The organism is Neisseria perflava, from assembly GCF_019334725.1.
Classification (GTDB): Bacteria; Pseudomonadota; Gammaproteobacteria; order Burkholderiales; family Neisseriaceae; genus Neisseria; species Neisseria subflava_A.
Genome location: NZ_CP079818.1, coordinates 2,243,524 through 2,284,668 on the forward strand (window position 1 = coordinate 2,243,524; position 41,145 = coordinate 2,284,668).

At 50.4% G+C, this 41,145-nt stretch carries 39 protein-coding genes, 1 other RNA gene and 4 pseudogenes (1 of these 44 only partly in view); 27 read left to right on the top strand and 17 right to left on the bottom strand.

Features of this window, described 5'->3' with window-relative positions; genetic code table 11:
• The 11 genes from LPB400_RS10735 to murU form a co-directional block, all read left to right on the top strand.
• Positions 1–1,911 carry the 3' portion of a polysaccharide biosynthesis tyrosine autokinase gene (locus LPB400_RS10735; RefSeq protein ID WP_107769119.1) on the top strand. Its footprint begins 249 nt before the window's first position, so only the last 1,911 of its 2,160 coding nucleotides appear in the window; the start codon falls outside the window, past its left edge; it ends in the stop codon at positions 1,909–1,911.
• 135 nt (positions 1,912–2,046) lie between these two features.
• On the top strand, positions 2,047–3,036 hold the full coding sequence (locus LPB400_RS10740; protein ID WP_107810433.1) for an NAD(P)H-dependent glycerol-3-phosphate dehydrogenase: 990 nt from the start codon (positions 2,047–2,049) through the stop codon (positions 3,034–3,036).
• Between the two features lie 74 nt (positions 3,037–3,110).
• Entirely contained in the window at positions 3,111–3,434 is a 324-nt protein-coding gene (locus tag LPB400_RS10745) for a hypothetical protein (protein WP_039864236.1), read from the top strand.
• Between the two features lie 11 nt (positions 3,435–3,445).
• Positions 3,446–3,742, top strand: a complete 297-nt coding sequence (locus tag LPB400_RS10750) for a cell division protein ZapA (RefSeq protein ID WP_070460483.1) — start codon at positions 3,446–3,448, stop codon at positions 3,740–3,742.
• Positions 3,743–3,756: 14 nt separating this feature from the next.
• Positions 3,757–3,937, top strand: a non-coding RNA gene (ssrS, locus tag LPB400_RS10755) — 6S RNA.
• A 178-nt stretch (positions 3,938–4,115) separates the two neighbouring features.
• A complete protein-coding gene (rplM, locus tag LPB400_RS10760) occupies positions 4,116–4,547 on the top strand; it encodes a 50S ribosomal protein L13 (RefSeq protein ID WP_003684605.1) in 432 nt (143 codons plus the stop codon).
• 12 nt (positions 4,548–4,559) lie between these two features.
• Positions 4,560–4,952: a 30S ribosomal protein S9 gene (gene rpsI, locus LPB400_RS10765; protein WP_003681515.1), complete on the top strand. Its 393-nt coding sequence runs from the start codon at positions 4,560–4,562 to the stop codon at positions 4,950–4,952.
• A gap of 84 nt (positions 4,953–5,036) precedes the next feature.
• On the top strand, positions 5,037–5,546 hold the full coding sequence (locus tag LPB400_RS10770; protein WP_199900384.1) for a protein disulfide oxidoreductase: 510 nt from the start codon (positions 5,037–5,039) through the stop codon (positions 5,544–5,546).
• A 340-nt stretch (positions 5,547–5,886) separates the two neighbouring features.
• Complete coding sequence (gene hpaR, locus LPB400_RS10775; protein WP_003684610.1) at positions 5,887–6,324, top strand: homoprotocatechuate degradation operon regulator HpaR; 438 nt, start codon at positions 5,887–5,889, stop codon at positions 6,322–6,324.
• A gap of 10 nt (positions 6,325–6,334) precedes the next feature.
• The gene (gene hpaC / locus LPB400_RS10780) at positions 6,335–6,835 is read left to right on the top strand and encodes a 4-hydroxyphenylacetate 3-monooxygenase, reductase component (protein WP_070460485.1); all 501 of its coding nucleotides are present in this window, start codon (positions 6,335–6,337) and stop codon (positions 6,833–6,835) included.
• Positions 6,836–6,921: 86 nt separating this feature from the next.
• Positions 6,922–7,617, top strand: coding sequence for an N-acetylmuramate alpha-1-phosphate uridylyltransferase MurU (murU, locus tag LPB400_RS10785; RefSeq protein ID WP_070460487.1), 696 nt, complete (start codon positions 6,922–6,924; stop codon positions 7,615–7,617).
• A gap of 93 nt (positions 7,618–7,710) precedes the next feature.
• Here the strand turns inward: murU and rarD are convergent, their stop codons facing one another.
• The 5 genes from rarD to LPB400_RS10810 all read right to left on the bottom strand — a co-directional run bounded on the left by rarD (position 7,711) and on the right by LPB400_RS10810 (position 13,984).
• Positions 7,711–8,613: an EamA family transporter RarD gene (gene rarD / locus LPB400_RS10790; protein WP_107792223.1), complete on the bottom strand. Its 903-nt coding sequence runs from the start codon at positions 8,611–8,613 to the stop codon at positions 7,711–7,713.
• 176 nt (positions 8,614–8,789) lie between these two features.
• Entirely contained in the window at positions 8,790–9,860 is a 1,071-nt protein-coding gene (gene tsaD, locus LPB400_RS10795) for a tRNA (adenosine(37)-N6)-threonylcarbamoyltransferase complex transferase subunit TsaD (RefSeq protein WP_219088986.1), read from the bottom strand.
• Positions 9,861–9,959: 99 nt separating this feature from the next.
• Positions 9,960–11,147, bottom strand: a complete 1,188-nt coding sequence (gene ccsB, locus LPB400_RS10800) for a c-type cytochrome biogenesis protein CcsB (RefSeq protein WP_107792224.1) — start codon at positions 11,145–11,147, stop codon at positions 9,960–9,962.
• Entirely contained in the window at positions 11,140–13,092 is a 1,953-nt protein-coding gene (locus LPB400_RS10805) for a cytochrome c biogenesis protein ResB (RefSeq protein ID WP_199900389.1), read from the bottom strand. The genes ccsB and LPB400_RS10805 overlap by 8 nt, the downstream gene beginning before the upstream one ends.
• Positions 13,093–13,360: 268 nt before the next feature.
• Entirely contained in the window at positions 13,361–13,984 is a 624-nt protein-coding gene (locus LPB400_RS10810) for a c-type cytochrome (RefSeq protein WP_003684518.1), read from the bottom strand.
• A 215-nt stretch (positions 13,985–14,199) separates the two neighbouring features.
• On the opposite strand from LPB400_RS10810, the gene yihA reads away from it, so the two are divergent.
• A complete protein-coding gene (gene yihA / locus LPB400_RS10815; RefSeq protein WP_049336942.1) occupies positions 14,200–14,841 on the top strand; it encodes a ribosome biogenesis GTP-binding protein YihA/YsxC in 642 nt (213 codons plus the stop codon).
• A gap of 343 nt (positions 14,842–15,184) precedes the next feature.
• Complete coding sequence (locus LPB400_RS10820; RefSeq protein WP_225905463.1) at positions 15,185–15,646, top strand: PepSY domain-containing protein; 462 nt, start codon at positions 15,185–15,187, stop codon at positions 15,644–15,646.
• Between the two features lie 99 nt (positions 15,647–15,745).
• Here LPB400_RS10820 and LPB400_RS10825 read toward each other — a convergent pair whose 3' ends face one another.
• Entirely contained in the window at positions 15,746–15,964 is a 219-nt protein-coding gene (locus LPB400_RS10825; RefSeq protein WP_107769117.1) for a hypothetical protein, read from the bottom strand.
• Positions 15,942–16,175, bottom strand: coding sequence for an RNA-binding S4 domain-containing protein (locus LPB400_RS10830; protein WP_025458008.1), 234 nt, complete (start codon positions 16,173–16,175; stop codon positions 15,942–15,944). The genes LPB400_RS10825 and LPB400_RS10830 overlap by 23 nt, the downstream gene beginning before the upstream one ends.
• A 165-nt stretch (positions 16,176–16,340) precedes the next feature.
• Between LPB400_RS10830 and dnaE the strand changes: the two genes are divergently transcribed.
• Positions 16,341–19,775 (top strand): DNA polymerase III subunit alpha, encoded by a 3,435-nt coding sequence (gene dnaE, locus LPB400_RS10835; RefSeq protein WP_107810924.1) that lies wholly within the window; start codon positions 16,341–16,343, stop codon positions 19,773–19,775.
• 243 nt (positions 19,776–20,018) lie between these two features.
• On the opposite strand, the gene LPB400_RS10840 is transcribed toward dnaE, so the two are convergent.
• Positions 20,019–20,354, bottom strand: coding sequence for a hypothetical protein (locus LPB400_RS10840; protein ID WP_070460500.1), 336 nt, complete (start codon positions 20,352–20,354; stop codon positions 20,019–20,021).
• Between the two features lie 289 nt (positions 20,355–20,643).
• Here LPB400_RS10840 and LPB400_RS10845 point away from each other — a divergent pair, with 289 nt between their 5' ends.
• From LPB400_RS10845 to LPB400_RS10860, 4 genes are all read left to right on the top strand, one after another.
• Complete coding sequence (locus LPB400_RS10845) at positions 20,644–21,138, top strand: restriction endonuclease (protein ID WP_070460502.1); 495 nt, start codon at positions 20,644–20,646, stop codon at positions 21,136–21,138.
• A 21-nt stretch (positions 21,139–21,159) separates the two neighbouring features.
• Positions 21,160–22,023: a mechanosensitive ion channel family protein gene (locus LPB400_RS10850; RefSeq protein WP_070460504.1), complete on the top strand. Its 864-nt coding sequence runs from the start codon at positions 21,160–21,162 to the stop codon at positions 22,021–22,023.
• 67 nt (positions 22,024–22,090) lie between these two features.
• A complete protein-coding gene (locus LPB400_RS10855; RefSeq protein WP_219088989.1) occupies positions 22,091–22,957 on the top strand; it encodes a hypothetical protein in 867 nt (288 codons plus the stop codon).
• Between the two features lie 121 nt (positions 22,958–23,078).
• Positions 23,079–25,115, top strand: coding sequence for a M3 family metallopeptidase (locus LPB400_RS10860; protein WP_107792231.1), 2,037 nt, complete (start codon positions 23,079–23,081; stop codon positions 25,113–25,115).
• Positions 25,116–25,472: 357 nt separating this feature from the next.
• On the opposite strand, the gene LPB400_RS10865 is transcribed toward LPB400_RS10860, so the two are convergent.
• Positions 25,473–25,736: a hypothetical protein gene (locus LPB400_RS10865; RefSeq protein WP_070713750.1), complete on the bottom strand. Its 264-nt coding sequence runs from the start codon at positions 25,734–25,736 to the stop codon at positions 25,473–25,475.
• 234 nt (positions 25,737–25,970) lie between these two features.
• On the opposite strand from LPB400_RS10865, the gene LPB400_RS10870 reads away from it, so the two are divergent.
• Positions 25,971–26,390: a CopD family protein gene (locus LPB400_RS10870; RefSeq protein WP_004520906.1), complete on the top strand. Its 420-nt coding sequence runs from the start codon at positions 25,971–25,973 to the stop codon at positions 26,388–26,390.
• A 38-nt stretch (positions 26,391–26,428) separates the two neighbouring features.
• A complete protein-coding gene (locus LPB400_RS10875) occupies positions 26,429–26,899 on the top strand; it encodes a CYTH domain-containing protein (protein ID WP_049328324.1) in 471 nt (156 codons plus the stop codon).
• 157 nt (positions 26,900–27,056) lie between these two features.
• On the opposite strand, the gene ubiG is transcribed toward LPB400_RS10875, so the two are convergent.
• The 4 genes from ubiG to LPB400_RS10895 all read right to left on the bottom strand — a co-directional run bounded on the left by ubiG (position 27,057) and on the right by LPB400_RS10895 (position 30,089).
• Positions 27,057–27,770, bottom strand: a complete 714-nt coding sequence (gene ubiG / locus LPB400_RS10880; RefSeq protein WP_219088991.1) for a bifunctional 2-polyprenyl-6-hydroxyphenol methylase/3-demethylubiquinol 3-O-methyltransferase UbiG — start codon at positions 27,768–27,770, stop codon at positions 27,057–27,059.
• 162 nt (positions 27,771–27,932) lie between these two features.
• Positions 27,933–28,466 carry a c-type cytochrome gene (locus LPB400_RS10885; RefSeq protein WP_049347861.1) on the bottom strand — a complete coding sequence of 178 codons (534 nt, stop codon included), beginning with the start codon at positions 28,464–28,466 and terminating at the stop codon, positions 27,933–27,935.
• 463 nt (positions 28,467–28,929) lie between these two features.
• Positions 28,930–29,202, bottom strand: a complete 273-nt coding sequence (locus LPB400_RS10890; RefSeq protein WP_049347860.1) for a GIY-YIG nuclease family protein — start codon at positions 29,200–29,202, stop codon at positions 28,930–28,932.
• A complete protein-coding gene (locus tag LPB400_RS10895) occupies positions 29,199–30,089 on the bottom strand; it encodes a LysR family transcriptional regulator (RefSeq protein ID WP_049347858.1) in 891 nt (296 codons plus the stop codon). The genes LPB400_RS10890 and LPB400_RS10895 overlap by 4 nt, the downstream gene beginning before the upstream one ends.
• Before the next feature lie 119 nt (positions 30,090–30,208).
• On the opposite strand from LPB400_RS10895, the gene LPB400_RS10900 reads away from it, so the two are divergent.
• The gene (locus LPB400_RS10900; protein ID WP_219088993.1) at positions 30,209–30,865 is read left to right on the top strand and encodes an NAD(P)-dependent oxidoreductase; all 657 of its coding nucleotides are present in this window, start codon (positions 30,209–30,211) and stop codon (positions 30,863–30,865) included.
• 237 nt (positions 30,866–31,102) lie between these two features.
• On the opposite strand, the gene LPB400_RS10905 is transcribed toward LPB400_RS10900, so the two are convergent.
• Complete coding sequence (locus tag LPB400_RS10905) at positions 31,103–31,558, bottom strand: PH domain-containing protein (RefSeq protein ID WP_107769106.1); 456 nt, start codon at positions 31,556–31,558, stop codon at positions 31,103–31,105.
• 102 nt (positions 31,559–31,660) lie between these two features.
• Here LPB400_RS10905 and LPB400_RS10910 point away from each other — a divergent pair, with 102 nt between their 5' ends.
• The 4 genes from LPB400_RS10910 to LPB400_RS10925 all read left to right on the top strand — a co-directional run bounded on the left by LPB400_RS10910 (position 31,661) and on the right by LPB400_RS10925 (position 37,043).
• A complete protein-coding gene (locus LPB400_RS10910) occupies positions 31,661–31,891 on the top strand; it encodes a helix-turn-helix domain-containing protein (protein WP_049344313.1) in 231 nt (76 codons plus the stop codon).
• 125 nt (positions 31,892–32,016) lie between these two features.
• Positions 32,017–33,381, top strand: coding sequence for a tRNA uridine-5-carboxymethylaminomethyl(34) synthesis GTPase MnmE (gene mnmE / locus LPB400_RS10915; RefSeq protein WP_219088995.1), 1,365 nt, complete (start codon positions 32,017–32,019; stop codon positions 33,379–33,381).
• 1,026 nt (positions 33,382–34,407) lie between these two features.
• Entirely contained in the window at positions 34,408–36,210 is a 1,803-nt protein-coding gene (gene rmuC, locus LPB400_RS10920) for a DNA recombination protein RmuC (protein ID WP_219088997.1), read from the top strand.
• 38 nt (positions 36,211–36,248) lie between these two features.
• A complete protein-coding gene (locus LPB400_RS10925; protein WP_107792233.1) occupies positions 36,249–37,043 on the top strand; it encodes a glycosyltransferase family 8 protein in 795 nt (264 codons plus the stop codon).
• Positions 37,044–37,239: 196 nt separating this feature from the next.
• On the opposite strand, the gene dapD is transcribed toward LPB400_RS10925, so the two are convergent.
• From dapD to fur, 3 genes and pseudogenes are all read right to left on the bottom strand, one after another.
• On the bottom strand, positions 37,240–38,061 hold the full coding sequence (dapD, locus tag LPB400_RS10930; RefSeq protein WP_107792234.1) for a 2,3,4,5-tetrahydropyridine-2,6-dicarboxylate N-succinyltransferase: 822 nt from the start codon (positions 38,059–38,061) through the stop codon (positions 37,240–37,242).
• Positions 38,062–38,323: 262 nt separating this feature from the next.
• A pseudogene (gene aat, locus LPB400_RS10935) lies at positions 38,324–39,067 on the bottom strand (leucyl/phenylalanyl-tRNA--protein transferase).
• Between the two features lie 76 nt (positions 39,068–39,143).
• Positions 39,144–39,576 (bottom strand): annotated as a pseudogene (gene fur / locus LPB400_RS10940) (ferric iron uptake transcriptional regulator).
• A 214-nt stretch (positions 39,577–39,790) separates the two neighbouring features.
• Here fur and LPB400_RS10945 point away from each other — a divergent pair.
• Both LPB400_RS10945 and dapB read left to right on the top strand, forming a co-directional pair.
• Positions 39,791–40,176: pseudogene (locus LPB400_RS10945) on the top strand (outer membrane protein assembly factor BamE).
• Between the two features lie 9 nt (positions 40,177–40,185).
• Positions 40,186–40,992, top strand: a pseudogene (gene dapB, locus LPB400_RS10950) (4-hydroxy-tetrahydrodipicolinate reductase).
• Positions 40,993–41,145: the final 153 nt, after the last annotated feature.

The following is a 41,145-nucleotide window of genomic DNA, read 5'->3' on the forward strand; positions in this document are numbered from 1 at the left end:
TCTGAAGCAGAAGTCGAGCTGGTTCAATCACGCTTGGTGCTGGGTAAAACCGTCGATGACCTTCAGCTTGACCAAGAAGTCAAAGCCAAATACACACCCGTTATCGGCAGCCTGATGCACAACATCAGCGGCGACCCCGATCCTAAATTGACCGTCGGCAGCTTTACCGTACAAGACGAATGGTTCAACAAAACCTTCACGCTGACCGCCAAAAGCAACAAGGCCTATACCCTTACCCTTCCTGACAAACGCGTCGTCGAAGGCAAGGTCGGCGTGCCTCTGAAAATCAACAATCACACCACCCTCAAAATCGATCAAATACTGGCCAATCCGGGTCAAGAATTTACGTTGACCAAGTTCTCCCGCATCAGCGCCATCGAAAACATCCAAAACAAACTGGCTGTTATCAGCAAAGGTAAAACTAGCCCCATCATCAACCTTGCCTTTACCGGCACCGACCCTAAACGTACCAGCGTCATCCTCAACAGCATTGCCGACAACTACGTTGCGCAAAACCGTGAACGCGATGTCCAAGTTGCATCCAGCGGTTTGGCCTTCATCAGCGAAGAATTGCCACGCTTGAAAGAAACCTTGCAAGACGCTGAAAACAAACTCAATGCCTACCGCCAACAATCAGGCTCTCTCGACATTCCACTCGAGTCCAAAGGCGCATTGGAAAGCCTGACCAGCATCGAAACCCAAATTACCCTGCTCAAAACCGAAGAAGCAGGCTTAGCCGAGCTGTACACGCCGGAACACCCTTCCTATAAAGCCGTATTGGACAAACTTGCCGTTCTCGAGCGCGCTAAAAACAAAATCAATCAACAAATCGCCGAGTTGCCGAATACCCAACAAGAAGTTATCCGCCTGACCCGCGACGTAGAAACCAACCAGGCTACCTACGTCCAACTGTTGAGCAAACAACAAGAACTCAACATCATGAAAGCCAGCGCGCAAGGTAATGTCCGCATCGTCGATTATGCCTATGTCCCTGAAAACCCCGTTGCACCGCGTAAAGCCGTAATCACGTTCCTGAGCGCACTTGCCGCAGGCTCATTGACCGCTTTGTGGCTGATGATTCGCAACCGCATGAAAAACGGCATTACTTCATCTGCAGAAATCGAAAACCTCAATTTGGAAGTCGTCGCTCTTGTTCCGCACTCCAAAACCCAGCAAAAACGCGACTTCTTCAAAAGCAAATTCAAGAAAACCGGCGGCCGTTCCAACTATCTGCTGGCCAGTGAAGACCGCGCCGATACTGCCGTCGAAGCCATCCGCGCCCTGCGCACCAATATCTACTTCTCCATGCTGGACGCGCCTAACAACATCCTCATGATTACCGGTGCCGCGCCTGAAGCAGGTAAATCCTTTATCTCCGCCAACCTCGCCACCGTAATGGCGCAGTCAGGCAAACGCGTTCTGCTTATCGATACCGATATGCGCAAAGGCTACCTCGACCGACTCTTCGGCCTTACCCCCGAGTTCGGCTTGTCTGACATCCTCAACGGCAAAGCGGCTCCGGCCAAAGCCGTACAAGAGACCGGCATTGAAAACCTCCACCTCATCAGCAGCGGCAGCTATCCTAGCAATCCATCCGAGCTTTTGATGGACAAACGTTTCAACGAGTTGCTCGCCCACGCGCGCCAACGCTACGATTACGTCATCTTGGACACGCCGCCTGTATTGGCCGTGACCGACGCCGTCATCATCGGCCAACATGCAGGCACCGTCCTGATGATAAGCCGTTATGCACACACGCGTGCACGAGAGCTTGAGGCCAGCGTTGAACGCCTCAAACAAAACCGTATCAACATCAAAGGTGTCGTCCTCAACGGCATGAAGCGCGAAGCCAACAACAGCTACGACTACTACGCCTACGATGCCTACCATTCCGGTAACAATAAATCATAAACCGAAGCAGGCCGTCTGAACTTTCAGACGGCCTAAGGCTTTTTAAACGGCACAAAAAATTTTTCACAAACGCCGCCCTTGCACCCCAAAGCCGTTTGTTTTAAAGTAAGCCCCGTTCCCATATGGAAGAGAAACATGAAAATTACCGTCATCGGCGCAGGTTCGTGGGGTACAGCTCTCGCGTTGCACTTTGCGCACCACAACAATGAAGTTGCCCTTTGGACACGCAATCCCGACCAAATCCGCACCCTGCAAGCAGATCGCGAAAACAAACGCGGCCTGCCCGGCTTCCCTTTCCCTGAGTCCCTAACCGTTCACGCCGATTTGGGAGAAGCGCTGAAAGACAGCCAACTTGCCCTGATCGTCACCTCCGTAGCCGGACTCAGAAGCAGCGCCGAGCTGCTCAAACAGCATAACGCCGCCGATATTCCCGTTCTCGCCGCCTGCAAAGGTTTTGAACAAGATACCGGCCTTTTGACTTTCCAAGTACTGAAAGAAGTCCTGCCTAACAATAAAAAAATCGGCGTTCTCTCAGGACCGAGCTTTGCCCAAGAACTTGCAGCACAACTACCTTGCGCCGTCGTGCTTGCTTCCGAAAACAAAGACTGGGTGGAAGAAACCACTGCCCAACTGAACACCAACGTAATGCGCCTGTACGGCAGCACCGACGTCATCGGCGTCGCTGTGGGCGGTGCCGTTAAAAACGTCATGGCAATTGCCACCGGCCTTTCAGACGGCCTCGAATACGGCCTCAATGCACGCGCAGCCTTAGTAACACGCGGCCTTGCCGAAATCACCCGCCTTGCCATCGCCATGGGCGCACAACCTAAAACCATGATGGGCTTGGCAGGCATCGGCGACCTTATCCTAACCTGTACCGGCGCACTCTCGCGCAACCGCCGCGTCGGCCTCGGCCTCGCAGAAGGCAAAGAGTTGCATCAAGTGCTTGTTGAAATCGGCCACGTTTCCGAAGGCGTCAGCACCATTGAAGAAGTCTTCAACACCGCTGCCAAATACCAAATCGATATGCCCATCACTCAAACCCTGCTGCAACTCATCCGCAAAGAAATGACCCCGCAGCAAGTCGTTGAACGACTGATGGAACGAAGCGCGCGCTTCGAATAAACGGTCGCGCCGTCTGCCATTCAGACGGCCTGACGCACAATATGGCGGCCATCAGGCCGTCTGAAGGGAAACACATGAACCAATCACTGAACAATCTGGAAATCAACGTTTACCAACTTGTCCAAAAATTTGAAACGCTGGTTTCAGAAAACCGCCGTCTCAACGAAGAAATCGACAGACTCAAACTCGAGCAAGAGCAACAAAAACACCAACACGACGCTGCCATTGACGAACTTAGTGAAGCCTTGCTGGTTCAAGTCGGCAAACTCAAAGAAGACCTGCAAAGCAAAATTGACAACCTGACTGCCGAAAAAGAAAACTACCGCAACGCGCTGGCCCAAAGTGCAGACCAAATCCGCAGCCTCATTGCCCGATTGCCCCAAGAAACACAACAATAAAAGGATGCCTCGTGAGTATCGAACAAGTCAATCTCGACATCATGAATGTCAACTTCACCATCAACACGCCGAGTGAAGAAAAAGCCACCCTCCTGCAAGCCGTTGAAATGCTAAACAAAAAAAGCGATGCGATTAAAGAAAGCGGCCGCATCGTCGGCACGGACAAAATCGTCGTCATGGCAGCCCTCAACGTTGTACACGACCTCTTGAAAGCCACCCTCAACGACGATTTGGCAATCGGTGAATTTGAGCGTAGAATAACCGACATGAACAACGCGTGCCAAAAAGCACTGGCGCGCTTGGAGTAAAACTGATTTTCCCCTTTTCCCTGCGGTGTTCGCGAAGGCATACATTCCTTTGAACCAATACGTTCGCTTTAGGTTGCCGGGAGCTGTAGTGGGCGCGAGCGTCCGTTTATCGGACGCACCCGAAACTACCCGAGGTGACCGCCTTGTCAGCAAGGTTCAAGCGGATTCAGCCTAAACGGCACTCGTGGGGATTCCCTAAAAAAGCCATACCGACAGGTGTGGCTTTTCCCTTTCCAAGTAAAGACTTTCGTAAAGATTTCCGGCCGTCTGAAAAAACCGCATATTCATGCATCAAACACGTTCGATTAAGATTGACAAAAACCAATCTCCTCTTTAAAATCCATAACTTTCTATATATATCTGGATTCCAACCATGAAAACCTTCTCTGCAAAACCCCACGAGGTGAAGCGCGAATGGTTCGTCATTGACGCAGAAGACAAAGTTCTGGGTCGTGTCGCAGCCGAAGTCGCACACCGTCTGCGCGGCAAACACAAACCCGAATACACCCCTCACGTTGATACCGGCGACTACATCATCGTCATCAACGCAGACAAACTGCGCGTGACCGGTGCTAAATTCGAAGACAAAAAATACTTCCGTCACTCTGGTTTCCCAGGCGGCATCTACGAGCGTACTTTCCGTGAAATGCAAGAGCAATTCCCTGGCCGCGCTTTGGAACAAGCCGTAAAAGGCATGTTGCCTAAAGGTCCTCTGGGCTACGCCATGATCAAAAAACTGAAAGTGTACGCCGGCGCCGAACACGGCCACGCTGCACAACAACCTAAAGTTTTGGAACTGAAATAATAAGGACACGACATGAACGGTAAATACTACTACGGCACAGGCCGCCGCAAAAGTTCAGTGGCTCGTGTATTCTTGACTAAAGGTACCGGCCAAATCATCGTAAACGGCCGCCCCGTTGACGAATTTTTCGCACGTGAAACCAGCCGCATGGTTGTACGTCAACCTCTGGTTTTGACTGAAAATGCCGAATCTTTCGACATCAAAGTTAACGTAACCGGTGGTGGCGAAACTGGTCAATCCGGCGCCATCCGTCACGGCATCACCCGTGCACTGATCGACTTCGATGCAGCTCTGAAACCAGCCCTGTCTCAAGCAGGCTTCGTTACTCGCGATGCTCGTGAAGTTGAACGTAAAAAACCTGGTTTGCGCAAAGCACGTCGCGCAAAACAATTCTCCAAACGTTAATACGTTTTCAGAATCGAATCAAAAAGCCTTGCTTTGCAAGGCTTTTTTCATTTATCAAACAATAATCCAATATCCCCGCAATATATGATGAAAACCCTGCTCCACTACGCCAAATCATTGCTTCAGGCTGTGATTCTCTTCATCTTCTTATCCCTGATTGTCGACTGGGTGCGCAAGCCTGACCAACCTTTGCAGTCGGCAGCACAAACACTGACTTTAACCAATGGTCAAACCACTTCCCTCCAATCCTTCAGCCAAAATCGGGTTGCCGTCGTTTATTTTTGGGGCAGCTGGTGTCGTATTTGTTCATACACATCATCAACCATAGAAAAACTGCACCAAGACAATATCCCAACATTGGGCGTAGCCTTGCGCTCCGGAAGTGACGCGGACATTGCCCACCATATGCAACAAAACAATCTATCCTTTCCAAACTTCAACGATTCAGACGGCCTGATGGCTCAAAAATGGAACATAGCCGTCACACCAACCATTATCATATTAAAAGATGGCAAAATGATTCATCACACATCCGGACTTTCCAGTTATATCGGATTAAAAATCAGAATTTACTTGGCAAATATCTTCAGCTAAATTCATTGAAAATCCACTAAAAATAGAAAATCTAAAGAATAATTTCACCTGAATATATTCAAACAATTCAATTTCATAAATAAATAAACTATCTCTTTCCCAATAACATATCATTTTGTTGAGATTATAAAGAAAATAGACTAAGATATAACCATAAGAACAATTGGAAACATTATTATCAAAACAAACTGTTAGAGATTCTCATCTAATATCGTGGCAGTGATGCTTTTGTTCCCATAGACCCGGCTGCCGATGGCAGCCTTAAAACAGCAATATTCACCTTTATCAATCTACCTCACGCTTCAACGGTTTGATTTTTGATAACACCGGAGACTTAGTAATGCCCAACCAATCTAAACATGCATCTATCAATATCGGTCTGATTCAGGCACGGGAAGCATTGATGACCCAATTCCGCCCTATTCTGAACCAAGCCAATATTACTGACCAGCAATGGCGTATCATCCGGCTCTTAGCGGAAAACGGCACACTCGACTTTCAAGATTTGGCCAATCAGGCCTGCATCCTTCGCCCCAGCCTGACCGGCATTCTGACTCGCCTGGAAAAAGCAGGTTTGGCCGTTCGCCTGAAGCCTTCCAACGACCAACGCCGTGTTTATCTGAAACTAACGCCCGAAGGTGAGAAACTCTATGAATCCATCGGTGCATTGGTTGACGAACGCTACGATGCGATTGAAAAAGTTCTGTCCAAAGAAAAAATGGCACAACTCAAAGAACTCTTGGCAGAGCTGGCAAAAATCGAACAGGCATTAAAATAAAGAAAGCCGGATGACAGACTCAACACACACACTCAAGAGACCATTTCGAGATGCCATGGCCTCCTGTGCCGCCGGCGTACACATTATCACGACAGACGGCGAAACGGGACGCTATGGCATTACTATGACTGCCGTAACTGCCGTTACCGACGAGCCGCCGACGGTCATGCTGTGCATCAACCGCCAATCCGCCATCATTCCCATCCTGCAAGGCAACCGTGACTTGTGCATCAACACGCTCAACGACAGCCAACAGGATGTTGCTGAACACTTTGCCGGACTGACCGACCTCTCGCCCGAAGAACGCTTCGAATACCATATTTGGCACAGGGGACAAACCGGACAGCTTGAAGTCGAAGGTGCGCTGGCGCACCTGCACGGCAGCATTGTCGATCAACGCGAAATCGGCACGCATTACGTCTTTTTCGTTCAGCTCAACGAAATCCGCAATACCGACACGCAGGCACCGGCATTGCTGTATTTTCGTAGGCAATTCAAATCTTTGGCATAAATAAAGGTCTCAGGCCGTCTGAAAAATGAAACCGATGTTTCAGACGGCCTGAGACTTTTTCTGTTTCACACATTATAGGCACACCCATGAAAGCAATGATATTGGCCGCCGGTCGCGGCGAACGCATGCGCCCGCTGACCGACCACACGCCCAAACCCTTACTCGAAGTAGCAGGCACGCCGCTTATCGGCTGGCACTTGCGCCGCCTGCAACAAGCCGGTTTCACTGAAATCGTCATCAACCATGCCTGGCTTGGCCAACAAATCGAAGATACCTTGAAAGACGGTTCGGACTACGGCGTACGCATTGCCTATTCTCCAGAACTCGCCGGAGGCCTGGAAACCGCCGGTGGCATTGCCACCGCCCTGCCTCTTTTGGGCGACGAGCCGTTTTTGGTCGTCAATGGCGATGTGTTGACTGACATTGATTTCCAAGCTGCACGACTGGCTGCCCAGCGTATGCAGGAACACAACCTTCTCTCCCATTTATGGCTGGTGGACAATCCACCCCACCATCCCGAAGGCGACTTCGGCCTGCTTTCAGACGGCCTGGTATCCGCCTCATCTGCAGACGGCCAAGCCCTGACTTTCAGCGGCGTGGGCGTTTATCATCCCGCACTTTTCAAAGATACCCCGGCGCATCAGGCTGCCAAACTTGCCCCTCTGTTGCGTCAAGCCATGAGCCAAAGCCAAATCAGCGGCGAACACCACAACGGCCTTTGGTTGGACGTCGGCACAGTCGAACGCCTGCAAGAAGCCGACCGTGTCGCCCAAAGCTGGTAAAACAAAAGGGGCGTATCCGATACGTCCCTTTCAATATCAAAGGCCGTCTGAAAATATTGACCAACTCAGTTTTCAGACGGCCTTAATCTATCATCAAGCTTTAGCCAATTTCTTTTCTTTCTTCATTCCCAACAAGCCATTGACAATCATCACGCACAATCCCGACCAAATCAGGCCATAGCCGATCAATGCGCCTTTTTGCACCGGCTCACCCAGCCATACAATCGACACAATAAAAAGCAATACAGGCTCCAAATAGCTCAACATGCCGAACACCGCAACCTGCAACAACTGACTCGCCTTCAAATTCAAATGCATAGATATTGCGCTATTGAAGCCTAGCAACACAATAAAGAAAATTAAAACCGGTTTGGCCGCAATCATCGCCGGCGTATCCGTTGCAAATATAATATACGCCAACGCAAATGGCGTAATCATCATCAAATCAAAAGTCAGACCGATTAAAGAAGGCACACCCAGTTTTCGGCGTGGCAGATAATAAAACGGATAGGTGCCGAACACCCATACAGTCGTCCACGAAAACGCACCCGACCGTAGCAACTCGCAAGCCACGCCTGCACATGCCAACGCAACGGCAACCGTCTGCAACCGGTTTAAACGCTCTTTAAACCAAATCCGCCCACCCAGCATCATCGCCAAAGGAAACAGGAAATAACCCATGGCGATGTTTACCCCTTCGCCGTTGACCGGCCCCCAGACAAACAGCCACAACTGGCTGGCAAATATCGGCGTCGGCAATACAATCAACAGCCACCGCTTCCAATCACGGCCGATATTGTTCGCAAACCGCGCCGCCGCCTGCCAACCGTTGACCATGGTCATCAGCACGCATAAAGCCGACAGCATCGCCACCATACGCCACGCAAAAATTTCCGTGCCGCTCATCGGCTGCATCCATACGCCGTACAGAAACAGCATGGCAAACAACAAATTGGACGCTATCGCAGCCAGCAAACCTTTGGATAAATTCGTCATTTCAGACGGCCTTTTGCAATCAATCAAAGTTAATATTGTAGAAAAAACGGATGAAAAAATTACTCATCTTTTTGAATGAAGTTTTACCGCAAACATCCGTTTCATTAAAGGCCGTCTGAAAACCATATCTTCAGGTTTTCAGACGGCCTTTCATTGCATCGAAGCAGTCTAATACATCAGCCCTGCTTCACAATATCCGACAGCGGCCAGCGCGGCTTAACATTGAATGCACTGACAGCCTGACGCTCGGCAAGACGCATCGCGCCGGCAAAGGCAATCATTGCGCCGTTGTCGGTACAGTATGCCATCGGCGGAAAATAAACATTGATTTTTTCTTCCTGCGGTTTGGGTTTGCCTTTTTCAGACGGCATTTTGACGGTTAAGCGCGAAAATTCATCACGCAGTTTCCAGTTTGCACCCACACCACCGGCAACCACCAAAGTTCTGAAGCCGGTATCCAACAACGCTTTTTTGGCTTTGGCCGCCAATACGTCAACTACCGCATCTTGGAAAGCGCGGCAAATGTCGTTGCGTGTTTGTTCGGGAATTTCATCGCTGCCGGTTTCGGCACGGACTTTTTCAACAGCGGTCAAAACGGCGGTTTTCAAACCAGAAAAGCTCATCTGCAAATCATGTGAATGGAGCATGGGGCGTGGAAATGTGAAAGCATCAGGCGTGCCAAGTTTGGCCAGCTCGGACAATTTGGCACCGCCGGGATAAGGCAGACCTAAAAGCTTGGCCGTTTTATCAAACGCCTCGCCTGCCGCATCGTCTACGCTCTCACCCAACAAAGTGTAATCGCCGATACCGCGTACAGCCATAAATTGCGTATGTCCGCCCGACACTAGCAAAGCGACAAATGGAAATTCAGGCTTGTCGTCTGCCAACAAAGGCGAGAGCAAATGTCCTTCAAGATGGTGGACGGGGATGACGGGCTTGCCGATGGCAAATGCCAACGCATTGGCAAATCCTGAACCGGCCAGCAATGCGCCGCCCAAGCCCGGGCCTTGCGTAAAGGCAACCGCGTCGATGTCGGCATAGCCTACGCCAGCCTCCTTCAAGCAACCTTGCGTCAACGGCACGACACGGCGGATATGGTCGCGGCTGGCCAATTCGGGGACAACGCCGCCGTATTCGGCGTGCATCGCCATTTGTGTGTGCAAATGATGCGCCAACAGGCCGCGCTCGGTATCGTAGAGCGCAACGCCAGTTTCGTCGCAAGATGATTCAATTCCTAATACCAACATGGTTTGAGGCCGTCTGAAAAAATGATTAAAAACGATTCAGACGGCGTTTTCTCCGAAAACGGAAAAAGGCCGTCTGAAATAAAGTGTGGGATAAGCTGCTTACAAAGTGCCGTAAGAATGCAGGCCGCTCAAGAACATATTCACGCCGATAAAAGCAAAGGCGGTAATGATCAGGCCGATGACTGCCCACCAAGCCAACACCCTGCCGCGCCAGCCTGCCACCAGCCGCAAATGCAACCAGACAGCGTAATTCAGCCAAACGATGAATGCCCAAGTTTCTTTCGGGTCCCAGCTCCAATAGCGGCCCCACGCGTCAGCCGCCCACAATGCGCCGAGAATGGTGGCAATCGTGAAGAACAGGAAACCAACGGCAATCGCTTTGTACATCACTTCTTCAATGACTTGCGAGTGCGGCAGCCATGATTTTTTGCCTGCATCTTCTTTTCTGAGTGCCAGCAGTTCGGCAATACCCAGCATGGCGGCAATACAGAATGCGCCGTAGCCGATAAAGTTGGCCGGAACGTGGATTTTCATCCACCAAGACTGCAAAGCCGGAATCAGCGGCTGAATGGCATGAGCCTCGCGTGAAACGCTGTACCACAAGACAAATCCGACCACAATCGCCATAAAGCTGAAGACAAAGCCACCCAATTTTTGTACGGCAAAACGGCCTTCGTAATAGAGGTACATCAGCGCCGTAATGACCAAGAACAAGATGAATACTTCGTAAAGGTTGGAAACCGGAATATGGCCGGCATCGGGACGCAGCAGATAGCTTTCATGCCAGCGCACCAGCAAACCGACAAAGCCCGCCATCGCGGAAACCCACGCAAATACGGTACCCATGCCCAAAAGCGTATTGGACGGCACATTTTTGCGCACCGCCGCTATCGCACCGACGATATAGGCAAACAAGGCAAAGAACACAAACGCGCATTGCCACATAATCGCCGACTGGCTGCTTAACAGGTATTTGAGCAGGAAGCCGTCTGCGCGTTTGATGTCGCCCCCATACAAATCAACGGCCAAATACGCCAAGCACACGCCCAAAGGGATAAACCAGCGCATCGGTTTGAAAAACCAACCCAGAAAAACGGCAATCCCAGCACTCACCCACAAAATCACCATTTCGTAGATGTCCATGTGCAGACCGGCCTGGGTTTGGGCAATAAACGCACCGACTGCAATCAGCAGCGCGAATGCCCAGTCGAAAAGGTTGAGGTTTCGGATAAATGATTTGTGTGTCAGAAGCTCATGCTCGGGCAAGGCCTGATATTTGTTATTCATGGTTCAAATCCTTGGCAAGCTGCTGCAATTGCCGTGTGTGTTGCGGAAATTCTTTCTGCAAGTCGCGTTCGTTGCGGCTGGAAGACATGGCAAAACGGATACGGCCGTCTGAAAACAGCAGCCAAGCCCGTTTTTCACGAATATAGAACATAAATACCGTACCCAACACCAGCAATACCGAACCCAAATACACCAGGAATGCACCCGGTGAACGGGTCATCTGCAGGCCGGAAGAGCGTACTTCGGTAAAACTTTCCAATTGCAGCATCATTGGCGCGGGATATTCGGTCAAACCGGTGTAAGCATCCATTGCATGCAGCAGGAAGCGGTTGCGTTTTTCATCTTGCGGCCAAGCCGGCAGATTGTATGTGCTGATCGTATCTTCCAAAGCGGCATTCATCACGCCATAGAGCATCTCATAGAAATAGCCCTGCATTTTTTCCTGCTGCTCTTTCGGAATATTGGTGGTAACAAATTCGTCCAAAGCCAAATAGCCGCCTTTGGCAAAAATCGACAAAGTGTTTTCCGCCGCTGCCATGAATTGCTCACGGATTTCGGCAGGCGCGCCTTTAACGGCATTAGCAACGGTTTTACGGCGTGCCGCATCATCTTTCAGATATTGGCGCAAAGCCATAAAGGTGTCGATTTGGCCGTTTTTATCCATCGGAATGCGCAACCAACGATATTGCTGCGCCAAGCCGCTGCGAGTGCCGGTAATGAAGAAATAGTCTTCATCTTGTTTTACCGGCAACATATAGTTTTTATATTCGACCGCCTGCCCTGCTTTGTCGCGGATGCGGTAAACGATAGACGGGCCTATATTGGTGTATTTTTTGCCTTCCTGACGAACGGAGCGAACATCGTTGAGGGCGGATTTCAGGTTTTGCTCTTTTTCAGACGGCTCGCTCATGTCTTCGACGTTCATCGAAGTAAACTGGTCGAATTCCAATTTATAAGAAGCCTTGCCCAAATCCAGCGGAAACTCGCGCATGGAAGTTGCTTTGAGTTTGACCGGAGTGCGGTCGGCATCAGCCAGATTCCACGCTTTAAACGTCAAGTCCGAGCCGCCGTCGGCAAAACTTGCCTGATAAACTGTAATACCGTGCAGCGTCAAAGGATGGTTGACGCGGATGGTGTGTTCGCTGACTTTGCCGGTCGCCTTGTCCGTTACTTCCAAGTCACTAGCAAAATCACGCGGCATACCGGTATCGTAAAAATCAATATGGAATTTCTTCAATTTGACGGAAAACGGTAAGTCTTGCACGAGCATGCCGTTATCCGCATTCAGAAACACCACGTCCGCGCTCTGCCCTTCCGCGATATTGACGTTGCCCCTAAACGACAGGTTGGATTCTCCCAACACGCTTTCGGGCTTAAAGTCTTTGGCATAAACCGCCGTATTGTCCGGCACGACTTGGCCGGTAAGCATACCGATTTTCAGCAGGATATTGCTGTCTATCAAACCGCCCAAACAAATCACAATAAGCGCGGCATGGGCAAAGATATAGCCCCATTTGTTCATCGCGCCTTTTTTCGCCGCCACCAAAACCGAGCTGTCTTCACGCGTAACCGTTTTGCAGCCGTAGCCCTGCACTTCCAAATATCGTTGCGCGACTTCAGGCGTCACCTGTCCGTCTAAAACGATGGAATGGCGCATTGCCGCCAGCGATTTTTCCTTCGCGTTTTCACGGAACGAACGAATCTCGCGCAAAAACGGCGGAACATTGCGAATCAGGCACAATCCGGTGGAAATCACCAAAAACATCATGATGACAACGAACCACGCCGAGGCGTATACGTCGTACAGGCCCAAAAAGCCGAAAATCTGCGACCAAAACGGGCCGAATTTCACCAAATAATCGACTTGTGGCTGGTTTTGCTGCAAGACCGTACCGATAATCGAAGCCACGCCCAACAGGCTGAGCAGGGCGACGGCAAAACGCATGGAGCTGAAAAAGGCAAACCACGGTCTGCGGATGAGTGGGACGGATGATGAAGATTTACTCATGTCTCAAATGTCGGCTTGGGGCAACCCGATCCGATGGAACGGACTGCAATGACGTGTGATGCGAAAGGAAGAATACTGCATATTGTAGTAAAAATCTTGCTGTCGCTATTTGAAAAAAACAATCAGGCTTATCGGCCTATATTGGCTAAGGCCGTCTGAAGGGTTTTCAGACGGCCTGTATCAATAAGCTCGTTTCAAAACGAAATTAGTGCAAACCTTGGATAAAGTTGGCTACTGCGTTCAACTCTTCTTCGCTCAGGCGGTTGGCAATATCGGCCATGATGGCGTTTTTGCGTTGGCCGGATTGGTAAGCTTTCATTTGCTCGACAACGTAAGCTTTGTGCTGGCCGCCCAGACGAGGATAGGCTTGGATTTCAGTACCGCCGCCAGGGATACCTGCGCCGCTAGGACCGTGGCAAGACATACATGCCGGCAGTTTTTTAGCGCTCAGGCCGCCGCGATAGATTTTCGCGCCCAGCTCTGGGTTTTCTTTAGGATTGGCTTCGCCCGGTTTGCCTTGTTGTTTAGCATAGTAGGCGGCAGCGTCGCGGATGTCTTGTTCGGACAAGTTCATCACCATCGGTTTCATTACGCCGGCAGCACCGTGCGTACGGGTACCGTCTTTGATGGCCATGGTTTGACCGTAGGTGTAGGCCGCAGCCTGACCTGCCAGTTTAGGATAAGTTGCGATACCGCTGTTACCATCGGCTGCGTGACACGCCGCACAGATAGTAGTCGCTACCTGTTTGCCTTTTTCAGCATCTGCTTTAGGGGCAGCGGAAACCGCACCGGCAGCCAATACCAAGGCCAATAAAGTCAATCGTTTCATGGAGTGCTCCTGATTACAGCATTGCGTACCGCGTCAATGCCTTTTTTATACTCAAATACCGGGGAATTTTCCCGATTAAAACCGATAATTCTATAAACGTGCTATTCTATACCAAGTTTACATTAAATTACTACTCAAATTACCAAACTGCTGCAACATAAATGCCCGATACAAATTATGATGTTGCAGTTTTGTTTCCATGTAAGGAAATCCTGATGAACCTTTTTCAAAACGCCAAATTCTTTACAACGGTCAACCATCTGAAAGACCTGCCCGACACGCCAGCCGAGATTGCCTTTGTCGGCCGAAGCAATGCCGGCAAATCCAGCGCCATCAATACTTTAACCAATCATGTGCGCCTTGCCTACGTTTCCAAAACACCGGGCCGCACCCAACACATCAATTTCTTTGAACTGGAAAACGGCAATTTCATGGTCGACTTGCCCGGCTACGGCTACGCGCAAGTACCGGAGGCCATCCGTGCGCACTGGGTCAAACTCTTGGGCGACTACCTGCAACAACGCCGCCAACTGATCGGCCTGATTTTGATTATGGACTCGCGCCATCCGCTCAAAGCTTTAGACATCCAAATGCTGGACTTTTTCCACATCACCGGCCGTCCTGTGCATATCCTGCTGTCAAAAGCAGACAAGCTGTCTAAAAACGACCAGATTAAAACTTTGGCGGCGGTAAAAAAATCACTCAAACCCTACACCGAACGTCAAAAAATTAGCGTTCAACTGTTCTCCAGCCTGAAAAAACAAGGTATGGACGAAGTCAATCAAGTGGTCGGCTCATGGTTTGACGCGCATCGCGAAGAAATAGAAAATCTTGCAGGCGAAACATCGCCTGAGTGATTGTAAAACAAGGCGGAATGAGATAAGTTGACCAACCGCAAATCTTATTCTGTCATTTGGTTTCTCACCATCGCATTTACCATTTAATCCGGGGGCATGTCTCACACATGCCCTTTTTTTCATCACGCTTTTTTTGTTTTCACACGCAAACCACAATCTGCGCCAAATATGCCATCACAACATATCAGCAAGGCCGTCTGAAAACGCGGCTTCGATCTCCATTATTAAAGTGTTAATTTTAGTATTGCAACCCATTACACATCTTAGCGTTTTGCTCATGTTCAGCTAATTGTTGAGGCATAGAATGCATTCATCGTTCAACAACACAGTAGGAAAGAAAATCATGAAACGCATTAACGCTTTTATTTCAAAAAAACTCATCATTGCCGGTATTATTGCTTCAAGTTTGGGCGTTGCCGGTGCGGCAGGTACCATGGCTTTCAAAGAAGGTATGTTTGCAAAGGTTTCCGGCCAGCAAGCAGCCGCAGCAGCGGTAGCAGAAGTGGGCGGCGTCGTTAAAGATGTCGATTACAAATACAAACAACATTTGGGCGGCCGTTACAAAGTAGAAATCTTGAAAGACGGCGTTGAATACGAAGCTTTGGTTGATGCTCAAAACGGCAAAGTATTGGCAGTAGCACAAGATGACGATCAAGACAAACGACACTTTGGTAAACATGATAAGCATCATAAACATGACAATGCTGAGCCCTCTTCATCGCAAAATACAGATTATCAGGCTCCTGCCGATGCTGCACCTGGCACACCTGAAAATGCAACCACTTCCGAGGTAACAAAATCTTAATTTAAACTTTAAAAAAGCCAATGCTGTCTGAAACTTTCAGACGGCATTGGCTTTAATGCAGCATTATTTAAAACACGATTTACATCAAGCCAATCGTTTTCAGACGGCCTTTGTCTCATCTTCGCCGTCTACCCACCCTGCTTCTTTCAATTTCCGCCGTTGCGCGTCATAACGTGCTTTTTCCGCCCAATACATTGTCTGAATACAGGCATCGCCGCACTCGCTGCCGCAACATTCCCATGACTCGGGGAGGACGGGTTCGTCTAACAACGGCTCGCCCAAGATGGCTTCGGCTTTATTCTTCAGGGTCGTATCCATCAGCGATTTCCAAGCGCGCACCGTCAAACTCAATCACTTCGCCGCCGCGTATTTTGGCAGTTTTACGTATTTCGGTTTCGCCGTTGCGCAACACCAGCCCTTCGGCGATAAACGCTTTTGCCTGTCCGCCGCTTTCGGCAAGACCGGCCAATTTCAACAGGTCGCATAAAGCGATGTATTCGTTGTCTTCAAGATAGACGGTTGCTTCCATCATTCAATCCTTTTCAATAATGGCGATATTTTAACATGGCCGTCTGAAAGAAAGCCCCCTTCTGTTTTATTTGCTTTATCCAACCTCATTACATTTGGTTTTCAGACGGCCTTTCGCTGCCAACCCTGCTACAATACGCCTTTTATTGTTCACGCCGATTTTGCCATGACCGAGCCGACCTACATCCCCCTGCGCCTGCATACCGAATTCTCGATTACCGACGGTATGGTGCGGATTAAAAAACTGATTGCCAAAGCGCAGGAATACGGTTTACCTGCTTTGGGCATCAGCGATTTGATGAACGAATTCGGCTTGGTGAAATTCTATAAAGCCTGCCGCGGTGCAGGGATTAAGCCCATCGGCGCGGCAGATGTGTGGATAGGCAATCCGAATGCGTCCGACAAGCCGTTTCGTGCCATGCTGATTATCCGCAACGATGCGGGCTATCTGCGCTTGAGCGAACTTTTGACGGAGGCCTATGTCGGCAAAGACCGCAATATCCATCATGCGGAACTTAATCCCGAATGGCTGGAAAACGGCGACAACAGCGGCTTGATTTGCTTGAGTGGCGCACATTACGGCGAAGTGGGCGTGAATCTTTTGAACAGCAACGAAGACGCAGCGCGTGCGGCGGCGTTGAAATATGCGGCATGGTTTCCCGATGCGTTTTATTTAGAGCTGCAACGCCTACCCGAACGACCCGAATGGGAGGCTTGCGTTTCCGGCAGCGTGAAACTGGCAGAGGAATTGGATTTGCCGGTGGTAGCGACGCATCCGACTCAGTTTATGAGCCGCGACGATTTCAACGCGCACGAGGCGCGGGTGTGCATCGCAGGCGGCTGGGTGCTGACGGACAAGAAACGTCCGCGCGATTTTACGCCGAGCCAGTTTTTCATTCCGCCGGAAACGATGCTGGAACGTTTCGCCGACTTGCCCGAAGCCTTGGAAAACACGGTGGAAATTGCCAAATGCTGCAATCTGCACATCACATTGGGCAAAAACTTCCTACCGCTCTTCCCTACTCCGGACGGTCTGTCGCTGGACGATTATTTGGTGAAGCTGTCCAACGAGGGTTTGCAGGAACGCATGGTTCAGCTTTATCCCGACGAGGCGGAGCGTGCGGCAAAAATGCCGGAATATCAAGAACGTTTGGATTTTGAGCTGAACATCATCATCCAGATGGAATTCCCCGGCTATTTCCTTATTGTACAAGACTTTATCAACTGGGCGAAAACGCACGGCTGTCCGGTCGGGCCGGGCCGTGGTTCGGGTGCAGGCTCGCTGGTGGCGTATTCATTGAAGATTACCGACCTTGATCCGCTCAAATACGCGCTACTGTTTGAACGTTTCTTAAACCCTGAACGCGTCTCCATGCCTGACTTTGACGTTGACTTCTGTCAGGCAAACCGTGGCCGCGTGATTGAATATGTGCGCGAAAAATACGGCGCGGAAGCGGTCAGCCAGATTGTTACCTTCGGCACGATGTCGTCCAAAGCGGTCATCCGCGACGTGGGACGCGTGCTGGAACTGCCGTTTATGCTGTGCGACAAACTGTCCAAGCTGATTCCGTTGGAAGCCAACAAACCCCTGAGTTTGGAAAAAGCCATGGAGGCCGAGCCGCAAATTCAGGAATTAATTGAAGCAGAAGAAGCGGACGAACTGATTACGCTGGCGAAAAAGCTGGAAGACCTGACGCGCGGTCTGGGTATGCACGCGGGTGGCGTGTTAATTGCGCCGGGCAAGATTTCCGATTACAGCCCCGTGTATCAGGCGGACGAATCCGCCTCGCCCGTATCCATGTACGACAAGGGCGACGTGGAAGACGTGGGTTTGGTGAAATTCGACTTTTTGGGTCTGCGCAACCTGACCATTATCGAAATGGCGCAGAACAACATCAAAAGCACCACCGGCGATATCGTCGATGTCGGCAAGATTCCGCTTGACGACCAGGCCGCCTACCAAATCTTCCGCGATGCGAACACCACCGCCGTCTTCCAGTTTGAGTCGACCGGCATGAAAAAAATGCTGAAAACGGCGCATACGACCAAGTTTGAAGAACTCATCGCCTTCGTATCGCTCTACCGTCCCGGCCCGATGGACAACATTCCCGACTTCGTCGCGCGTATGAAAGGCCAAGAATTCCAATACATCCATCCGCTGCTCGAAGGCATCCTCGCGCCGACCTACGGCATTATGGTGTATCAGGAACAAGTGATGCAGGCGGCGCAGATTATCGGCGGTTACTCGCTCGGCGGCGCGGACTTGCTGCGCCGCGCCATGGGTAAGAAAAAGCCTGAAGAAATGGTGAAACACCGCGAAATCTTCGCCGAAGGCGCGGCAAAACAAGGTATTTCGCGCGAAAAATCCGACGAAATCTTCAACTACATGGAAAAATTCGCCGGCTACGGTTTCAACAAATCCCACGCCGCCGCCTACGCCCTGATTTCCTATCAGACCGCATGGCTCAAAGCCCACTATCCCGCCGAATTTATGGCGGCAACCATGTCGTCTGAATTGGACAATACCGACCAGCTCAAACATTTCTACGACGACTGCCGCGCCAACGGCATCGAGTTCCTGCCGCCCGACATCAACGAATCCGACTACCGCTTCACGCCGTATCCGAACATGAAAATCCGCTACGCACTCGGCGCGATTAAAGGCACGGGCGAAGCCGCCGTCGAATCCATCATCGCCGCGCGGCAAAGCGGCGGCAAGTTTACCGGCCTCTTGAACTTCTGCGAGCGCGTCGGCAAAGAACACATGAACCGCCGCACCCTCGAAGCCCTGATACGCGGCGGCGCGTTCGACAGCATCGAACCCAACCGCGCCATGCTCTTGGCGAACATCGACCTTGCCATGAACAACGCCGACCAAAAAGCCGCCAACGCCAATCAGGGCGGGCTTTTCGACATGATGGAAGACGCCATCGAACCGGTGCAGCTCGTCGATGCCCCCATGTGGAGCGAATCGGAAAAACTCGCCGAAGAAAAAACCGTCATCGGCTTCTACCTCTCCGGCCACCCGTTCGGCCCTTATGCCCAAGAAGTCCGCCAAATCGCCCCGACCAAATTAGGCCGTCTGAAACCGCAAGACAGCGTGCGCCTCGCCGGGTTCGTTACCGCCGTGCGCACCATGATGGGCAAACGCGGCAAAATCGCCTTCGTCAGCCTCGAAGATTTGAGCGGACAGATTGAAATCATGGTCAGCGGCCACACGCTGGAAAACTGCGCAGACTACCTCAAATCCGACCAAGTGCTGATTATCGAATCCAAAGTCAGCCGCGACGACTACGGCGGCGGCGACGGACTGCGCATCATGGCAAACCAAGTCATGACCCTGCAAATGGCGCGCGAACGCTACGCCCGCAGCCTCAGCCTCGCCCTCGCCCCCGGCCACGACATCACGCGCCTCGCCGCCATCCTCACTACACACCGCCTGCCCGACACGTCGCACATCCCGCTGCAACTATCGTACAGCAACGGCAAAGCATCGGGTAAATTGAAAATTGCGCCCAAATGGATTGTAACGCCAAGCACCGCCTTGTTTGACGAACTGGAAACATTGCTCGGCAGCAGGGCAGTTCGTGTGAATTGGTAAGACTAAAGGCCGTCTGAAACTACACGTTCAGACGGCCTTTAATTTAAAAAGCGCTTTAAAAACATAAATCAAATACGGATTGAGGCTTTCAGACGACCTTATTGTATAGAGAGATTATCTGAAAAGTTTATTGCAAGAGACTTTGGCTAATAGGAAAAGATAGCCCACAAAAAAAGGGGGGGGGGAAAATACACCCCCTTTTTCTATAGAAGCCCCATATCAAAGGCCGTCTGAAAAACAGTTTTATTTAACGATTTCAACCGGGCCGTGGTCGTCGCAGTGATCGCCGTGTTGGTGATGCAGACGGCCGTTGACGATGTAGTCGACGTGATCGCCGTGCGGTACAGCTTCGTGGCCGCAACCTTCGCCGTGAATGTGGCCGTGGCAGGTGTCAACCGGATGGCAGCCGTCAGGGTTGGTTTTATTGACACTCAGAGCATGCTCGTCGTAGTGGCCGTTGTGCTCATGGTGCAGGTGGCCGTCGTGCAGATAATCGACGTGGCCTTCGTGTTGGATGGCAGTGTGGCCGCAGTTTGCGCCGTGAACGTGGTCATGATGTTCGTGGGTTTTGCAGGTCATTTTTTCTCTCCTAATGTTCAGTGAATAGCAATCTTTCGCGATTGATTCTTTCATTTTATCTTTTTTTGATACAAACGTAAAAAATTTTACAGTTATTAATATATTGTTACGATATATCATCTGTTGATATATAAGCCTATTTTATTTTTCAGACGGCCTTTCATCTATAATTCATTTATTTTCAGCGAGAACTTCAAACCCTTCCGGCAATGTAAAATATCGAATTTTTCAGCCGTAACAGGTAACATGGAAACAAAGGGATGGGTTCTTCAAACAAACAGGTACTGCAATGGGAAAACAAGCCAGACTTTATATGGTTCGCAGCACGCAAGGTGCGCTTTATGATGTATTTTTTGAACGCGGTGTGGCGGCGTTGGCCTGGCCCATGCTGGCCGAAGCGGCGGCCAAGGGTTTTGGCCGTGAGAAACTGACGGATATTTACCGTTCGGCCGTGCCGGATGTGAAATTGAGAACAGCGCAATCGGGTGCGGCTCAGATGTGGCGGTTTTCCAACGAGTTGGCCGATGGAGATGCCGTACTGACCTACTCGCCTGCCCTGCGCCGTTATCGGATCGGCAGGATTACAGGCGGCGCAGTACATTGTCCGCAATGGGACGATGAGAAAATGTCGCTGGTGCGGCCTGTTGAGTGGCTGGGCGAAGTATGCCGTGATGATTTGAGCGTGGCAGCACAACGGGCTTTGGGTAGCGTGGCAACTTTGTTTGCAGTATCGGAAGTGTGTGCGGCAGAAATTTTTGAACGCGTGGGTTTTCAGACGGCCTAAAAAGGGAAAGGAAACAGCATTATGTGGAACACCATACAGGAATGGCTGAACGCTTTGCCTGTCAGTGAAGAAATCATCAAATCGGCTTTGATGTCGATGGTGATGATTGTGGCCGTCATTGCCGGGCGCAGCATTTTGCTCTCGGCTCATTTTCGCAGCCATCCGGATTTGAGCATCGAAAACAAACGCCGTTCGCTGGTGGTCAGTCGCAACATCACCATGCTGCTGCTCTTGTTCGGGCTGGCGATGATTTGGGCGGCGCAGATTCAAACTTTGGCGTTGTCGATGTTTGCGGTAGCTGCGGCAATTGTGGTGGCGACCAAAGAATTGATTATGTGTTTGTCCGGCAGCATCCTGCGCTCGGTAACCAAACAATATTCCATCGGCGACTACATCGAAATCAACGGCCTGCGCGGACGGGTGGTCGATATCAATATGCTGAACACGCTGATGATGCAAATCGGCCCCAATCCGTTGATTGGCCAGCTTTCCGGCAAAACACTCTCGTTTCCCAACAGCCTGCTTCTGAGCCACACCGTGCGCCGCGACAATATTTTGGGCGATTATGTAATTCATACGGTGGAAATTCCCGTACCGATTCATTTGGATTCGGACGAAATCATCGGCCGTCTGAAAGATGTTCTTGAGCCATTGTGCGAGCCTTATGTCCCTGCCATCAAGCAGCATTTGGAAAACGTGCAAACCCAAAAATTGTTTATCACGCCCGCCGCCCAGCCGCGTGTATCCCGTGTGCCACATGATGACAAGGTGTATAACATCATCGTGCGCTTTGCCTCGCCCGTAGCCAAACGCTTGGAAATCCAACAGGCGGTTTTGGACGAATTCTTACGCACGCAATGCCAATTAATCAATAAATTAAAATAGTCCAGTTTATATATACTATCAAATCACTTACAATACCCAAATTTATAATCAACAATAAGGAAAACTCATGTTGCCCGAATCAGCCCTTGCCGAAATGTACCCTGTAATCATGACCCCCAGCCATGACGGCAAATATTTCCACAACTACACCCTCTCACTTCTGAACATCGTCCACACCAATGCCGCACACGGCCTACCGCTTCAAGTGATGATGCAGCGCGGCGAAAGCCTGATTACGCGCGCGCGCAACAACTGCGTGGCCACATTCTTAGAAAACAAAGAATGGACGCATTTATTTTGGATTGACTCCGACATCGGCTTCTCTCCCGATTCATTCTACCGTCTGCTTTTGGCCGACAAAGACGTTGTGGCAGGCATTTACCCGCTCAAACGCGACAACTGGCCTGAAGAAGGTGTTCCGGCCGGCACGACTCAAGCCGACTTCGAGCGCATGTACACTTCTTATACCGTCAACACCAGCGAAAAAAATGAAAACGGTGAAATCGTACTGAAAGTCGATGAAGACGGTTTTATGAAAGTCCATGACGCGCCAACCGGCTTTATGGTTATCAAGCGCAGCGTATTTGAAAAAATGATGGCAGCCTACCCCGAGTTGAACTACATCTCCGACAGTGACTACAACAGAGAAGACAAAGGCCTACACTACCGCTTCTTCGACTGCATGGTTGATCCGAAAAGCAAACGCTACCTGTCCGAAGATTACACCTTCTGCCACCTCTGGCGTCAAATCGGCGGCGAAGTGTACGTCGATGTACAATCCAACCTGACCCACCAAGGTGCAAAAGTGTATCGCGGCTCGTTTGCCGAATCCCTGCAAACCAATGTTGCCAATGCCGTATTTGCCCCGAAAGGCACACCAATGCGCCTCGAACTGGCTGCGCCATTGCACGCCAATCCGCGCGGCGCAGAATAAAATTGGCCGACAGGCAGACAAGACACTTTAATTCTATCTGTCTGCCACCATATAACGCCTATCGTTTTCTTTTCAGACGGCCACAAGGCCGTCTGAATCCATCTTATTCAGGAGAAACCATATGAGCGACAACGTCCTGCTCCACTTGGGCGAAGAACCCCGTTTCGACCAAATCAAAACCGAAGACATCAAACCCGCCCTGCAAACCGCCATTGCCGAAGCACGCGAACAAATCGCCGCCATCAAAGCGCAAACGCACACCGACTGGGCCAACACCGTCGAAAAACTGACTGACATTACCGAACGCGTCGGCCGCATTTGGAGCGTGGTTTCCCATCTCAATTCCGTGGTCGATACGCCCGAGCTGCGTGCCGTATACAACGAATTGATGCCTGAAATCACCATTTTCTTTACCGAAATCGGTCAAGACATCGAGTTGTACAACCGCTTCAAAATCATCAAAAATTCTGCCGAATTCGACACCCTCTCCCCTGCGCAGCAAACCAAGCTCAACCACGACTTGCGCGATTTCGTCCTCAGCGGTGCCGAATTACCGCCCGAACAGCAGGCAGAACTGGCGCAACTGCAAACCGAAGGCGCGCAACTGGGTGCCAAATTCGCACAAAACGTCCAAGACGCGACCGACGCTTTCGGCATTTACTTTGACGATGCCGCGCCGCTTGCCGGCATTCCTGAAGACTCCATCGCCATGTTTGCCGCCGCCGCGCAAAGCGAAGGCAAAACAGGCTACAAAATCGGCCTGCAGATTCCGCACTACCTCGCCGTTATCCAATACGCCGACAACCGCGAATTGCGCGAACAAATCTACCGCGCCTACGTTACCCGTGCCAGCGAATTGTCTGACGAAGGCAAATTCGACAACACGGCCAACGTCGAACAAACGCTTGCAAACGCGCTGAAAACCGCCAAACTGCTCGGCTTCAAAACCTACGCCGAGCTGTCACTGGCAACCAAAATGGCGGATACGCCCGAACAGGTTCTAAACTTCCTGCACGACCTTGCCCGCCGCGCAAAACCATTTGCCGAAAAAGACTTTGCCGAAATCAAAGCCTTTGCACGCGAGAGCCTGAATATCGAAGATCCGCAATCTTGGGATTTGAGCTACGCCGCCGAAAAACTGCGCCAAGCCAAATACGCCTTCAGCGAAACCGAAGTGAAAAAATACTTCCCTATCAGCAAAGTATTGGCAGGCCTGTTTGCCCAAATCAAAAAACTCTACGGCATCGAGCTGGCTGAAAAAACCGTCCCCGTTTGGCACAAAGACGTGCGCTATTTCGAGCTGAAACAAGACGGCCAAACCATCGGCGGCATTTACATGGACTTGTACGCACGCGAAGGCAAACGCGGCGGCGCATGGATGGACGGCTACAAAAGCCGCCGCCGTTTCGCCGACGGTACGCTGCAACTGCCGACTGCCTACCTCGTCTGCAACTTTACCCCGCCGGTCGGCGACAAAGAGGCGCGTTTGAGCCACGACGAAATCATCACCCTCTTCCACGAAACCGGCCACGGCCTGCACCACTTGTTGACCCAAGTTGACGAAGTGGGCGTATCCGGCATCAACGGCGTCGAATGGGACGCGGTCGAGCTGCCTAGCCAATTCATGGAAAACTTCGTTTGGGAATACGACGTATTGGCGCAAATGTCCTCGCACGAAGAAACCGGCGCGGTATTGCCGAAAGAGCTGTTCAACAAAATGCACGCGGCCAAAAACTTCCAACGCGGTATGTTCCTCGTCCGTCAAATGGAATTTGCCCTCTTCGACATGGAAATCTATCATCAGGAAGATGAAGGCCGTCTGAAAGAATGGCCGCAAATCTTGGACAAAGTGCGTCAAGAAGTCGCCGTGACCCAACCGCCGGCATACAACCGCTTTGCCTTGAGCTTCAGCCACATCTTCGCCGGCGGCTACTCCGCAGGCTATTACAGCTACGCATGGGCGGAAGTTTTGAGTGCAGACGCTTACGCAGCGTTTGAAGAAAGCGACGATGTGGCCGAAACCGGCCGCCGCTTCTGGAAAGAAATACTGGCCGTCGGCGGTTCGCGCAGTGCAGCCGAATCCTTCAAAGCCTTCCGCGGCCGCGAACCAAGCCTGGATGCCCTGCTCCGCCACAGCGGTTTCGACAACGCAGCTTGATTTGAAAATCCGCCGTTTTAATTGCTGATTCAACACCAAAGGCCGTCTGAAATGTTTCAGACGGCCTTTTTATAATCCATTCAATATGTTCAGCAAAACAAATAATAAAAATATTCAGCCGATAAAACCACTCAGCGCAGAACGCCGCAACGATTGCCAAGCTCAATATTTTCCCAATGCGGACAAGCCGCCCATAAAAACAGGGCATGTTCCCATGCCCTATCATTTGAATTTCAGACGGCCTTTCGGTTGTCAAAACTTATTAGGAACAATAAGTACACCCTGTCCCTAACAAGATTTTCGAGAAAACAGAAGTCCAGATTTCAAACTTCTATCTCCCCCTACCCATCGCTAAAATTAGTTTTTGCCCTTTTTATCACCGGCATCCAAGCGCATATTGATAAATTCCATCATCAAATCTTTTTTCGTCCAGAAAAAGGTTTTCATTTTTTCCAAAGAATAGATTTTCCGAATCATCGCCGGCAATCCTGCATGAACGATGGCGGCGACTTCACCATTGGTTGTTTCATTATCCATGGCGGCTTTGAGGCTTAGATTGTGCGTATTCAGGTAGTTGCTAAGCTCTTTCCTGACGCTGTTGCTGATTTCAAATTGTTTCATGTTTTCCGTCCATAATGTTTTTATAATTAAATAGCATAGGATTTTAACAAGTTTTTTGCATTGTGCATATATCAACTTGCATATTGTTGCGAAATTTACAATTTGGTTTTTGGGTAAAATCGCGCCTGCAACACATTGTTGTGGCGAACTAAATCAGATTGTTTTGACTATTTTATTTTGGCTCGGGCCGTATTGCGGATAAAATAATGGTTTTAGGTTTTGGGGCCGTCTGAAATGTATTTGTGGTTTAAGCTGTTACACATATTTTTTGTGATTTCTTGGTTTGCCGGACTGTTTTATCTGCCGCGGATTTATGTGAATCTGGCGCAATTAGAGCCTGGTAGCGTGGAATATGTACGGCTGACGGATATGTCGCGCAGGCTGTACCGCTTTATGTCGCCTTTGGGCTGGGGAACGCTGATATTTGGCGCGGCCATCGGGTTTGTAAATAATTGGTGGGGCAACGGCTGGCTGGCGGTTAAATTATTGTGCGGCCTGCTGCTCTTGGCTTACCAGCTTTATTGCGGTCTGCTGCTGCGCCGTTTTCAAAACGGTAGCAATGTGTATTCGCACCGCTGGTATCGGGTATTCAACGAACTCCCCGTATTGATGATGGTGGCCGCGCTTTATATGGTGGTTTTCAAGCCGTTTTAATCTTCAGACGGCCTGTTTGGTAAATAAGGAAAGAATTCATGACGGTCGAAATCGAACGCCGCTTTTTGCTGGCGGATGACAGTTGGCGCGAAGCGGCAAGCGAGCCGCTGGTGTTGCAACAGGGCTATTTGAGCGTGGAAAAAGAGCGCACCATCCGCGTGCGGATTATCGGTTCGCAAGCATGGCTGACCCTGAAAGGCTATATTTCCGACATGACGCGCAGCGAGTTTGAATACGAAATCCCGTTGGCTCACGCGCAAGCAATGATGGCGGACATGTGCCCGTTTAAAATGGAAAAATACCGCTATCGGGTCGAATTTGAAGGCTTTGTATATGAAATCGATGAATATTTCGGCGACAATGCACCATTGATTGTGGCGGAAATTGAATTGCCGTCTGAAGATACCGAGTTCCCCAAACCGTCTTGGCTGGGTCAGGAAATCACGTCAGACGGGAAATTCACCAATGCGTATCTGAGCAAACATCCGTATTCGTCTTGGACGGAATAAGGGCGACAACCTCTCTGCACATACAAAAAAGGCATGTATCGAACATGCCTTTTTTCTTTTCAGACGGCCTGATTTGCCTTACCGATATTTGAATCAAGTTGCTTTCGACATACCGTTTCAAATATCGGGCTAGCCCGTGTGCTTTATCCGTGTAACCTTACGCCGGACGACAGGTCACCATATAGTTAACCTCGGTCGAGTCGCACAAGGAATAACGGCCGCTCAACAAATTATAGGTCATGCCCTTGCTGCCGACGGTATCCAATCCGGCTTGGCGGCACATGCGCGCGAGTTCTGCCGGCGTGATGAATTTTTTCCAGTCGTGCGTGCCTTTGGGGACGAATTTCAACAGATATTCTGCGCCGACAATCAGATGCAGATAAGATTTGGGATTGCGGTTGATGGTGGAGAAAAACACCATGCCGTCGGGTTTGACCAGTTTCGCGCAGGCTTGAACGATGGCAGACGGATCGGGAACGTGTTCCATCATTTCCATACACGTTACCACGTCAAAGCTGTGCGGCTCTTCGGCAGCGAGGTCTTCGACGCGGATGCAGCGGTAATCAATATTGGCAACGTGTTGGCTGGCCGCATGGGCAGCGGCGGTTTGCAGGGATTTTTCCGCCATATCGATGCCGGTAACGTGTTCTGCGCCGCGTTTGGCCATGCTCTCCGACAAAATACCGCCGCCACAGCCTACATCCAGCACGCGTTTGCCTGCCAATCCGGCATAGCCGTCGATATAGTCGAGGCGTAAGGGGTTGATGTCATGCAGGGGCTTGAATTCGCCGTTTTTATCCCACCATTTGTCGGCGATTTGGCTGAACTTGGCGATTTCGCCGGCATCTACGTTGTCGTGTTGATTGCTCATGGTTTGCTCCTGCATAAAATCATTCGCCTGATTTTAGCCGATTGTGCTTCAAAATAAAATGTTTCAGACGGCCTTTGCCTGTTTATCGGCCCTATTTCAACTTTCATCCGCCTGCCCATAAAAAACGCACCTTGTAACAAGGTGCGTTTCAATCTGCATGATTTAGAATTTAGCGCCGGATTCGTTGGCCATGTAGTCAACTGCGGCTTTCACTTCGTCGTCGCTTAAGCTGCCGTTGCCGCCTTTGGCAGGCATGGAATTGAAGCCTTCGAGGGCGTGTTTGTGCAAGGTGTCTTTGCCTTGTTTAATGCGAGGCGCCCAGTCTTCTTTTTTGCCTACAGCCGGAGCGCCGGGAATCAAGCCGCCGTGGCACGCTTTACAGTTCGCTTCAAAAACAGCTTTGCCGTCCACTTTGGCGGATTCGGCAGGCTTGGCTTCAGCGGCAGGTGCTTCGGCTTTCTCTTCGGGCTTGGCGGCTTCTTCAGGCTTGGCAGCTTCCTCTGCTTTGCTGGCAGCGGCTTCAACCTTATCGGCAGCTTCTTGAGCGGCAGATGCAGTCGTATCGGCAGCAGAAGCGGCTTCGTTTTTCACTTCAGATGCAACGGCTTGAGCAGCCTCTTGTGTCTCCTGTTTAGCCTCTTGGGAACAAGCTGTCAAACCAGCCATCATCATTGCGGCAATCAGTAATTTGTTCATGTTCTGTCTTTCCTTAATTTTATTTAAATCACTGTTTTATATAAACAGCTCAAAAATTCTAACACAGAAACTAATACTTTCGACCTACACTATAATAAATATTGGTATAAATCAGATTTTGTCGCAAAAACTGAAAAACATATTGACACCACCTCTCTACTCGGATAGAAATTCACCCCATTTGTCATGAAGCGCGATAACTTTCATTTTATTGTTCAAACAGTTACTCATTTTATTTTCAAAGTTTCTTTTAGAATTCAACTTTTTACAAGCTTTCCAGATAATACCATAAGCATTAAACCGCCTCTTATCCTAAAAAGGCCGTCTGAACCCCAATCAGGTTTCAGACGGCCTGTTTGAATCATGTTAATAAACATTTGCCGCTTGGCCATGCAAAAGACACCGGCGGGCTTACTTGTTTATAGAGTTTTTCATATTCCGACTACGATTTAATCCAATGCCATTAGCCTTTTGCCAAGGTTTCAGCTTCAGTCCACAATCCCCGCTTCTGCTCCGCCGTCAATTTCTTAATCCCGATTTCCCGTTTCAGCGCCTCACTTTTAGTCAGGCCGTCTGAAACGATGTGCATCTCGACAGGCTTGTTCAAACGCGTGTATTTTGCGCCTTTTCCTGACAAGTGCGCCGCAAACCGCTCTTGCGGACGGTTGCTGATGCCGCAATAAAACGCGCCGTTTTCGCACAAAATCAGATAAACACACCAATTTTCCGCGTTCATAAATCCCCTTCCTTGGCAAAACTCTCGGTAAAAATGCGCACGGTGGCTTCGGTTTTGGCAGACTGCACACGATAAGGTGTGACCAAATAAAGGCTGACCGGCGGCAATGTCCATTCGGGTAAAACGCTTTTCAGACGGCCTTGGGCAATTTTCTCCCGAACTTCGCCGCCCACTTGCAACGACAACCCGAAACCGCTTTCGGTCAGGCTGCACACGGCGGCAAGATGCGTACAGGCAATGCTGTCGGCAATATCGAGAAAATAGTTTTCTTCACCATTTTGCAAGGTCGTGCGGACAGGTAAAAAATGCAGCCAGCGGTACGCATGAAGCTGCGCGGGATGGGTAATGGGCGGATGCCGGTCGAGATAATCAGGAGCGGCGCAAATGATGTACGGCCAAGTTACGAGATGGCGCGCAACCAAGTTGGGATCATCCAAAGCCCGGTCGCCGCCGCGTATGGCGATGTCGGTCTGATTGTGTTGCAGGTCGTCCAAAGTATCGCTGAAATTAAGGACGGGACGGATTTTTGGGAACTCGGTTTGCAATCGCGAAAAGGCCGTCTGAAAAGCGCGGGATTCAATAACTGTAGAAGTCAGGGAAATCCGCAATTCACCGACGGGTTCGGTTTTCAGATTGTCGATAACGGTGCGCGTATCGGACAAGGTAGCGGCGAGGCGGCGGCAGTATTCGCCCAAGGCACGGCCGGCATCGGTCGGCGCAAGACTGCGCGTGCTGCGGTTTAACAGCTTGATGCCGTGCAGGGTTTCGAGGCGGTTGATGTGCTGGCTGACCGCCGACGGCGTCATGCCCAGCGCGACAGCGGCGGCGTTCATGCTGCCGTGTTCGAGGACGGCGGCGAAAACGAGCAGGGGTTTGATGTCTTGCATTTCGACTGATTATGTAGTTCAACTTCACAATCATAACAGCAAAACAGGGATTATCAAGCGTTTCAGACGGCCTTACAATGCACTCATCTAATCAATCACATCCCCACAAGGAGTCAAATATGAAAATCGCAGTCATCGGTGCAACAGGTTATGTCGGCAACGCAGTCGTGCAAGAACTGGCAGGCCGCGGTCATGAAGTAACCGCTTTCGCCCGCAATGCAGACAAAGTGTTCCAAGCGCAAAATGTTGCCGCTGTCTCCGCAGATGTTAACGCGGCGGACTTCGCCGACAAGCTGGCAGGCTTTGACGCCGTGGTCAGCGCGTTCAATCCCGGCTGGACCAATCCCAACATCGGCGCGGATTTTACACGCGGCGCAAACAACATCGTCGAAGCGGCAAAAGCGGCGCAAGTGCCGTATCTCTTGATTGTCGGCGGCGCAGGCAGCCTGTATGTGGCACCCGGTTTGCAAGTTATCGATACGCCCGACTTCCCGAAAGAAATTTTCGACGGCGCCAATGCCGCACGCCATCTCTTGGCAGAACTCCTGCCGCGCCGCGATGTGAACTGGTCTTTCGTTTCCCCTCCGGCACGACTGGGCGCGGACGGCGGTTTCAGCGAAGACAAAACCGGCAAATACCGCTTGGGCAAAGACGATTTGCTGATGGACGGTGAAATTCCGGCAGGCATCAGCGTGGCCGATTTGGCAGTCGCCATCGCCGACGATGCGGAAAACAAAGCGCATTTGTTTGAACGCTTTACTGTCGCCGCCGTTTAATCATCTTAATTTAAAGGCCGTCTGAAACCCAAAGTTTCAGACGGCCTTTTCATATTCGGATTGATAGAAATAAATATTTAATTACAATTTTGCTATAGCAAACATAACTAACTTCCGATATTTCAAGGCTTCCAACCTCGTCAGTCCCACCTGCGCGGAAATGACGGCAATAGGTATTGCGTATCGAAAATAAAGTAATTGGGCTATATAAAACAAAAACCACCGTTTCCACCCACCTCAAACGGCAGGCGGTTTTAATTCAATTTGATTTTTCGAGCCACCACCAATTTCGTTATCTATAAAATCATTGAATTGTTGACGGAACTCCATTGGTCGTGCGATATAAGGAATCGGAGCATGACTGCCGCCCGTCCCTCTGACCACTACGGAGCCATAATTGAAAATCCTGCCCCAAAAACCTTGATTTACCGAAATACTTTCGATACGGTTGATATTTATCTCAATTGTTTGCCGGCGGATAAAGCCAAACTTAGCGATAACCCTTTTGTTAGTTAAAGCAAGCTCGGTTGTCATTACATTCAATACCGCGAACACTATAAATACGATACCGATTACCCACATCAACAGCAGGATACCGAAAAAAATCCTCCAGAATTGGGAAAACCACGATACTTGCGCTTTATAAACAATACGTTCACCTCGCCCTAAAGAGCTTTCAATATAACTTGTCATTTAACATTCTCCACATTAGGTATTTTCCAAAAATACGGATTATAATCCGTGGATAAATAGGCGTCAAAATTGGATATTTTGAGATTTGTGAAGACAAATCTCATGAGTAAAATCAGTGTTTTGATAGGTATAAAAATCCGAGAAATCCGCAAACAGTCCAATATCAACCAAGAAAGCTTAGCCTTACTTGCCGATATAGACAGAAGCTATATGGGTAGAATAGAAAGGGGGGAGGTCAACATAACGGTTGATAAACTATATCAACTGTCTTCTGCTTTAAACTGTTCCGTACACGACTTACTACCGGATGATTTGGAAATTAAAAATACCTGAACCGTTTAAGTAGTCCGCCCACATTGCCAATCTGCTAAAAAGGTCGTCTGAAACCCCAAAACCCAAAGTTTCAGACGGCCTTTTGCTATAATACGCACATTAAATTTACCTATACGCGAGTTCTCATGTCCGTAACCCAACCCACCATCGCCGCCATCGCCACCGCACCCGGACGCGGTGGAGTCGGCGTTATCCGCCTTTCCGGCAAAAACCTGTTGCCTTTGGCGCAAACCCTCAGCGGCGGCAAAACGCCCAAGCCGCGCACCGCGCTTTACACCGACTTTTTCGGCGGCGACGGACAGCCGATAGACAACGGCATCCTGCTCTACTTCGCCGCGCCAGCCAGCTTTACCGGCGAAGACGTGATTGAGTTGCAGGGACACGGTGGCCCCGTCGTGATGGACATGTTGCTCTCGCGCTGCCTCGAACTGGGTGCGCACATGGCGGAGCCGGGCGAATTTACCAAACGTGCCTTCCTCAACAACAAACTCGACCTTGCCCAAGCCGAAAGCGTCGCCGACCTCATCGATGCCTCCAGCAAGTCCGCTGCACGCATGGCGTTGCGTTCGCTCAAAGGCGCGTTTTCCCAACACATACACGAGCTGGTGGACGACCTTATTACCCTGCGGATGCTGGTTGAAGCCACGCTGGACTTCCCCGAAGAAGACATCGACTTTCTCGAAGCCGCCGATGCGCGCGGCAAGCTCCAAGCCCTGCAAGGTCGTCTGAAAACCGTGCTCGCCAGCGCGGAACAAGGCGCGATTTTGCGCGAAGGCATGAACGTTGTCCTCGTCGGCGCACCCAACGTCGGCAAATCCAGCCTGCTCAACGCCTTGGCTGGCGACGACATCGCCATCGTAACCGACATCGCCGGCACCACCCGCGACACCGTGCGCGAACAAATTACCCTCGACGGCGTGCCCGTCCACATCATCGACACCGCCGGCCTGCGCGAAACCGACGACGTGGTCGAACAAATCGGCATCGAGCGCAGCCGCAAAGCCGTCTCCGAAGCCGATGTCGCCCTGATCCTGATTGACCCGCGCGAAGGTGTGAACGCCAAAACCCAAGCCATTTTGAACAGCCTGCCCGAAGGTTTGAAAAAAATCGAAATCCACAACAAAGCCGACCTGACCGGCGAACCTGTCGCCGTCCGTTCAGACGGCCTTGCGCAAACCGGCGCGGAAAGCGTTATCAGCCTGTCTGCCAAAACCGGCGCTGGTCTCGATTTGCTCAAACACGCCCTATTGCAGGAAGTTGGTTGGCAGGGAGAAAGCGAAAGCCTGTTCCTCGCCCGCAGCCGCCACCTCAACGCCTTGCACGAAGCCGAAGCCGAGCTGGAAAACGCCGCCCTCTGCAACAACGACCAAATCGAGCTTTTCGCCGAACACCTGCGCCTCGCCCAAAACGCGTGCAGCGAAATCACCGGAGAATTTACCGCCGACGATTTGCTGGGCGTGATTTTCTCGCGCTTCTGTATCGGCAAATAAAACGGTTTGCCATCAAATACAAAGGCCGTCTGAATGTTCAGACGGCCTTTTTTATCACCAAAACAAGCTTAATTTCACTTGCGTTTATTTATTGGCAGCTTCTGCCATATTTTTTGCGATTTTGGTTGCGCCAACTGTCAAACCGGACATACCGATCAAAGAAGCCGCAGCCAATTTGATTAATGTTTTCATTTTAACTCTTTTCTGTGTATTTAAGGGTGTGTTGTGTATTTTTTATTTATCGGCATCAGCCATATTGTGGGCGATATTGGTTGCACCGACGGTCAGGCCGGACATACCGATTAAAGAGGCAGCTGCCAGTTTGATTAAAGTTTTCATTGTTTGTCTCACTTTCTTGTCTGTCGGCCGAAAAACGGCCTAAGTTGCGTTTTCTGAAGTATTGTAATTAATTCGTTTATGATTGAATTATTTGTGTACTACCGTTTCGATATTGTAGGCGACGCCGAGGGCGGAGGCCGGTATACCGACATGCCGATTAAAGAAGCGGTGGCAAGCGTTATTAAATATCCCATTTTAAGTAGTCCTTTTTCATAGATACAAAATGTTATTTAACAACATACACATTTTTTCGCCGGCATCCGCGCTGCCGACAGGACGAATCATACCGTGTTAATCGTTAATTAATACAATTTTTTCGTAAAGATAAAATACTAAAAACATACATAACAAAGCTTTTAGTTAATTTATATTTTGTTTTGAAAATGACACCGATGTCTTTCTCAATGACACCGATGTCTTAATTACATACGCACTACAAACGTATCTTTCTGCGCCCATAAAATCCCTCCTTTTTTGTTGCAAAATTGCACTCTAAATTAAATATATTTTTAAATTCAAAATGTTATAAATCTATCTTTTTCACAGTCCAAATCTTCACTTAGTCAAAACCAATACCTTTGATAGCTTCCTTTAAAGAAAACACACGCTTCTAGCGCATATCCGACCATAAAATGCGCTGCAAATATATGATATAGTGAAACATTCTGCGTATTGACTATTTCCAGCATGAACAACACCCTAATTCTGACCGGCGCGGCCGCATTTTTTATCGGCGCGCTGTTTGCTTGGCTGATAACACGCTACCAAGCCCAAAGCCGACACTTTATTGTTTTGCAAGAATTGGCCGAAAGCCGCCGCCTGCATGAGTTTGCCGAACAGGTGCAGGCTCAAACTGCGGCGGACTTGGCGCAAAGCCGCCATACCGTGCAGGAATTGCAAGACGAATTGCAGGAGACGGGCAACCGCTTTGCCGCAGCCGAAAAACAGATTGCCTATCTGCAAGATTGCGAGGCCGAAGCCGAAGCTTTAAAACACGAATGTGCAAAATGGCAGCAAAGCGCGCAAAACCTGCAAATCAACAACGAACGCCTAAACACTCAGCTGATTCAAGAACAGGCATTGAGTGCGGATAAAAATACGCTTTTGCAACAACAAGAAACGGAAAAAGGCCGTCTGAAACAAGACTACGACACGCTGTTGGAGCAAAACCATGCGCTGCAAGTCCAAAACGAACGCCTCTCCACACAACTGGCGCAAGAAAAAGCCAATATCGACGACAAAAACAGCCTTTTACAGCAACAGGAAGCTGAAAAAGGCCGTCTGAAACAAGAATACGCCGCCCTTTTGGAGCAAAACCACGCGCTTCAAGTCCAAAACGAGCGCCTCAACACCCAATCGGAAAAAGACCGTCAGGCTGCCGAAGAAAAGCTGACCCTGCTGGCAGATGCGCGTAAAAACCTGAGCGACCAGTTCCAAAACCTCGCCAACACTATTTTGGAAGAGAAAAGCCGCCGCTTTACCGAGCAAAACCACGACCATCTCCAACAACTGCTCAATCCGCTCAACGAACGCATACACGGCTTCAGCGAGCTGGTTCAGCAGACTTATGAAAAAGAAGCCAAAGAACGCCTGACCATCGAAAACGAGCTCAAACGCCTGCAAACCCTCAACACTCAGCTCCACCACGATGCTAAAGCGCTGACCACCGCGCTGACCGGCACGCAAAACAAAACCCAAGGCAACTGGGGCGAGATGATTTTGGAAAGCGTATTGGAAAATTCAGGCCTGCAAAAAGGGCGCGAATACATCGTTCAAGCTTCCAGCGTCCGCCACGAAGCAGACGGCACCCAACGCCGCCTCCAGCCCGACGTCCTCATCAATCTGCCCGACAACAAACAAATCGTCATCGACTCCAAAGTATCGCTGACCGCCTACGTCCGCTATACGCAAAGCACCGGCGCAGAAGCAGAACGCGAGCTTGCCAACCACGTCGCCAGTATCCGCGCCCACATCAAAAACTTGGCAGCGAAGGATTACACCGACCTTGAGGGCGTCAAAACGCTGGACTTCGTCTTTATGTTCGTCCCTGTCGAACCGGCCTATCTCCTCGCCCTGCAACACGATCCAAACCTCTTCCAAGAGTGTTTCGACAAACGCATCATGCTGACCGGCCCCAGCACCCTGCTCGCCACCCTGCGCACCGTTGCCAACATCTGGCGCAACGAGCAACAAAACCAAAACGCGCTGGCGATTGCCGAGGCAGGCAGCAAACTCTATGACAAATTTGTCGGCTTTGTCGAAAGCATGGACGGCATCAATAAAGCGCTCGGTCAGGCTCAATCACAGTTTCAGACGGCCTATGGCCGCTTGGTTTCCGGCAGGGGCAACCTTATCAGCAGCACCGAAAAACTACGCAAATTGGGCATCAAGGCCGGTAAACAGCTGCAACGCGATTTATTAGAAAAAGCCATGTCAGAAAACGAAGATCATGCAGCCTTACCGACCGCGCAAGACCAAGAAAATGACTGATAAAACTTAAGACATTGCAAATAAAGGGAATTTAACCAATGAGCAACATCACCATCGTCCTTGCCGCCGATACCGGCTATGCCGAGCAAGTTCATACCCTGATGAAATCCATCTGTACTCACAACACAAATGTCAATTTCTACCTCATGCACAATACCTTCAGGCGGGAATGGATCGACTATACCAACCAAAAGCTCGCAGCCAGCGGCAGCCGTCTGAATGATGTCAAAATCGAGATGGACTTCAGCCAATATCGCCGCCTACCCCATATTTCGGATGCCGCATTTTTCCGTCTGATGATGCAACATCTGCCTGTCGATCGCGCCCTGTATCTCGACAGCGATATGGTGGTTACCCAATCCCTGCATGATTTGTTCAACCTCGATATGCGCGGTTATCCCGTTGCAGCGGTACAAGACTCCTTTCTTGCCCGTACCGAATGGAATCACCCGACCGGCCTGCACACTACGCCCTATTTCAATTCCGGTATGTTGTTGGTCGACCTGGCGCAATGGCGGGAACACAATATCGCAGCGCAACTGCTGCAAACTGCTACCACCATTGACAAATCCGTTCCCTACGGCGACCAATGCTTTCTAAACACCGTATTTCAAAAAAACTGGCTGCAACTAGAAGAATCTTGGAACTTCCAAACCGGCGCAGTCGAATACTTCCAAAAACGAAACCTCGGCGAAGTATTCCCCAAACCCGACACTGTCCCGCCCGTTATCCACTACACCACACGCGCCAAACCTTGGTTGTGCGATTACGGCAAGATTCCTTTTGAAGAAATCTATTGGCAATACTATTGCGCCGACTGGCCGGAAGCGTAGTCCCAGAAAGGGAATACCCTTCCCTTGCCTCAATTGACCTTAAAACAACCCATCATCAAAAACAAAAGGCCGTCTGAAATCGTTTCAGACGGCCTTTAAGCCATAAAAAAACAGGCAGAACATTCTGCCTGTTTTTTTGTTCAAAACTAACCATAGAGTGAGCATACCACCTTCAATCAGCGTTATCGTTATCCGATTAGATACCGCGCAACAATTCATTCACGCTGGTTTTCGCACGGGTTTGCACGTCCACGCGTTTGACGATAACTGCGCAGTAGAGGCTGTGGCTGCCGTCTTTGGAAGGCATGCTGCCGGATACGACAACCGAACCAGCCGGTACGCGGCCTTGATAGATTTCGCCGGTAGTACGGTCAAAGATTTTTGTGGATTGACCGATGAATACGCCCATAGAAATCACGCTGCCTTCTTCGACAATCACGCCCTCAACGATTTCAGAACGCGCACCAATAAAGCAGTTGTCTTCAATAATGGTAGGGCTGGCTTGCAGAGGCTCGAGGACTCCGCCGATACCGACACCGCCGCTCAAGTGCACGTTTTTACCGATTTGCGCGCAAGAACCGACAGTCGCCCAAGTATCGACCATCGCACCTTCGTCAACGTATGCGCCGATATTGACATAAGAAGGCATCAACACGACATTTTTCGCCACAAAGCTGCCACGGCGGGCAACCGCACCCGGAACTGCGCGGAAGCCTGCGCTGCGGAATTCGTCTTCAGACCAATCGGCAAATTTAGTCGGCACTTTGTCGAAGTATTTGTTCACACCGTCGTTGAGGATTTCATTGTCCTGAATGCGGAAAGACAGCAATACGGCTTTTTTCGCCCATTCGTTGACTTTCCATTCGCCCACACCCAAACGCTCGGCAACGCGCAGTTTGCCGGAGTCGAGTTGGCGGATGGTTTCCAAAACCGCTTCACGCACTTCGGGGGTAACGGTATGCGGATTGATTTCGGCACGGTTTTCAAAAGCCGTTTCAATGATGTTTTGCAAAGACATGTTGATTCCTTCAAGAGATCAGGGCCGTCTGAAACCTATTCAGGCCGCCCTATTACAAATATTTAACTCGTTATTTTGCCATGTAAAAGCGATTTCGTCAGCTATTAACATGATTAGCGCCGAGCGTTACACGGCCGGATTTTGGTTAAGCCAAGATTTTCAGACGGCCTGTTCAAGAGAGTTGAATCGTATTTATTTTCCAACCGGTTTCCCAATCACAATATGCAGACTGTCGATTCTGCCGACACACCGTGCCGATAAATCAATCTTCGCCGCCAATCTTTTGCAGAAGATTTTCAGCCACCACGCCGCATTCGATATTCCGCTTTAACGGTTTCGCGTTCAAATCTTTCAAGGCCGTCTGAAAGTCGGCGAAATCCATCAACTGCGAACCGAAACGGCGCATATGTTCCGTATCCTGCTGACAGTCTATCAGCGCAACGCCCAAATCCTCCAAAAACGGTACGGCGCAGGCAAACGCAATCTTTGACGCATCGGGACGCAAAGCAAACATCGATTCGCCATAAAACACGCAGCCGATTTGCACGCCGTAAAACCCGCCTGCCAACTGCATTTCGCCTTGCTCATCGGCAGCCAGCATTCAAACGAATGCGCATGCCCCTGATGGTGTAGCTTCAAATAGGCCGTCTGAAACGCAGGTTCTATCCACGTTCCGTCCTGTTCTGGACGCGGCACATTGGCGCAATGGGCAATTACTTTTTCAAAACAGCGGTTGACCGTTACCCGATACGGCTTGTGGCGCAAAGTTTTGGCGAGCGAACGGCCTATATGCAGGCTTTCCGGCACAATCACGGCTCGCGGCGCAACCGCATACCAGAAAAACCAACCATCGCGGCTAAACCACGGAAAAATCCCCTGCCCATACGCCGACAACAGCCGCCCCGTATCCAAATCGCGCTGACGCCGACCAAGCCGTCGCATTCTGCCAAAGCGTAAGACGGTCGGGGAAACGATAATCCCGTGGCGCAAGAAAAGGAATCTTCATCGTAAAGCCCATAAAGTTTCAGACGGCCTCAGGCTGAAAATGCCAAGGCCGTCTGAAAAATCAACATACAAACTGCTTAACGTTTGGTTTTGGTTTGGCATTCGCGCATACGCCATACATATACAGCGCGTGATCGACGATGCGTTAGCCGTTTTCTTCGGCGATTTTGTCCTGCAGCGCTTCGATTTCCGGATTGTGGAATTCGGTTACTTCGCCGCATTTCACGCAGACGATGTGGTCGTGGTGATCGCCTTTGTCCAATTCGTAAACCGCTTTGCCGGTTTCAAAATGGTGGCGTTGCAAAATGCCGGCCTGTTCAAACTGGGTCAGCACACGGTAAATCGTCGCCACGCCGATTTCACACCCTCTTCCAACAGGATACGGTACACATCTTCCGCACTCAAATGCTCCTCGGCATGAGTCTCGAACAAGTCCAAAATTTTCAAACGTGGACCCGTAACTTTCAAACCGCTGTCTTTCAATTGCGCAATGTTGCTGAATTTTTCCATAATATTCAATATCCCTGTAAGGTAATAACCGTTATAATACGCACTTTCCGCCCGTTTGCCCACTATTGGGCCGTTAAAGGGCGGCAATCTGCCGCCGGTCTTGCAATTGAAAATCGGCGAAAAGAAAAATTAAGAAGATGATTATCGTTTGCTTTTTGAAAATATTCAAGCGATGATAAACATCTTTCCCGAAATGACACAGAAAGGTAAGCCCGTGAATAAAGCCTTATGCCTTGCCATCGCCGCTATTTTAGGTCTGGGCATGAGCGCGTATCCAACTTTCCATCCTACAAACTCAAAATCATTCAAGGTAACGAGCTCAATCCCCGCGCCGTTGTTTCCCTGCGCCAAGGTATGACCCGCGACCAAGTCCAACTGCTGCTCGGTACGCCGCTCCTGCGCGACGCCTTCCATGCCGACCGCTGGGATTACACTTTCAACACCAGCCGCAACGGCATCATCAAAGAACAAAGCAACCTGACCCTGTACTTTGAAAACGACGTCCTCGCACGCGCCGAAGGCGATGCCATTCAAAAATCCATCGAAGCGGTTCAAGCCGGACAAAACGTCGTTCCGACCACCGAAACCAAGCCGCAATAAGGAAGCCTCATGAGCGCATTGAAAATCGCCATTGCCGGCGTCAACGGTCGCATGGGCCGCGTCTTGGTTGAAGCAGTCAACAACCATCCCGATGCCGTCCTCTCCGGCGCACTCGAACATTCCGGTTCGGAAGTATTGGGTTTGGATGCAGGCTTCGCCTCCGGCCTCAAAACCGGCGTTACTATTTCAGACGACGGGATGCCGTACTGGATCAAAGCGATGTCCTCATCGACTTTACCCGTCCCGAGCCAACCCTGAAACACCTGCAAAAATGCGTGGAAAAAGGCGTCAACATCATCATCGGCACGACCGGTTTTGACGACGCAGGCAAAGCCGCCATCCAAGCCGCAGGCGAAAAAACAGGCGTTGTCTTCGCAGCCAACTTCAGCGTCGGCGTCAACCTGACCTTCCACATCCTCGACACCGTCGCCCGCGTGTTAAACGAAGGCTACGACATCGAAATCATCGAAGGCCACCACCGCCACAAAGTCGATGCCCAAGCGGCACCGCGTTGCGCATGGGTGAAGTCATTGCAAACGCCCTCGGCCGCGACCTCAAAGAATGCGCCGTTTACTGCCGCGAAGGCCACACTGGCCCGCGCGATCCGTCCACCATCGGTTTTGCCACCATCCGCGCAGGCGACATCGTCGGCGACCACACCGCCCTCTTCGCCACTGACGGCGAGCGCGTGGAAATCACCCACAAAGCCAGCAGCCGCATGACCTTTGCCGCCGGTGCCGTACGCGCCGCAGTTTGGGCAAACGGCAAAAAGGCCTGTACGATATGCAAGACGTACTGGGTTTGAAAAACCAATAAACCTGCATCATCAGGTTTCATACCTTACAAGGCCGTCTGAAAGCACAACGTCGATTTTCAGACGGCCTTATTAACAAAAAAGCCCCACCATGTCCTATCAACAAATCACCATCAACGTCAACGATGCCGTCGCCGAACGCCTTGCCGACGCGC

Bases quoted from the DNA above. Each gene is read 5' to 3' on its own strand.
- LPB400_RS10745 (WP_039864236.1), top strand. From the start codon at position 3,111: ATGAACCAATCACTGAACAATCTGGAAATCAACGTTTACCAACTTGTC.
- ccsB (WP_107792224.1), bottom strand. From the start codon at position 11,147: ATGAATAACAAATATCAGGCCTTGCCCGAGCATGAGCTTCTGACACAC.
- LPB400_RS10770 (WP_199900384.1), top strand. From the start codon at position 5,037: ATGATGAAAACCCTGCTCCACTACGCCAAATCATTGCTTCAGGCTGTG.
- yihA (WP_049336942.1), top strand. From the start codon at position 14,200: ATGAACCTTTTTCAAAACGCCAAATTCTTTACAACGGTCAACCATCTG.
- murU (WP_070460487.1), top strand. From the start codon at position 6,922: ATGAAAGCAATGATATTGGCCGCCGGTCGCGGCGAACGCATGCGCCCG.
- dapD (WP_107792234.1), bottom strand. From the start codon at position 38,061: ATGTCTTTGCAAAACATCATTGAAACGGCTTTTGAAAACCGTGCCGAA.
- tsaD (WP_219088986.1), bottom strand. From the start codon at position 9,860: ATGTTGGTATTAGGAATTGAATCATCTTGCGACGAAACTGGCGTTGCG.
- LPB400_RS10885 (WP_049347861.1), bottom strand. From the start codon at position 28,466: ATGAACAAATTACTGATTGCCGCAATGATGATGGCTGGTTTGACAGCT.
- LPB400_RS10905 (WP_107769106.1), bottom strand. From the start codon at position 31,558: ATGACAAGTTATATTGAAAGCTCTTTAGGGCGAGGTGAACGTATTGTT.
- LPB400_RS10740 (WP_107810433.1), top strand. From the start codon at position 2,047: ATGAAAATTACCGTCATCGGCGCAGGTTCGTGGGGTACAGCTCTCGCG.
- LPB400_RS10865 (WP_070713750.1), bottom strand. From the start codon at position 25,736: ATGAAACAATTTGAAATCAGCAACAGCGTCAGGAAAGAGCTTAGCAAC.
- LPB400_RS10825 (WP_107769117.1), bottom strand. From the start codon at position 15,964: ATGGATACGACCCTGAAGAATAAAGCCGAAGCCATCTTGGGCGAGCCG.
- LPB400_RS10830 (WP_025458008.1), bottom strand. From the start codon at position 16,175: ATGGAAGCAACCGTCTATCTTGAAGACAACGAATACATCGCTTTATGC.
- LPB400_RS10860 (WP_107792231.1), top strand. From the start codon at position 23,079: ATGAGCGACAACGTCCTGCTCCACTTGGGCGAAGAACCCCGTTTCGAC.
- LPB400_RS10925 (WP_107792233.1), top strand. From the start codon at position 36,249: ATGAGCAACATCACCATCGTCCTTGCCGCCGATACCGGCTATGCCGAG.
- LPB400_RS10820 (WP_225905463.1), top strand. From the start codon at position 15,185: ATGAAACGCATTAACGCTTTTATTTCAAAAAAACTCATCATTGCCGGT.
- rarD (WP_107792223.1), bottom strand. From the start codon at position 8,613: ATGACGAATTTATCCAAAGGTTTGCTGGCTGCGATAGCGTCCAATTTG.
- rpsI (WP_003681515.1), top strand. From the start codon at position 4,560: ATGAACGGTAAATACTACTACGGCACAGGCCGCCGCAAAAGTTCAGTG.
- LPB400_RS10895 (WP_049347858.1), bottom strand. From the start codon at position 30,089: ATGCAAGACATCAAACCCCTGCTCGTTTTCGCCGCCGTCCTCGAACAC.
- rmuC (WP_219088997.1), top strand. From the start codon at position 34,408: ATGAACAACACCCTAATTCTGACCGGCGCGGCCGCATTTTTTATCGGC.
- LPB400_RS10855 (WP_219088989.1), top strand. From the start codon at position 22,091: ATGTTGCCCGAATCAGCCCTTGCCGAAATGTACCCTGTAATCATGACC.
- LPB400_RS10845 (WP_070460502.1), top strand. From the start codon at position 20,644: ATGGGAAAACAAGCCAGACTTTATATGGTTCGCAGCACGCAAGGTGCG.
- LPB400_RS10805 (WP_199900389.1), bottom strand. From the start codon at position 13,092: ATGCGTTTTGCCGTCGCCCTGCTCAGCCTGTTGGGCGTGGCTTCGATT.
- LPB400_RS10875 (WP_049328324.1), top strand. From the start codon at position 26,429: ATGACGGTCGAAATCGAACGCCGCTTTTTGCTGGCGGATGACAGTTGG.
- LPB400_RS10900 (WP_219088993.1), top strand. From the start codon at position 30,209: ATGAAAATCGCAGTCATCGGTGCAACAGGTTATGTCGGCAACGCAGTC.
- LPB400_RS10910 (WP_049344313.1), top strand. From the start codon at position 31,661: ATGAGTAAAATCAGTGTTTTGATAGGTATAAAAATCCGAGAAATCCGC.
- rplM (WP_003684605.1), top strand. From the start codon at position 4,116: ATGAAAACCTTCTCTGCAAAACCCCACGAGGTGAAGCGCGAATGGTTC.
- hpaC (WP_070460485.1), top strand. From the start codon at position 6,335: ATGACAGACTCAACACACACACTCAAGAGACCATTTCGAGATGCCATG.
- LPB400_RS10840 (WP_070460500.1), bottom strand. From the start codon at position 20,354: ATGACCTGCAAAACCCACGAACATCATGACCACGTTCACGGCGCAAAC.
- dnaE (WP_107810924.1), top strand. From the start codon at position 16,341: ATGACCGAGCCGACCTACATCCCCCTGCGCCTGCATACCGAATTCTCG.
- ubiG (WP_219088991.1), bottom strand. From the start codon at position 27,770: ATGAGCAATCAACACGACAACGTAGATGCCGGCGAAATCGCCAAGTTC.
- mnmE (WP_219088995.1), top strand. From the start codon at position 32,017: ATGTCCGTAACCCAACCCACCATCGCCGCCATCGCCACCGCACCCGGA.
- LPB400_RS10810 (WP_003684518.1), bottom strand. From the start codon at position 13,984: ATGAAACGATTGACTTTATTGGCCTTGGTATTGGCTGCCGGTGCGGTT.
- LPB400_RS10890 (WP_049347860.1), bottom strand. From the start codon at position 29,202: ATGAACGCGGAAAATTGGTGTGTTTATCTGATTTTGTGCGAAAACGGC.
- LPB400_RS10870 (WP_004520906.1), top strand. From the start codon at position 25,971: ATGTATTTGTGGTTTAAGCTGTTACACATATTTTTTGTGATTTCTTGG.
- LPB400_RS10850 (WP_070460504.1), top strand. From the start codon at position 21,160: ATGTGGAACACCATACAGGAATGGCTGAACGCTTTGCCTGTCAGTGAA.
- hpaR (WP_003684610.1), top strand. From the start codon at position 5,887: ATGCCCAACCAATCTAAACATGCATCTATCAATATCGGTCTGATTCAG.